Source organism: Clostridium sp. ZS2-4 (assembly GCF_026719745.1).
Taxonomy (GTDB): Bacteria; Bacillota; Clostridia; order Clostridiales; family Clostridiaceae; genus Clostridium_H.
This window is the reverse complement of sequence record NZ_JAPPRQ010000131.1, coordinates 1-45,976: the sequence shown is the minus strand read 5'-3', so window position 1 is coordinate 45,976 and position 45,976 is coordinate 1. Positions and strand designations below refer to the sequence as shown.

Annotated in this window: 46 protein-coding genes; 5 read left to right on the top strand and 41 right to left on the bottom strand. The window is 30.7% G+C overall.

The window, feature by feature from the left end; all coding sequences use genetic code 11:
* Window positions 1-233: 233 nt before the first annotated feature.
* The 3 genes from OIO11_RS15195 to OIO11_RS15185 form a co-directional block, all read right to left on the bottom strand.
* Window positions 234-395 (bottom strand): hypothetical protein, encoded by a 162-nt coding sequence (locus OIO11_RS15195; RefSeq protein WP_268072290.1) that lies wholly within the window; start codon window positions 393-395, stop codon window positions 234-236.
* Between the two features lie 136 nt (window positions 396-531).
* Window positions 532-1,743 carry a Y-family DNA polymerase gene (locus tag OIO11_RS15190; protein ID WP_268072289.1) on the bottom strand — a complete coding sequence of 404 codons (1,212 nt, stop codon included), beginning with the start codon at window positions 1,741-1,743 and terminating at the stop codon, window positions 532-534.
* A gap of 336 nt (window positions 1,744-2,079) precedes the next feature.
* Complete coding sequence (locus tag OIO11_RS15185) at window positions 2,080-2,601, bottom strand: N-acetylmuramoyl-L-alanine amidase (protein ID WP_268072288.1); 522 nt, start codon at window positions 2,599-2,601, stop codon at window positions 2,080-2,082.
* Between the two features lie 148 nt (window positions 2,602-2,749).
* On the opposite strand from OIO11_RS15185, the gene OIO11_RS15180 reads away from it, so the two are divergent.
* Entirely contained in the window at window positions 2,750-3,232 is a 483-nt protein-coding gene (locus OIO11_RS15180) for a DUF4883 family protein (protein ID WP_268072287.1), read from the top strand.
* A 50-nt stretch (window positions 3,233-3,282) separates the two neighbouring features.
* Here the strand turns inward: OIO11_RS15180 and OIO11_RS15175 are convergent, their stop codons facing one another.
* From OIO11_RS15175 to OIO11_RS15125, 11 genes are all read right to left on the bottom strand, one after another.
* Entirely contained in the window at window positions 3,283-6,210 is a 2,928-nt protein-coding gene (locus OIO11_RS15175) for an insulinase family protein (protein ID WP_268072286.1), read from the bottom strand.
* Window positions 6,211-6,370: 160 nt separating this feature from the next.
* Entirely contained in the window at window positions 6,371-7,756 is a 1,386-nt protein-coding gene (locus OIO11_RS15170) for an ABC transporter substrate-binding protein (protein ID WP_268072285.1), read from the bottom strand.
* Window positions 7,757-7,833: 77 nt separating this feature from the next.
* Window positions 7,834-8,658 (bottom strand): carbohydrate ABC transporter permease, encoded by an 825-nt coding sequence (locus OIO11_RS15165; protein WP_268072284.1) that lies wholly within the window; start codon window positions 8,656-8,658, stop codon window positions 7,834-7,836.
* A complete protein-coding gene (locus OIO11_RS15160; protein WP_442781311.1) occupies window positions 8,658-9,590 on the bottom strand; it encodes a carbohydrate ABC transporter permease in 933 nt (310 codons plus the stop codon). Before OIO11_RS15160 ends, OIO11_RS15165 begins: the two co-directional genes overlap by 1 nt.
* A 257-nt stretch (window positions 9,591-9,847) precedes the next feature.
* Window positions 9,848-10,750 carry a DMT family transporter gene (locus OIO11_RS15155; protein WP_268072283.1) on the bottom strand — a complete coding sequence of 301 codons (903 nt, stop codon included), beginning with the start codon at window positions 10,748-10,750 and terminating at the stop codon, window positions 9,848-9,850.
* Between the two features lie 124 nt (window positions 10,751-10,874).
* A complete protein-coding gene (folK, locus tag OIO11_RS15150; RefSeq protein ID WP_268072282.1) occupies window positions 10,875-11,699 on the bottom strand; it encodes a 2-amino-4-hydroxy-6-hydroxymethyldihydropteridine diphosphokinase in 825 nt (274 codons plus the stop codon).
* A gap of 17 nt (window positions 11,700-11,716) precedes the next feature.
* Entirely contained in the window at window positions 11,717-12,526 is an 810-nt protein-coding gene (folP, locus tag OIO11_RS15145; RefSeq protein ID WP_268072281.1) for a dihydropteroate synthase, read from the bottom strand.
* Between the two features lie 52 nt (window positions 12,527-12,578).
* Window positions 12,579-13,082, bottom strand: coding sequence for an HD domain-containing protein (locus OIO11_RS15140; RefSeq protein ID WP_268072280.1), 504 nt, complete (start codon window positions 13,080-13,082; stop codon window positions 12,579-12,581).
* A gap of 140 nt (window positions 13,083-13,222) precedes the next feature.
* Window positions 13,223-13,975 (bottom strand): aminotransferase class IV, encoded by a 753-nt coding sequence (locus tag OIO11_RS15135; RefSeq protein WP_268072279.1) that lies wholly within the window; start codon window positions 13,973-13,975, stop codon window positions 13,223-13,225.
* A 75-nt stretch (window positions 13,976-14,050) separates the two neighbouring features.
* Window positions 14,051-15,421: an aminodeoxychorismate synthase component I gene (gene pabB / locus OIO11_RS15130; protein WP_442781310.1), complete on the bottom strand. Its 1,371-nt coding sequence runs from the start codon at window positions 15,419-15,421 to the stop codon at window positions 14,051-14,053.
* Window positions 15,418-15,990: an anthranilate synthase component II gene (locus tag OIO11_RS15125; RefSeq protein WP_268072278.1), complete on the bottom strand. Its 573-nt coding sequence runs from the start codon at window positions 15,988-15,990 to the stop codon at window positions 15,418-15,420. The genes pabB and OIO11_RS15125 overlap by 4 nt, the downstream gene beginning before the upstream one ends.
* Before the next feature lie 223 nt (window positions 15,991-16,213).
* Between OIO11_RS15125 and OIO11_RS15120 the strand changes: the two genes are divergently transcribed.
* Window positions 16,214-17,053, top strand: a complete 840-nt coding sequence (locus tag OIO11_RS15120) for a PHP domain-containing protein (RefSeq protein WP_268072277.1) — start codon at window positions 16,214-16,216, stop codon at window positions 17,051-17,053.
* 90 nt (window positions 17,054-17,143) lie between these two features.
* Here OIO11_RS15120 and ptsG read toward each other — a convergent pair whose 3' ends face one another.
* The 7 genes from ptsG to glpX all read right to left on the bottom strand — a co-directional run bounded on the left by ptsG (window position 17,144) and on the right by glpX (window position 24,056).
* Window positions 17,144-19,165, bottom strand: coding sequence for a glucose-specific PTS transporter subunit IIBC (gene ptsG / locus OIO11_RS15115; RefSeq protein ID WP_268072276.1), 2,022 nt, complete (start codon window positions 19,163-19,165; stop codon window positions 17,144-17,146).
* A gap of 465 nt (window positions 19,166-19,630) precedes the next feature.
* Window positions 19,631-19,765 carry a hypothetical protein gene (locus tag OIO11_RS15110; protein ID WP_268072275.1) on the bottom strand — a complete coding sequence of 45 codons (135 nt, stop codon included), beginning with the start codon at window positions 19,763-19,765 and terminating at the stop codon, window positions 19,631-19,633.
* Window positions 19,766-19,795: 30 nt separating this feature from the next.
* A complete protein-coding gene (locus OIO11_RS15105) occupies window positions 19,796-21,202 on the bottom strand; it encodes an aminopeptidase (protein WP_442781309.1) in 1,407 nt (468 codons plus the stop codon).
* A 60-nt stretch (window positions 21,203-21,262) separates the two neighbouring features.
* Window positions 21,263-21,385, bottom strand: a complete 123-nt coding sequence (locus tag OIO11_RS15100) for a hypothetical protein (RefSeq protein WP_268072273.1) — start codon at window positions 21,383-21,385, stop codon at window positions 21,263-21,265.
* 29 nt (window positions 21,386-21,414) lie between these two features.
* On the bottom strand, window positions 21,415-21,963 hold the full coding sequence (locus OIO11_RS15095) for a 5-formyltetrahydrofolate cyclo-ligase (RefSeq protein ID WP_268072272.1): 549 nt from the start codon (window positions 21,961-21,963) through the stop codon (window positions 21,415-21,417).
* On the bottom strand, window positions 21,953-22,870 hold the full coding sequence (gene hprK, locus OIO11_RS15090; RefSeq protein WP_268072271.1) for an HPr(Ser) kinase/phosphatase: 918 nt from the start codon (window positions 22,868-22,870) through the stop codon (window positions 21,953-21,955). Before hprK ends, OIO11_RS15095 begins: the two co-directional genes overlap by 11 nt.
* Window positions 22,871-23,087: 217 nt before the next feature.
* Window positions 23,088-24,056, bottom strand: coding sequence for a class II fructose-bisphosphatase (gene glpX / locus OIO11_RS15085; protein ID WP_268072270.1), 969 nt, complete (start codon window positions 24,054-24,056; stop codon window positions 23,088-23,090).
* Between the two features lie 397 nt (window positions 24,057-24,453).
* Between glpX and OIO11_RS15080 the strand changes: the two genes are divergently transcribed.
* Window positions 24,454-24,645: an aspartyl-phosphate phosphatase Spo0E family protein gene (locus OIO11_RS15080; protein WP_268072269.1), complete on the top strand. Its 192-nt coding sequence runs from the start codon at window positions 24,454-24,456 to the stop codon at window positions 24,643-24,645.
* A gap of 44 nt (window positions 24,646-24,689) precedes the next feature.
* Here the strand turns inward: OIO11_RS15080 and OIO11_RS15075 are convergent, their stop codons facing one another.
* The 4 genes from OIO11_RS15075 to OIO11_RS15060 form a co-directional block, all read right to left on the bottom strand.
* Window positions 24,690-25,238 (bottom strand): flavodoxin family protein, encoded by a 549-nt coding sequence (locus OIO11_RS15075; RefSeq protein ID WP_268072268.1) that lies wholly within the window; start codon window positions 25,236-25,238, stop codon window positions 24,690-24,692.
* Between the two features lie 18 nt (window positions 25,239-25,256).
* A complete protein-coding gene (locus tag OIO11_RS15070; RefSeq protein WP_268072267.1) occupies window positions 25,257-25,646 on the bottom strand; it encodes a hypothetical protein in 390 nt (129 codons plus the stop codon).
* A gap of 293 nt (window positions 25,647-25,939) precedes the next feature.
* Window positions 25,940-27,121: an FprA family A-type flavoprotein gene (locus tag OIO11_RS15065; protein WP_268072266.1), complete on the bottom strand. Its 1,182-nt coding sequence runs from the start codon at window positions 27,119-27,121 to the stop codon at window positions 25,940-25,942.
* A 216-nt stretch (window positions 27,122-27,337) separates the two neighbouring features.
* Window positions 27,338-27,676 (bottom strand): hypothetical protein, encoded by a 339-nt coding sequence (locus OIO11_RS15060; RefSeq protein WP_268072265.1) that lies wholly within the window; start codon window positions 27,674-27,676, stop codon window positions 27,338-27,340.
* A 341-nt stretch (window positions 27,677-28,017) separates the two neighbouring features.
* Between OIO11_RS15060 and OIO11_RS15055 the strand changes: the two genes are divergently transcribed.
* Complete coding sequence (locus OIO11_RS15055) at window positions 28,018-28,848, top strand: SDR family oxidoreductase (protein ID WP_268072264.1); 831 nt, start codon at window positions 28,018-28,020, stop codon at window positions 28,846-28,848.
* A gap of 52 nt (window positions 28,849-28,900) precedes the next feature.
* On the opposite strand, the gene OIO11_RS15050 is transcribed toward OIO11_RS15055, so the two are convergent.
* The 16 genes from OIO11_RS15050 to OIO11_RS14975 all read right to left on the bottom strand — a co-directional run bounded on the left by OIO11_RS15050 (window position 28,901) and on the right by OIO11_RS14975 (window position 44,274).
* On the bottom strand, window positions 28,901-29,425 hold the full coding sequence (locus OIO11_RS15050; protein ID WP_268072263.1) for an ECF transporter S component: 525 nt from the start codon (window positions 29,423-29,425) through the stop codon (window positions 28,901-28,903).
* 190 nt (window positions 29,426-29,615) lie between these two features.
* On the bottom strand, window positions 29,616-30,086 hold the full coding sequence (gene def / locus OIO11_RS15045) for a peptide deformylase (RefSeq protein ID WP_268072262.1): 471 nt from the start codon (window positions 30,084-30,086) through the stop codon (window positions 29,616-29,618).
* A 128-nt stretch (window positions 30,087-30,214) separates the two neighbouring features.
* Window positions 30,215-30,877 (bottom strand): V-type ATP synthase subunit D, encoded by a 663-nt coding sequence (locus OIO11_RS15040; protein WP_268072261.1) that lies wholly within the window; start codon window positions 30,875-30,877, stop codon window positions 30,215-30,217.
* Window positions 30,878-30,879: 2 nt separating this feature from the next.
* Window positions 30,880-32,262, bottom strand: coding sequence for a V-type ATP synthase subunit B (locus OIO11_RS15035; protein ID WP_268072260.1), 1,383 nt, complete (start codon window positions 32,260-32,262; stop codon window positions 30,880-30,882).
* Window positions 32,255-34,030 carry a V-type ATP synthase subunit A gene (locus tag OIO11_RS15030; protein ID WP_268072259.1) on the bottom strand — a complete coding sequence of 592 codons (1,776 nt, stop codon included), beginning with the start codon at window positions 34,028-34,030 and terminating at the stop codon, window positions 32,255-32,257. The genes OIO11_RS15035 and OIO11_RS15030 overlap by 8 nt, the downstream gene beginning before the upstream one ends.
* Before the next feature lie 18 nt (window positions 34,031-34,048).
* Entirely contained in the window at window positions 34,049-34,357 is a 309-nt protein-coding gene (locus OIO11_RS15025) for a V-type ATP synthase subunit F (protein ID WP_268072258.1), read from the bottom strand.
* Window positions 34,350-35,351 (bottom strand): V-type ATP synthase subunit C, encoded by a 1,002-nt coding sequence (locus OIO11_RS15020; protein ID WP_268072257.1) that lies wholly within the window; start codon window positions 35,349-35,351, stop codon window positions 34,350-34,352. Before OIO11_RS15020 ends, OIO11_RS15025 begins: the two co-directional genes overlap by 8 nt.
* A gap of 14 nt (window positions 35,352-35,365) precedes the next feature.
* Window positions 35,366-35,962 carry a V-type ATP synthase subunit E gene (locus OIO11_RS15015; RefSeq protein WP_268072256.1) on the bottom strand — a complete coding sequence of 199 codons (597 nt, stop codon included), beginning with the start codon at window positions 35,960-35,962 and terminating at the stop codon, window positions 35,366-35,368.
* Window positions 35,963-35,989: 27 nt separating this feature from the next.
* On the bottom strand, window positions 35,990-36,478 hold the full coding sequence (locus tag OIO11_RS15010; protein WP_268072255.1) for a V-type ATP synthase subunit K: 489 nt from the start codon (window positions 36,476-36,478) through the stop codon (window positions 35,990-35,992).
* 114 nt (window positions 36,479-36,592) lie between these two features.
* Entirely contained in the window at window positions 36,593-38,554 is a 1,962-nt protein-coding gene (locus tag OIO11_RS15005; RefSeq protein ID WP_268072254.1) for a V-type ATP synthase subunit I, read from the bottom strand.
* Window positions 38,541-38,867 carry an ATPase gene (locus OIO11_RS15000; RefSeq protein WP_268072253.1) on the bottom strand — a complete coding sequence of 109 codons (327 nt, stop codon included), beginning with the start codon at window positions 38,865-38,867 and terminating at the stop codon, window positions 38,541-38,543. Before OIO11_RS15000 ends, OIO11_RS15005 begins: the two co-directional genes overlap by 14 nt.
* Window positions 38,868-39,201: 334 nt before the next feature.
* Window positions 39,202-40,911, bottom strand: coding sequence for a B12-binding domain-containing radical SAM protein (locus tag OIO11_RS14995; protein ID WP_268072252.1), 1,710 nt, complete (start codon window positions 40,909-40,911; stop codon window positions 39,202-39,204).
* On the bottom strand, window positions 40,886-41,458 hold the full coding sequence (locus OIO11_RS14990; protein ID WP_268072251.1) for a methyltransferase domain-containing protein: 573 nt from the start codon (window positions 41,456-41,458) through the stop codon (window positions 40,886-40,888). Before OIO11_RS14990 ends, OIO11_RS14995 begins: the two co-directional genes overlap by 26 nt.
* Window positions 41,459-41,582: 124 nt before the next feature.
* The gene (locus tag OIO11_RS14985; protein WP_268072250.1) at window positions 41,583-42,302 is read right to left on the bottom strand and encodes a zinc dependent phospholipase C family protein; all 720 of its coding nucleotides are present in this window, start codon (window positions 42,300-42,302) and stop codon (window positions 41,583-41,585) included.
* A 19-nt stretch (window positions 42,303-42,321) separates the two neighbouring features.
* Window positions 42,322-43,644, bottom strand: a complete 1,323-nt coding sequence (locus tag OIO11_RS14980; RefSeq protein WP_268072249.1) for a hypothetical protein — start codon at window positions 43,642-43,644, stop codon at window positions 42,322-42,324.
* A 66-nt stretch (window positions 43,645-43,710) separates the two neighbouring features.
* Entirely contained in the window at window positions 43,711-44,274 is a 564-nt protein-coding gene (locus tag OIO11_RS14975) for a ferritin family protein (protein WP_268072248.1), read from the bottom strand.
* Between the two features lie 216 nt (window positions 44,275-44,490).
* On the opposite strand from OIO11_RS14975, the gene OIO11_RS14970 reads away from it, so the two are divergent.
* Entirely contained in the window at window positions 44,491-45,738 is a 1,248-nt protein-coding gene (locus OIO11_RS14970; protein WP_268072247.1) for a dicarboxylate/amino acid:cation symporter, read from the top strand.
* Window positions 45,739-45,976: the final 238 nt, after the last annotated feature.

Sequence of the window (45,976 nt, the reverse complement as noted above, 5' to 3'; positions counted from 1 at the left end):
TTCTATATTTGTTGTTGGGTAACTATAATTATAAAAAGTCTTTGACATGAATAAAAGGCCTACCGGCAAGGTAATTGCTGGCGGCCTTTCCTTATTTTTTGCCTAAAAATATTTTACTTACTCTTACATTTTGTGTTATTTTATGATAATACATTGAAATTATAGCAATTTATCTCAAAAGCTAGTAGATTATCAATATCCCACTAGCTTTATATTTATAGACTAATATTTATTTATCTTTTTTGATTTTTAGGATTTCCAAAGCCTGCTTGTTTTTTTTGATCTTCCAATTGAAATTCTCCTGCTGCTTCCATAGTAACCTTCTGCAATTCTCTATGCCTTTTTTCAGCTTCTCTATTGTTACCTTCACCTTTTTCTTTTTTTCTTTTAGCCATAGTATCTCCTCCTTTCATATTAAATCTTACTTTAATATTAAATCTTACTTTAATATTAAATCTTACTTTAATATTAAATCTTACTTTAATATTTTAACCAATATTCCAAAATATATTTTTCTGAATTCATAATAGTTTATCTGTTTTCTCTATTCTTAAAAATACTTCCTCGCATAATAGTGTTTCTTCCATATCTAATTTTCAATTCATCAATAGTCTTGTCTAACTCCATATTTTTTTCAATATTTTCATTATCAAAAATAGAAACCTGAGTAATTTTATCACTGCATAAATGCCCCACTCTAACTCCAAGAAGTCTTATAGGATCACCTTTCCACATTTCATCAAAAAGTTCTTTTGTGACTTCTAGAATTTTATCTGTGGAGTTTGTACAGCAATCCAACTTGCACTGATGAGAATAACTCTTAAAAGAACTGTTTTTTATGCTCACAGCAACCGATGTGCATAAATTTTTAGAATCTCTCAATCTCATAGATACTGTTTCCACTAAAGATGTTAAAATACTGTAGGCTGTTTCTTTATTTCTAACATCATAAGATATCGTTGTCGAATTGCCTATTCCCTTCATTTTAACATATCTTTTTTCATCAACTTCCGATTCATCAGTACCATTGGCATAGTTCCATATAAGTGTTCCATATTTTTTGAATTTATATTGAATTATATCTAAATCATATGCTGCCAAATCACCAATGGTATTTATATTTAATTCTCGCAGCTTTGAAGCTGAAGACTTTCCCACCATAAAAAGCTTTTCAATAGGTAATGTCCACATTTTTTCCTTAATTTCATTTTCAAATAATGTATGAACCCTATCAGGTTTTTCAAAGTCTGAAGCCATTTTTGCTAATAATTTATTGTTCCCTATCCCAATATTCACAGTAAACCCTAACTCATTTTTTATTCTATTCTTAATTCTATTAGCTACTTCTACTGCACTTCCATATGTATTTTCCATACCAGTGTAATCTATAAACCCTTCATCTATAGAATATCTTTGAACAGAAGGTGAGTATTCTTTAAATATGCTGAACATATTATTACTACTTTTTATGTAAATATCAAAGTTAGGAAGTACAATTTCCAATTCTGGACACTTTTCTAAAGCTTTCACTATAGGTTCTCCTGTTTTAATATTATACTTTTTAGCCGGTATTGACTTTGCTAAAACAACTCCATGTCTTTTTTCTCTATCTCCTCCTATTACAGAAGGTATATTCCTTAAATCAACTTTATCTCCCATTTTTAATCTATGTACCGCTTCCCAAGACAAAAAAGCAGAATTAGTATCTATATGAAAGATGATTCTCTTTTCTTTATTTTTCATTTTTTATTCCTTCCTTTTACAATACTCTTATCATTACTATAATTGTAGCGAAACATAAGTTCGTTTTCAATAAATAAAAACACTATATAAGAATGTTGCGACACAACATTCTTTTAGTCCCCAGTCGCCAGTAACCAGTAGCCAGAAAGAAAAAAGAAAAGAAAATTAAAGAATTTAAATTCAGTAAAAATAAACATAAAAAAGAACAAGAATATAGAAAATCCCTATGTTCTTGTTCTTTCTTTTACTTAAGTTTAAGTTTTGCCTTAGCAAAACTTAAACTACTGGTTACTGGCTACTGGTCACTGGTTACTCGAATAAAATTGTTTCACAATTTTATTCTAGTATTCCATAAACCACAGCTTCGGCACATTTTTGTCTTATATCTTCTCTATTTAATTTGTGATAATCCTCTAACCTGTCAATAAAACCAAATTCATTAAGAATTGCTGGCATAGTTGTAGTACGAATTATATAAAGATAATCCCCATATCTTCCACTTTTCTTTTTGATTCCCCTTGATTTAAATATTTCACTAAGGTTTCTTTCAACATTTGCAGCATATTGCTTTCCTTTTCCTCCATAAATTGAATACCATACTTCTTCTCCAACTCCACCACCAGCGTTTATATGGTTGGAAATAAATACATCTGCACCCCATTGATTAGCTTTGCTAGTTCTAGCTCTTAAAGAAACATATCTATCTGTACTTCTGGACATTCTAACTTCATGTCCTAATTTTTCAAATAATTCTTTCTGTCTTAAAGAAATATCTAAAACTAACTCCTTTTCTCTAAGTCCATTAGCAACTGTACCTGGGTCATTTCCTCCATGTCCTGGATCTATAAATATTTTCATATATACACCCCCTGGATACTTTTCATATAAAATACATTCTATTTTAATATATGCAGTTTTCGATATATTTGTAATAAGCTTTTGTACTAAAGCCCTAATTTAAATCATATTTTTGTTATATATCCATAAAAGCGAGGTGATTATAAATTTGAAAAAAGGTAGTCTTATAATATTAATACTTGTACTTATAGGTTCAATGTTTATAAGCCTTAGAATGTACCTTAACAGAAAAAAGCCTTCGAATTATTACTACACAAACTTACTAGCAAAAAACATTGCACTGTCCTCCAAATACAATATTCAAGTTTTAGATACTAATTTTTATAAAACAGAAGCATTAACTTCTGAAGATATACAAATAATAAAAAGTTTTTTAAACTCACTTAGAAAACCAAATTTTATTGAAAAGCCTATGTCTTTAAATAAAAAACCTGAATACAAAATATTTTTTACCTTCCTTGAAACAAATGAAAAATACATTATAAATATATATTCCAAGGAACTTATATCCATTCAACCCTGGGATGGCGAATTTACTATGGACTACATAACTATGTCTGGAATTCCTCTGCGCTATAATATATACACCCTAAGCAAGTATGCCTTTGCAAAGGAACCAAAATTAGATTAAAAAAATGAGGTAACATACAGCATTGCTGCATTTACCTCATTTTTCATGCATTAATTAAATACGTCTACCAAATTATAAAATACTTCTTCATTATCTCTAAGCTTTGATTCATTTCCTAAAACGCATAAATAATTTTCCTTCATGGCATCCCCCATCATATCTGCAAAACCTCTTATGTCATCTTTTGAAGCACTTAAAACTTCATCTCTTTCTTTCTGTACATCCTCTTTAGTAATATTACTCAAATAATAAGCTGCTGCTTTGTCTGCCTTCATAGGTGGAGTTAATGGAGTATCTAAATTACTTATGGTTCCAATTATATATTTAGTCATTTCTCTCTCATCCGCCTCAAAGCTTCTTAAATAATTTTCCAAGTTATCATATACATTTAGTGTTTCTTTTAAATTAGGATCTCGATATGATCCTAAGAACATATTCCCACTTCTTCCAAAGGAAGCAAATGCACCATAAGCTCCTCCTAAAACACGCACATTATTCCATAAATAATCTAAACTTGCAATAGTTTTTAGAACCTGAAGACTTCCTTTATATTCATATCCTAACTTTCTATAGTTGCATCCTTTTGCAACATACTGAACGTCTCCTTGAGTCATAAGTCCCTCATTATAAGCTTTTACACCAAATTTATACTCATTGCACTCTACTTTTTCACTTGCAAATTTACTTACTAGTGAACATATATATTTTTCTATCTCATTATAATTTGCTTCTTCCACTGCAGTACTTATAATTAAGTTGTTCTTATTAAATATTTTTCTGGATACTTTTTGTAAATTAGATATAATTTCATCACCTTTTGATTCAAAATTCTCATCTAAATCTTCAATAAATTTATAGAAATTCAACCCTGAAATTATTTCTTCATACTGTCCAATTGGTGAAAAATACGAAAATAATCTATGCGCTGCAACAATATGTCCAGCATCAAAAATAGCCATTTCTAATCGAGATTTTAATTCTTGAATTATCTCTTTTAACCTCTTTTTATCATCAAATTTAGTTCTTATGATAATTTCCTCTAAAAGCGCAGTTAGTTTTGGCAACTTATTCACTAAAGCTTTTGATTTTACCAAGAATTTAGGTGCATACTCCCCTTCAGCATTATTTAACACATACGTGGAAGTAGTGTATCCTATTCCACCAGTATAGATATTAACTTCATTTGCTAAATCCATGTAGCTGTAATTTTCGGTTCCTATTTTACCTAAAACAGCAGATAAAAGTCCAATATATGGTATCATTTCTTCTTCAATTGCTCTGGTATCAAATATAAATCTTAAGTAGGCTATCTTATTCGTAAACATATCATGGAACAACATTTTATTTCCACAAATTTCTCTTTCTTCTAACGGAAGTTCCTCAGCCTTTGGATTTATATCCTCTAAAGATAGTAGTGGTATTTTCACCAAATCTTCCAATTTTTCTCCACTTACCTGTCTTTCCTTTAAAGCTTGAGTATCCTTAACTAATTTATCTATTTCTTCATCTGAAATTGATTTCTTATAGTCACTTAGTTTCTTTCTTACAGATTCTGCTTTTTCTTCCGCCATACCTGGTTTTGGATTTAATACGAGTAAACTGCTGTGTTTCGTATTTATCAAATACTTTTCAATCAACTTTTCAAAATAATCTGTTTGTAGAGCACTCTTTATTTTTTCTATGGTTTTTTCATACTCTAAGTGTGGTAAAGGATTCTTGTCATGTAGCCAGCTGTCTAGAGCTTTGGTATAGTATAACAATCCCTTAGGATAGGTCCTTGTGTCGCCCTCTCTTAATCTAAATTCTTTTATATTTATACATGCCTCAACCAATTTCTTGTCTATTCCATTTTCAACAAGACCTCTTAAAGTATCAAAAACTAAATTCTTAAAGCTTTCCTTTTTATCTTCATTGGAATTTTTCAAAATAATGCTGAATACTGGCTGAAGTATGCTGTTATCATAGAAACCATATACATCCTTGCCAAGTCCAGACTCTATAAGTGCCTTTTTCAACGGTGCAGCTGGTGTTTCCAAAAGTAAGTATTCTAATATTTCAAAAGCTAGACATATTTCAGGATCTGTACATTCACCCACAACAAAACTTAAACTCAAGTAAGTTTTATCTTTACCATTATCATTTGGTGATACTGGATATTCCGCAGTAACTTCTTTTATTTGATTAAATGGCTTTTCAACGTCTATATGTGAGTCTACATCTATTTTGTCAAATTCCTTCAAATACTCTTCATTTATAAATTTAAGCTGCTTATCTAAGTCCCCATCTCCATATAAGTATATATAACTATTTGATGGATGATAGAATCTCTTATGGAAGTCTGTAAACTGCTCATAAGTAAGATTCGGTATTTCAGCAGGATCTCCACCTGATTCTACTCCATAAGTGGTGTTTGGAAATAGAGATTCCTGTATCTTTCTGTACAGCATATCATCTGGAGATGAAAAAGCCCCTTTCATCTCATTATATACTACTCCTTTATAAGTAATTTCAGCATCCTTATTGTCAAGCTCATAATGCCAACCTTCCTGCATGAGTATTTCAGGATATTTATATATATTAGGATGAAGAGCTGCATCTAAATAAACATCCATCAAGTTGAAAAAATCCTTTTCATTTTTACTAGCTACAGGATATAAAGTTTTATCAGAATAGGTCATTGCATTTAAAAAAGTATTTAGCGAACCTTTAGCAAGTTCTACAAAAGGGTCTTTTATTGGAAACTTTCTTGAACCGCAAAGAACAGAATGTTCTAAAATATGAGGTACTCCTGTACTGTCGCTTGGCGGCGTTCTAAAACCTATGGCAAAAACCTTATTATCATCATCATTTTGCAAATTCAAAAGTTTTGCTCCACTTTTCTCATGTAAAAAAACTCTAGCTTTTGAATTTATTTCTTTAACATAACTCTCTTCTATTAGCTTAAATCCATGATATATTTTATTCAATTCAAAATTCATTTATATTCCTCCTTTTTGATATGTATATATTATATATTCTACCAAAACTTTCTGTAAATAATATACTCCTATATATAAAATTCACCTTTTTTTAATTTTTAATTCGTTAAAACTTTACAAAAGGATACTAAAAATCATATTTTAGTATCCTTTTTTCTATTTATTTGTTATTTTCATTGTAATTTTTTATAGAACCATTTATCTTACTAGCTGCATTTTTTATTGCTTCTTCTGGAGTTTGATTTCCTTGAAGAGTCTTCTCAATATTCATTTCGATATCCTGTCTTGCCTCTGAAAATACACCTAATAAAGCACCTTGTGTACAAGGATTTATTGGAGTATCATGCAATTGATCTATCGCTGTTTTAAATTGCGGATACTGTTTTAAATGTTCATTCATTGCTGGAACATCATAAGCTTTCTTTGTTATTGGGAAATATCCACTCTCTTTGTTCCAATATATTTGTTGTTCAGGTGAAGCTATAAATTTAATGAATTCCCAAGCAGCCTTCTGTTTTTCCTCTGAACCATTATCAATTGCCCAAAGAGCTCCTCCTCCAATTACAACTCCGCCTTTATCTGCATCTGTTAAACTTGGAAGATATGCAGTACCGATTTCAAATCTATCCCCAACGCCTTTTAAGAATCCACCTAGACAAGCTGTTGATTCAAGTATCATTGCAGTTCTGCCTGCTGTAAAAGCATTTTTAGTATCATCAACTTTTCTTCCAAAATTCCCTACACAGCCTGAATCAATAAGTTTTTTCCACTCTTTCATTATAGTTAGTCCTGCACCATTCTTATCCCATTCAACTTCAGTAACTTTATCTTTTCTTCCATTTTCATTATTTCCATAGAATGATCCTTGTTTTGCTAATAATTGTTCGAAGAACCAACCATATACACACATTGCAAATCCATATTGTGATACTGTGTCTCCATCCTTCTTTACTAATTTTTTGCTATATTCTTCAATTTCTTTAAAATTCTTAGGTGGTTTGTTAGGGTCAAGACCTGCTTCTTTAAACGCAGTTTTATTATAATAAAGTATAGGAGTAGATGAGTTAAACGGCATTGAATATAATTTATTGTTAACAGAATAATATCCTAAAAGATTAGGTTCCAATTGAGAAGCATCAAACTCCTTATCATTGTCAATAAAATTTTGCATTGGTACTATCCATCCACTATCTATCATAAATCTGGTTCCAATATCATAAACTTGACAAATATCTGGACCAGCTTTTCCCTGCATGGCAGTCTTGAATTTTGTTAAAGTATCATCATACTTTCCTTGATACTGCGCTGTAACATGAATATTTTTATGAGTTTTATTAAAGTTATCTGTCATAGTTTTTACTGCTTTTCCATTTACTCCTCCCATGGAGTGCCAGAATTTAAGTTCAATAACCTTGTTGTTAGAAGCTGCTTCTTTTAAATTATCTCCTTTATTACCTGGTGACTGTGCAGTATTCTTTCCACATGATGCTAGTGAAAAAATCATTGAGCTCGCTAGCACAATTGAAAGAATCTTCTTAAATTTCATAACATAATCCTCCCTTTACCTGTAAAATATTTATTAAAATCTAAAATTTTAATATGCTTTTTAATCCCTAAAATCAATTAACTCTTTACAGATCCGGATGTTAATCCTTCAATGAGTTGTTTTTGACCTAAAACAAATGCCAATATAGAAGGTATAATTATCATTATAATACCTGCCATCAAAGGTCCAAACGCTTGTGCATCAACATTTTGAAGCATACTCATTCCTATTTGTACTGTTCTCATACTTTCACGATTTGTAGTAAGTAATGGCCACATATACATATTCCAAGCCTGTAGAAAAGAGTATATTCCTAAAGAACCTATTGCCGGCTTAGAAAGAGGTATTACTACACTAATCAAAAATCTAAAATTTCCACAGCCATCCAAAATAGCAGCTTCATGTAATTCTTTAGGTAGCGTTAAGAAAAATTGTCTAAATAGAAATATTGCTAGTGCTGATGTTAAATAGGGCAGTATCAACGCCTTAAATGTATCTAACATTCCCAATGAACTTATAGTCAGGTAATTAGCTATAATTACCGCTTGTCCTGGTATCATAAGAGTTGATAAGATAATTATAAACAAAACATTTTTTCCTTTAAAATTCATGAAAGAAAATGCATAGGCTGCAAGTATCCCTGTTATTACTTGTCCTATAGTTATTGTTACAGACATTATTAAACTGTTTAATATAAATTTTAAAATTGGTGCTGTTTCCAGAGCTTCCTTATAATTTTCAGTAAATAACTTTCTAGGTATAAATTTAGGAGGATATTCAAAAATTTGTTCCGGTGACATTAGACTTACACATAATGTATATATGATAGGTCCTAAAATCAAAAGTGAAATTATTATATTTAAAACATATACAATAATCTTTGAAGTATTCTTTTTTTTCATTAATAATTCACCTTCCTTTCACCAAACTTAAATTGAAGTAATGTAAGGATTAACAATATTAAGAACAAAATTATGGATTCAGCACTTGCAACTCCAAATCTGTTATTAAAAAATGCTTCTCTGTATATTGAATGTACAAGAACATTTGTTGATTCTCCTGGTCCTCCTGACGTCATTATGTTTATTTGTCCGAATGCCTGAAAAGTATTTATTATATTTATTACTAATAAGAAAAATAAGGTTGGAGATATGCATGGAATTGTAATGTGAAAATGCTTGCTAAAAATTCCTGCTCCATCTATGGCAGCACTTTCATATAGGTCTGTAGGTACTCCTTGTAAAGCAGCTATGATAAATATAAAATTTATCCCTATATTCATCCAAATAGTAACTATTGCAACCGCAGTTAATCCCCAATTTGTATCAGTAAGCCATCCTATATTTGTTTTCAAGAAATAATTAACAATACCTATGCTTGGATGGAAAAGAAACATCCATATTATAGCCGCTGAAGCTGAAGAAATTGCCATTGGAAGTGCATATATTGTCCTGAATATACCTATTCCTTTAAGTTTTACATTGGCAAGAATTGCAACAATAAATCCTATAATCATAGATGGAAATACAGTAAAAACAGCAAATTTCAGCGTAACAATCAGGCTGTTTTGAAAAGAATGCAATTTAAAAAGATTTATATAGTTGCTTAATCCTATAAAACTGCTAACATTTCCTTGAGAATCTGTGGCATTTAAACTTAAGTATATAGTTTTCATAAAAGGATAAAAAATAAATAGTACAAAAATAATCATAGCCGGTAGTATATACAAATATGGTTCTATAATGCTGGTAAATGATTTTGATGAAGTTTTAAAATCTCCTTGCTTTTGTTTTTTGTTATTTACTTTTGGGTTATTTTTAAAACCTTTATTCATTATTTTCTCCTCCTAACCTTCTCATATTTATATCGAAATATTAAGTTCAATAAATATTTTTCTTAATAGATATATGTATGTCCCATTCCAAACATGCCATAAAATTGTATTTAACCCCAATTACTCAGTACAGTTTTTGTTATTAATATCCAAAATAAAAGTGAGCTTATTATACCTAAAAGTATAATAAGCTCACTTTTGTCCGCTAATCACCTGATAAAACTTCAACCTGTTTGTACATTTCTAAATACACATATCTATTCTGAGGCAGTTCTTCTTTGTTTAATTTTTAAAAATTCCCACTTAGTTTCAGATGTTATTACGGCTATGAATATAAATATGGAACCCCAAATCATTTTTGTTGTAAATAACTCCCCTAATAAAATTATGGATAACAAACATCCAAAAAGTGATTCTAAAGAAAGAATTATAGCCGCATGAGTTTCACTGGTATATTTTTGTGCTACATTTTGGATTATTAATCCCAGCATAGTACTAAACAATCCTAAATATAAAATAGACATAATTCCTTGCATTCCTATTTCCCTTGGAACTGGCTCAAAAATAACTGCAACAGCCGTTGAAAAAAGTGCACATACAGCCATTTGAATTATAGTAAGCACTACTGGATCTACATCTGCTGTGTAAAAACCTATTGACACTATTTGAGCTGCAAATAAAACAGCACACAAAAGTGTAAGGGTGTCACCTAACCCTATATTCAGACTGTTCTGCAAACTTAACATTCCTATACCTATTAAAGTTATAAAAGCTGCTATTATTGAATACATATCTGGTCTTTTTTTGTTAATTATCCAAGATAAAAAAGGTACTATGACCACATAAGTTGCAGTTAAAAATGCTTGCTTTCCTGGTGTTGTATATTGAAGCCCTACAGTCTGTGTTGCAAAACCCCCAAATAAAAACGTCCCTACTACAACTCCAGCTTTAATATCTTTTTTATTTATTCCCTTTAATTTTTTCCAAAATACTATGCTTAATAATACAGTTGCTATTATAAATCTCATTGCAACTATATAAAAAGGCGGAATGGTGTTTAGTGCATCTTTTACTGCTACAAATCCTCCTCCCCATACAATAGCTACCAAAAGCAATGCCATATCTGCCAAAATACTTTTTTTATTGTCCACTTGTTTCATATTTTAGTCTCTCCTTAAATAATGTTTATATATTTACCTATGTATAGTCATTAGGATTAAATTATAACTTCAATTTCAACCCGTATAAAATGGACTGTCTGATATTTTTGACAGTCCTTTATTATTATACCTGATATTCTTTTAATTCTTCAACTAATTGGTAAATTCTTTTATTCAATACAGGATGCATTAAATAGGGAGCTATATCAGAAAGCGGCTTTAGCACAAACATTCTTTCATGCATTCTTGGATGCGGTATAATAGCCTCTTCAAAGTCCGTTATTAAGTCATCATATAGAAGAATATCTAAATCTATAGTTCTAGGTCCCCACTTTATTACTCTTTCTCTCTTTAGTTCTTTTTCAATTTTAAGAAGAAGCTTTATAAGCTCTCTAGGCTCTAAAAGGGTTTTAATTTCTAATACAGTATTAAGAAAATCATCCTGTTCCAAATATCCAACAGGTTTTGTTTCATACATATTTGCCACTTTTGTTACCTTAGTTAATCCTGATAAACTTAGTTTTTCAATAGCTCCTTTTATATTATCTTCCTTGTTCCCTAAATTAGATCCCACTCCTATATATGCTTTATGCCAACTTCTATCAACTTCAACAGCCGCATATTTTATAGGTTTTCCTATAGGTGCCCAAGGCTTTTTTAGCATAAGTTTGACTCTTTGTACCATATCATAATTTAAAAGAATATACTTCGCCAGCTCCTCTGCTGCTTTTTCAATTAAGTCATATTTTTCTTTCTTAAATTCTTCTTCAAGCTGCCAGCAAAGCTCAGCATAGTTAACTGTCTTTGTTAAATCATCACTTTTTCCCGCAGCACTTAGATCCAAAAATAATTCAGCAGAAACTAAAAATCTCTGCCCCATACTTTTTTCCTCTTCATTAACTCCATGAAACCCATAAATCTCCAAATCTCTTATGTACATCTTATCCAAAAAAACACATCCTCCGTCTATTTTCTTCTTAAAATAGCATCTGTCATAACACATGCTCTCTTATTTTCTTTAACATCATGAACTCTGACAAAATCGCAACCCTTCGTTATTCCTATTACTGTGGTTGCAATAGTACCTTCTGTTCTTTCCTCTGCAGGTAAATCTAAAGTAAGTCCAATCATTGACTTTCTTGAAGTTCCTAAAAGAACAGGATATCCTAATTCCTTCAATTTCTCAAGTTCCTTCATAACCTTTAGATTATCCTCATAAGTCTTTGCAAAACCTATACCTGGGTCAAGTATTATATTTTCTCTTTTAACTCCAGCCTTTACTGCTATTTCTATGCTTTCCTTCAAGTCTTCTATCATATCTTCAATTATGTTATTATAATCTTTATTATCTCTATTATGCATAAGACAACATGGTATTCCAAACTCACCAGCCACCTTTGCTATTTCCCTTTCTTTCTTAAAGCCCCAAACATCATTTATAAGACTTGCTCCTGCTTTTACTGCCATTCTGGCTACCTTGGCTTTATATGTATCTATAGATATAGGAACGTTTATTTCTTTAGATAAAACTTCTATTATAGGAACTACTCTTCTTATTTCTTCTTCTTCTGAAACTTCTATGTGTCCTGGTCTTGTTGACTCTCCTCCTATATCTATAATGTCAACTCCTTCTTGTATCATTTTCTTTGCACGAACTAATGCTGCTTCCATATTGTTAAACTTTCCTCCATCTGAGAAGGAATCAGGAGTTACATTTAAAATTCCCATAACATAAGTTCTTTCTCCTATGTTAAATTCTCTATTCCCTATCTTCATCAACTTTTCCTCCTAACGTTAATACATCTTTAGTAGTGAAATGAACGTATTTTTAGTAGTGTATCTCTAGATTTTTCTTTTCATCTGGCCAATTGCATTTTTTCGTACTTCTGCAGTTAAAACAACTTCTTGACAACTTATCTGCTCTATAGAATATGCTGCATAAAGAATCCTCTTCCTGCATTATATTTGTATCTTTACCCTTTTTTCTATGACCTGAAATAGCTTTTTTTATTTCTTTTCTCTCTTCTTCGGTGAAACCACTGTCTATTAGAATTTTTTCACTTAAATCCGCGCTTGCAATATTGTGAGGTGTACCGTCTTCATACTGTCTCCATCTCCCTATATCATGAAGAAGTCCTACTGCATAAATTATTTCTTTATCTATACCTAAATTATTCTCTAAATTAAGAATATAAGCAATTCTTGCCGTATCTAAAAAATGCTGTACATCATGCTTGCAAAATTCTCTCTTTCTCTCATGTTTCACTATTTTCTTTAAATATTCTCTATATCTTTCGTTACATAAAATTTTGTTAACTCTTTCAAGCTCCATTAAAATACCCCTCTTTTTATTGTTTGCCTATATATTTATGCGCCTCTATGAATACATATTACTTAGTTTTTAATAAGCTTAAAAATTACCTGGCACTTATTTATCTTTTTTCCATCTATCACAAGACAACTTTACTATTTTTACCTACATATGTAATGTCTATACTTTAACTCAATACTATCTATTATATCACTTTTTTCAAAAACATTTTTCTCTATTCTGTCTATTTTCATAATTCCCATTAAACTATTTGTCAAAAAAGCTCCATCTGAATTTAATAAATCCTTTAAAATAAATTGACCCTCTAAAACATTATAGTTATCAATGACCCATCTTCTCACTACACCTGGAAGCAATCCTGATTCTATTGAGGGCGTATATATTTTATTTTCTTTAACAAAAAATATATTTGAAATACTTCCCTCACTTAAATATTCATAATTATTTAAAAATAAAACCTCATTATATCCTTCTTTTAAAGCAGCTTCTCTTTCAATTGCATTATCTATATAATTCAGTGATTTTAAATATGTTATATGTGAATGAGGATTTCTTTTAATTTTGCTTACCTTTACTGTAAAACCCTTAATATAATCTTCTTCCTTATATGCTATTTCTCTTTTGGTAAAAACTATATTTTTTTCACTAACCGCTATCTTAACTCCACAGTTTTTACAGTTTAGCTTTCTAATATTCTCTAGGAAATATTCTTCTGAAATTTGTATTTTTACCCCTATTTTTAAAAGACCTTTATTTAATCGCTGCAAATGCTCCTTTAGAAAAATAGGCTTATCATTAACTAAAACAGTTTCAAAAAGTCCTCTTCCAAAAAAGAAGCCGCTATCAAGTTCAATTTTACTATCTTCTCTAAGTTCCCCATTAACTATTATCACACCAACACCTCTTATAAAAATTAATACATTTCACTTTCGCTGAGTAAAGTGTATTTTGTTGTCAACTCTACACTTTTAGCTTTCACCTGCAATCTCTAAGCTTCTAAATAGTGCTCTAGCTTTGTCTAATGTTTCTTCATATTCTGCCTTTGGATCTGACTCCCAGGTTATCCCCCCACCTACTCCTATATAAGCTTTGTTATTCTTTATTAGCATAGTTCTAATTACAATATTTAAATCTACACTATCATCAAAACCTATATAACCTATGCAGCCCGTATATATATTTCTTCTAATCTTCTCCAACTCATCAATTATCTCCATAGATCGAATTTTCGGCGCACCAGTTATAGATCCTCCTGGAAAGCATGCCTTTATACAATCTATTGAGGTACATTCATCTCTAATTTCGCCTTTTACAGTTGAAACCAAATGATATACTGTACTGTATTCCTCTAACTCAAAAAGCTCTGTTACTTTAACAGAATTCGGTTTACATACCCTACTTAAATCATTTCTCTCTAGGTCTACAATCATTAAAAGTTCTGATTTATCCTTTTCGCTATCCAAAAGCTCTTGCTTATTTTTTATATCTTCCTCTTTATCTCTTCCTCTTGGTCTTGTTCCCTTTATAGGTCTGGTCTCCACAATTCCATCCTTAATTTGCAGAAATCTTTCTGGAGATGATGACACTATACTAAAACCATCAAGCTTCATGAAAGCAGCAAAGGGAGCAGGATTTATACTTCTTAGAGTTTTATAAATCTCATACGGTTCTTTTTCTGTGATGCATGTGAACCTTTGCGTTAAGTTTGTTATATAAATATCTCCATTTTCTATATACTCTCTAACCTTCTCTATAGTTTTTATGTACTCCTCCTTTATAAAATTAGATTCAAACTCAAGCTTATTTCCTATATGCTTTGTATATTCTATTTTTTTATCTTTATATATTCTCTGTTTTATACTGTTTATACTTTTTTCATGTTCCTGTAAAATTCCTAAAGCTGTAATACAAACTTTATTATTAACATGATCTATGACAATAACATTGTCATAAAAATTAAAATAACAATCAGGTATATCCACATCCTCAACTGCTATCTCAGGTAATTTTTCTATACTTCTTCCTAAGTCATAGGAAAAATACCCTATACCACCTCCTATAAAAGGAAGCTGTGTGCTGTTTTTAAATTTATATTTATTTATTATACTTTTCAATTCTTCAAAGGTATCTCCTTTATATTCTTCTCCATTTATAATACATGTATTGTTTTTTGATTTAAAAGTTATAAATGAATTTAATCCTATGAAAGAATATTTGCCAAGTCGTTTTTTATCCATTCCGCTGTCTAAAAACACACTTTCTTTTTCTTCTTTAAATATAGAATATATACTAAAAGCATCAAGCTCTGTACTTATTTCTTCTATTAAAGGTTTTATCATCTTTTGCACCTCTCTATAAAGTTTCTTAGAATTTCGTGTCCACATTCCGTTAGTTCTGCTTCTGGATGAAATTGTACTCCTTCAATGTCATATTCCTTATGTCTCAATCCCATAATAACTCCTCCTTTTGTCTCACAAGTTACAGAAAGACAAGAAGGTAAACTTTCTCGTTCAACAATTAGAGAGTGATATCTTGTAACCTTTAAAGGATTCTTTATATTTTCAAATACCCCTTCTCCTCTATGATACACCTGTGATATCTTACCATGCATAGGTCTTTTCCCTTTTACTATTTTCCCTCCAAAAGCATATCCTATAGTTTGATGTCCTAAACATATTCCCAAAATAGGAATTTTCCCTTTGAAATTCTTTATTATATCTATTGAAATTCCAGCATCTCTAGGATTTTTAGGTCCTGGTGAAATTATTATTCCCTGCAGATTCATTTTTTCTATATCTTCTATAGTAATTTCATCATTTCTGTATACTATAATATCTTCTTTAAGTTCACCAAAATATCTAACAAGGTTATACACAAAAGAATCATAATTATCTATCATTAAAAACATACAAGTCCTCCTTCTAGCTAATATACACTTTAAAAATTATTTCTATTATATCAAAAGCTTTTAAATGGGTATATATCAAAACTTTCCATTAGACTTTTATTAATTGAGGATTTATGTGTATAATTAGTAATATTGATAACCAGCTTTTAAAATTAATTTTTTTAGTCCTTTATAGTTAAACATTGAAAATTATTGTAATACATTTAGATTTGAGGTGAAAACAATGATTAAAAAAGGTGATTTTCACAATCACACTACAGCATCAGACGGGAAACTGTCTCCAAGAGAATTAGTCGAATTAGCACAAAAAGAAGGTTTAGATATAATAGCAATTACAGACCATGACAACACCGAGGGTCTTGATGAGGCTTTAAAAACAGGAAAAGAGATAGGAATTACAGTAATTCCAGGCATAGAACTTACTACAAGATATAATGGAGAAAGTGTTCATTTATTAGGATACTTTAAAGGAGACAATTATAAATCTCCATCCTTTCAGAATTACTTAAACGAACTTCAGGAACACAGAGTAAAAAGAGGCGAAAAAATAGCATCTAATTTAAAGAAATTTTTTGATATATCCATTAATTATGAAGAAATATTAAAAAAGAATAAAGGAGTTATAGCAAGACCTCATATTGCCAAGGCTATAATAGAAGCTGGATATCCTTATGACTGGAATTATATTTTTGACAATATAATAGGAAACGACAGCCCTGCTTATGTTCCAAATAAAAATATAAGTATCGAGGAAGGTATAAGCATACTTAAATCTGCTGATGCTTTTGTATCACTGGCACATCCAACTCTCATAAACAAATCCAATATAGAGGATCTTATGAAATATGGATTTGATGGAATTGAAGGAATTTATCCTCTAAATAAACCTTTTCAAGAAAAAATTTTTAGAGAAATCTGCCTAAAACATAACAAGCTTATAACTGCTGGTTCAGATTATCACGGCTTAGGCAAAACCGACACAAAACATGGATATATAGGAGCATCCGTTCTGGAAGGTAAAGATTTGGAAATATTTTTAGCCGCATTAGAAAAAGAAATTTGACAGGAGAAAAATAAAAATGAAAGCCAATAAAAAAGCACCTGAAACCTTATTGGTAACAGATGCTTTTTGTATTTAACTTCTAATTACAGCTTATTTTATTGTAACAAATCCTTTTTCTCCACGTTTAACTTGTTTTCCAAATTGAACTGACAATTTCTTATCTTCAGTTAGGTTAGTAAATACAACTGGAGTTATAAGTGAAGGTACCTTTCCTTTTACTTCATCATAGTTAACTTTAAGGATTGGTTGACCTACTTTTACCTTGTCATCTTGAGCTATTAAAGCCTCAAGTCCTTCTCCATTAAGATTTACTGTATCTATACCAAAGTGAATTAATATTTCAAGTCCATTATCAGCAGTTATTCCTATTGCATGTTTAGTTGGGAATAAAGTTGTTATTGTTCCATTTACAGGTGATACAACTTCACCATTTGCTGGTTCAATTGCAAATCCGTCTCCCATCATTTTTTGAGAGAAAACTTGATCTGGAACTTCTGATAACTCTAATATTTTTCCATCTATTGGAGCAACAAACACATCATCGTTTGCTAAAGTAACAGCTGCTTGTTTTGCTGCTTCTTTTTCTTTAACTTCAGTTGGAACCTTTCCTGCCATAACATCTTTAATTTGATTTTTTAATTGGTCTGATTTTGGTCCAAATATAGCTTGTATATTATTTCCAACTTCCATAACCCCTGCTGCCCCTAATTGCTTAAGTCCAGTTTTATCAACTTGCTTAATATCATTTACACTTACACGAAGACGAGTTATACATGCATCTAATTTTCCTATATTTTCTTTTCCACCTAATGCTTCTAATACAGCACTAGCAAGTTCTCCACCTTTTACATCAACTCTTACTGCTGCTTCATCGTCAACTTCACGACCCGGAGTCTTAAGATCCCATTTTCTGATAGCAAAACGGAATCCGAAGTAGTAAATTACTGCAAATACTAATCCTACTGGAATTACTAACCACCATGATGTACGGTTTGGCATTACACCAAATAGTAAGTAGTCAATTACACCCCCTGAGAATGTCATACCTATTTTAACATTTAACATCTGCATTACCATGAAAGATAATCCTGCAAATATACAGTGAATTCCAAATAATATTGGTGCTACAAATAAGAATGAGAACTCAATTGGTTCAGTAATACCTGTTAAGAAAGAAGTTAGCGCTGCTGATGCTAATATACCAGCTGCAAGAATTTTCTTTTCAGGTTTTGCTTCATGATACATTGCTAATGCTGCTGCTGGTAAACCAAACATCATGAATGGGAATTTACCAGTCATAAATGTTCCTGCTGTAAATGGTACTCCATCCTTTAATTGAGCAAAGAATATTGCTTGGTCTCCATTTACTAACTGTCCTGCTTTGCTTGTATATTCACCAAATTGATACCAGAATGGATTATAGAAAATGTGATGTAATCCAAATGGTATTAATGAACGTTCAATTACACCGAATATAAATGCTGCTGCTGTTTTATTAGTATCAATCATGTTACGTGAAAATACAGTTAGTCCATTTTGAATTGGAGGCCATATAAATATCATAACAACCCCTAATGCTAAACCTGCTACTGCTGTAACTATTGGTACAAATCTTTTACCTGCAAAGAATCCTAAATATGGAGGTAATTCGATATTGTAAAATTTCTTATAAACTTGTGCTGCTATAATACCAACTATAATACCGCCAAATACACCTGTTTGTAATGTATTAATTCCTAAAACATTTGCATATTGTGGCATTTTGTCAATATTTTCTGGAACATGTGCAAGTATTCCCATTGTTTTATTCATAATTAGGAATCCTACTATTGCTGCAAGTCCTGCAACTCCTTCTCCATCTGCTAAGCCTACTGCAACTCCTACTGCAAATAGTAATGCAAGATTACCAAAAATAATTCCTCCTGATTGTTCCATAACTTTAGCAAATGCTTGAAACCATTGTACATCTAATGCCGGAACAGACGCTAAAAATTGTGGATTTTGAAACATATTACCAAAAGCAAGTAATAAACCTGCTGCTGGTAGCAATGCAACTGGAAGCATTAAAGCTTTACCTACTTGTTGTAAAACACCGAATGATTTTTTAAACATATACCTTTTCTCCCTTCAATTTACATTTACTATGTTTAGTTATACTACTTGTGTTTTTAAAAAACATAAAAGGCATGAACAATGGTAACTAAGGTTATTCTTATATTTATTTGCATTAATTATAGACCTCTGCAGTTAAACCCTGTCTAACTAGCAGTACAAGTCTCCCTAGCACAAAATCCTACATTAGTATCTTGCACCATAATACAAATAAATATAAATACACCTTTTTAAAACCATTGATCATGCCTTGCCTGATCGAATCAGTAACACGCATAATGCTACATTATTTAAATTATAAGTTTTTCAAATGTTCACCATAGCCTGACTACGTTTACATTATATCATCCAATTTTATTCATTGCAATACTTTTAAACATTATTTTGAATTTTTTCAAAAACACATTTTACCAATAGCAAAATAAAGCATGTGAATCTTATTTAAAAATCTCACATGCTACTAGTTTATTTTCTTCTTTTTATTTCATCCATTACTCTTTTTATGGTATTAAATATCATTCCAATTCCTATTACCACAAATAAAACATACAGTTTTCCCTTGTTAGCTGGATCATTTAAAAACTGAAAAATTTTATCCATTACAGCATCTCCAGCGATTATTAATTATTTTTAAGCTTCCAGTAAAAACGCATAATATCCTCTCATCGTTTCATATACGTCTGCTTTGCTTACAACTTCCCATGGAGCATGCATGTTTTGAACTGCAACACCACAGTCTATAACTTCCATACCATATTCAGCAAGTATATAAGCTATAGTACCGCCGCCGCCTTGGTCTACCTTTCCAAGTTCAGACGTTTGCCATGATACATTATGCTTTTCCATCATAGCTCTTATTTGTGCAATATATTCTGGATTTGCATCGTTGCAGCCTGATTTTCCTCTTGCGCCTGTATATTTATTGAATACTATCCCCTTACCAAAGTAAGCACAGTTTTTCTTTTCCATTACTGATGGATAATTTGGATCATAAGCAGCACTTACATCTGATGAAAGCATTTTAGAATTTGAAAGAGCACGTCTTACCTTTAATTCACCATAATCTCCACATAAATTCATAACCTCAGCTACAGTATTTTCAAAGAATCTAGAGTGCATTCCTGTAGCACCAATACTTCCTACTTCTTCTTTATCAACTAAAAGAGTAACACAAGTTTTTGACGGATTATCTATTTTTAGCATTGCTTCAAAGGATGTAAAAGAACATACTCTGTCATCATGACCATATGCCATAACCATACTTTTATCAAGTCCATAATGTCTTGCAGGACCAGCTGGAACTACTTCAAGCTCTGCTGATACAAAATCTTCTTCATCTATATCATATTTTTCATTTAATATCTTTAATATGTTCTGTTTTACTCTGCTTTTAGCTTCTTTGTCTTCAACAGGCATACTTCCAACTAAGATATTTAAATCTTCTCCTTCGATACCTTTAGCTAATTTCTTTTGAAGCTGGTCTGCTGACAGATGAACTAATAAATCTGAAATTCCTACTACAGGATCACTTATATCTTCACCTATAACCACATTTATCACTGTTCCATCTTTCTTTACCATAACTCCATGAATTGCAAGAGGTAATGTAACCCATTGGTATTTTTTAATTCCACCATAGTAATGAGTATCTAATAATGCTAAATCTGTATCTTCATACAATGGGTTTTGTTTTAAATCAAGTCTTGGAGAGTCAACGTGAGCTCCAAGGATACTCATACCCTTTTGAAGTTCTTCACTACCTATTATAAACATAGCTAAAGTTTTACCCATGTTATTTGCATAAACCTTATCTCCAGCCTTAAGACTTCCATTTAACTTTATTATATCATCTAAGTTTCTATATCCTGCTTTTTCTGCAAGAACTATAAACTTATCAATACATTCTCTTTCTGTTTTACATTTAGACATAAACTCTATGTATCTATCATTCAATTCAAATACTTTTTCTAAATCTTCCTTAGAATACTTATTCCATGCATATTCATATTTTTTTTCTAATTTTTTTTCCTTTTCCAAAGTCATTTCCCCCTATTAGCTTATTATATAAATCATAATATATTTTACATACGTTATATATTATATCATATTTTTTATTTTACTCAATTTAACATACTTAGTGTTTATATCCATATCCAGAACTTGTTTCACTTCTTTAAAGTCATTTAAAATATCTAAAACCTGCATTCTACCACCAACCATATTTGTTTAACAAGGTTAGTTTTTACATTTTAGTTAGTAATTATTCTATCTATAAACACATCATGAATTTCAACAGGAACTTTGTCCATAACTTGAAAATCATAAGCTAAAGCAAGCTTTACAGCATTAGAGTTTAACTTTTTTAAAAATCTATCATAAAATCCTCCGCCATATCCTACTCTTCCTCCAAAAATATCAAAAGCAATTCCTGGAACCACTACTAAATCTATAACCTGTTCATCTACTGAAAATTCAAAACTTGCAGGCTCCCAAATCCCATACATACCTTTTTTTAATTCATTTACGCTTTTTATTTGAATAGCCTTCATTCCTTTTTGTTTTGAAATAACCTTAGGAACATACACACACTTGTCATCTTGCAAAGCATGTTGTATAAATCTCTGAGTATCTACTTCATTATTAAAACTTACATAAGTAAAAATATGCTTTGAATCTATATATTCTTTGCTGTTTATTAATTTATTAAATATCAATGTATCAAATTCTAGTTTTTCTTCAGCTTTTAGCAATAATCGTTTTTCATTTATATATTCTCTTATTTCTTTTTTACTTTTCATTACTGAACATTTCTTCCATTCTCTTATCTATTGTCTCAACTGGAGATACTTTAGATACTAGACTGTATCTATAATTTGCTGCAGCAGCCTCTATTATAACTGCAATATTTCTTCCAGGTCTTATAGGAATAGTTAGCCTTTTAATTGGAATATTTAATATTTCTAAATATTGTTCGTCTATACCAAGTCTGTCATAATTTTGTTCAGTCTTCCACTGTTCTAGGTATATTACCAGATCTACGGTCTTTTCTTCTAATACTGAACTCAATCCATAAAGAGCGGGTACATCTATTATTCCCATACCTCTAACCTCCATCATACCTGAAGTTATATATGGTGCTGTTCCATGCAGAATACCATCTATCTCTTTTATATCAACAGCATCATCTGCTACCAATCTATGTCCTCTCTTTATAAGCTCTAGAGCCGTCTCACTTTTACCTATTCCACTCTCTCCAGTTATCAAAATACCAATACCATATACATCTAACAGGACTCCATGCAATCTAGTTTCTGGTGCCAGCTGAGCGTCAAGGTAATTCTTAAGTTTTGTTACAACTTGAGTAGTAAGTAATTTACTTCTAACCACCCATCTCTTATTTTTCTTAGCGTGCTCTATAAACTCATCATGTGGTTCCAAATCTCTAGCTATAATAATACATGGAGTTTCAAACTGGAAAAATTTTTTCATTCTTTTTTTCATGACCTGAATCTGCATTGTTTCTAAAAAACTCCATTCAGCTCTTCCTACTATTTGAACTCTTTCATTAGCAAAATAACTATAATATCCTGAAAATTGAAGTCCTGGTCTGTTTATGTCACTTGTTTTTATTTCAGTACCTGGCTTACCTTCAACTAATATTTCCAAATTCAAATCTTTAACTAACTTTTCAACTGTTATGGCCATTATTTTTCCTCTCTTTTCTACTTTTGTAATCTAAAATGTATGTAATCGTTATGTATATTTTACAATATTAAAATATTTTTATCTATAATTCTAGACATAAAATAACTTTTTCTATATTCCCTAAACATATTATCCTTCATTTTCCACATAAAATTCATAAAAAAATGACCACAAACAAATTATATGTAGTGGTCAAATTATTTTCAAATTTTATTTTTTATAGAAGGCAAGTTTTATTTATATGATGTATAGCCTCAACAAATCTTACTGTCCCAGTTTTTGATCTCATTATTACTGAATGAGTTGAAGCTGTATGATTTTTAGAGTATACTACTCCTTTCAACAAATCACAATCTGTCAAAGCTGTAGCTGCAAAATATACATCATCAGATTTTACTAAATCATCTATTGTCAATACCTTATTAAAATCTTCTATACCCATAGCAATACATCTTTGTCTTTCTTCTTCAGTATGAGGCTCAAGTTTAGCTTGCATTTCTCCTCCCATACATTTGATTGCTGCAGCAGCAATAACTCCTTCTGGTGCTCCACCTGTTCCCATCATAATATCAATACCTGTATTTTCAAAACCGCATGCTAAAATAGCTGCCACGTCACCTTCACCAAATAACTTTACTCTAGCTCCTACTTCTCTTGCCTGTTCAACTATATAATCATGTCTTTCTCTTTCTTGTACAATTATAGTTAATTCTGTAACATCTTTATCTAGAGCTTTAGCAACATTCAATATATTTTCTTTTGGTGATTTATTGATATCAATAGCACCTTTTGCTCCCGCTCCAACAGCAATTTTCTGCATATACATATCTGGTGCATGCAGAAGACTTCCTTTAGGTCCCATTGCTACAACAGCTATTGAATTAGGTAAGCCTTTTGCAATAAGAACTGTGCCATCAATAGGATCTACTGCAATATCCATTTCTGGCATATTGTCGTCACCTACACCTACCTTTTGTCCAATATACAACATTGGTGCTTCATCAAGTTCTCCTTCTCCAATTACAACTGTTCCACGAACTGGCATCATATTAAATGCATCTTCCATTCCATTAACAGCTTCTTGGTCAGCAGCATTTTTGTCGCCTCTTCCCATGAATTTTACTCCTCTAAGAGCAGCTGCTTCAGTAACTCTAACTAATCCCATAGCTATATCAATATTTGTCATTTATTTACCCTCCATTTTTGCACTTTAATACTTTATTTTCACTATATATTCCCTCATATTTCTCAAAACGCTATATAAAAACATAATCACATTTATATATTCTCTTTAAATATTGTATCACATATATTATTTATACAACATATTCAGACATATTTCAATACATTTGTTGTTAGATTGTATTTTCAAAATATTCAAACGTTCCCTATTTATCCACTATTTTCTAATTTTACATTTTTCAGCTAAAAACTTTTAATATTTGATAAAAACTATGTTTTGTATGCTATTTTATAGGACATTCTGATACTTTTTGCATGTTTTTATACATTGAAATTACTTCACATTTTTTCAAAAATCTGCTAAAATAAATTTACTAACTTTTAAGGAAGGACGATACTTAATGAATAGCACTTTACAAATCTTAGAGTTGCTTAATTTAACAATTGAATATTATAGAGAAATTCTTAATTCTCTTTTACTGTATTATGAACCTACCAGTGAAGTAGTTATTACAGCCAGTCAACAATTGGACAAATATTTAAATGATTACACTAATGCAATTGTTAATAATAATTGTAAGTATATAGCATAATATATAAAGTAAGCACAAGCTATTCTACACAGCTTGTGCTTACTTTATATATCTTTTGCAATTTTATATAATTCTTGAATAACCTTATGATTATTTACTATAGGATTATTGTCAGTATTGGGTACATACACACTCTCTACTAATTCTCCGTGTAAGGTTTTAATAAAATATTTAAACATATTTTCCATAGGTTTAAACATTTCATTCCATTGGCTTCCAGCATTGAGAAATAATACCCCTTTTTTATTCTTATTAGGCTCATCTATTTTCAATATATATCTTTTACTCCAGTAAACCTGAGTCCTATCTATTATATTTTTAAAAGTTCCAGGATAAGAAGCAAAATACATAGGTGAAAATACAATTATGTTATCACTCTCATCAATTATTTTATAAATAGCGGTCATCTCATCTTTTATAGAACATTCTCCTACGTGTGTATAACAATATTTGCAATCAATACATGGTTTAACATCCACATCATAAGAGTTGATAATATGAATTTCTCCTTTTAACCCCTTTAAGAAAGCTTCCATCATAGCTTGTGTATTACCCTTTTTATTTGGTGAAGCCATAAATATTAATGTTTTCAAAATCTATATCACTCCACACTAAAGATCTAATTTATCTAAAACTTCTTCAATATCAAAATCTTCTTTTGAGAATACAGCTATAAATTCATTTCGTTCTTGTTCTTCATCTACTCCATAAGAAACATACTGAGCCACTAACTCAAACTCTTCAATAACCTCTTCAATTATCTCTCCAACATTATCTGCCGCTATGTCATTTAAGTATGGTATATAAAATTCTTCTTTCCATACTTCTCCATCTTCTGTATCACCACTTTCATCACTTGCATAATTCTTAGCCGCTGACAACTCATCTTCATCAAAATCATAAAAAAATCTTGAAACCACCATTCCATCTTCATAATCCAATTCTTCAACATCACTTAAATCATTTTTTCCTAAGAATTCTATAATTTTTCTTTCTTTCACTTCAATCACTCCCTTATTTGTTTTATATCATTATATTTTATCATAATTGGCAAAAAATAATACACTATAAAAGCTAGTGAAATTTTAATTTTTCACTAGCTTTTGATATTATCTATTCAAGTAAAGAGCTGGTAAGCTCCGAAAGCGATAGCTCAAGCGAAATATTACTTGTTCTAAGGCTAAATGCCTTTATTAAAAAAACTGTTAAATAAAACTCTTTCACCCGAAAGAGTGTAAAATCCTAGGGACTGGGGATTGGCCACTGGTTACTAGAATAAAATTGTTTCACAATTTTATTCTATGATGTTAATAAATTTTTCAATAAACTCGTCTGCAATTTTAAAATCTTTTTCTGATGGTACAAGTTTAAACTTAAGTCCTTCATCTAATGTTTTAAACTTCATAGCTTTTAATCTCTCAGTCATCATTGGTACCCCTTCTCCACTCCAGCCATAAGACCCAAAGGCTGCGGCTGCTTTTCCTCTGTTTGGTATTACACATATTGATGTAAGCAATTTCCAAACAGGTTCTACAGCATCCTGATTTATTGTTGGAGAACCTATAAGAATTCCTGTTGCTTTATTAACAAGTTCTACAGCCTCATTTATATTCATAGAAGTTATCTCATGAGCTTCTGCCTTAATTCCATTTTCATTAAGCTTGCTTACCAAATATTCTGCCATTCTTTCCGTATTATGATAAGCTGAAATATAAAATACTTGAACATTTTGCTTTAACTCTTCTTCTGTTGACATTTCTTTATACATCTGAAGAGATTTCTTAATATGCCCTTCAGTATGAATTGGTCCATGACTTGGTGCAATAATATCTATATCTAAATCTTTAATTTTTTCTAATGCTGCTAAAACAAACTTTTTAAATGGTCCCATTATTACATCAAAATAATATTTAAATTCTTCTAAATATTCATCATTATGAGGATCATTCATAATATCTTGTGGACAGTAATGAGCTCCAGTTACATCACATGTAAACAAAACATTTTTTTCCTTAACATAAGTAAATATTGTATCAGGCCAATGCAAGTTTGGAGCTGATATAAATTTCAATGTGTGTTTGCCTAAATTAAGTTCTCCTATTTTTACTGCATTTTCAGATTTAAACTCTCTATTTAAAATATTACTTAGGTAATTTAATGCTGCTGGTGAGGCGACAACTACTGCTTCTGGATAAATCTCTAACATTCTTTTTAATGCACCACTGTGATCAAGTTCTGTATGTTGAACTATGATATAGTCGATTTTCCTATCCCCTATTATTTCCTGTATACTCTCTATAGATTTATCTAAAAATCCATCTTTCACGCTATCTATAACTGCAACTTTTTCATCATCTATCAAGTAAGAATTGTATGTAGTTCCTTTCTCTGTTTTCATTATTATGTCAAAAATTTCAAGTTCTGCATCCTTAACGCCAACCCAATATACATCATCTTTTAATTCAACTGCACTCATTTCAATTCCCTCCTTAAACTTATAACCCTTCCACTAATCTTATTTTTTTAATATATCCCTTATAAACAATATATTTTATTACTTAATATTTATTACAAAACACCTCATAGATTTATTATTTCCTTATAACATGATTGTTAATCAAATAAATTATAGACTTTATACCACATATAAAAGTTAGTTAAAATACATAAAAAGGTACCTAAAGGTACCTTTTTAATAAATGATTGTATCAGTTGGATACATTTGCAAATAAGTTTCAAATAATTGTTTTGCAGCTTCTTCTGATATTTTTCCATCCGTCAAGCTTCTATACAACATATATAACTTAGAATGTAATTCAGGATTCTTAGTCATGGATTCCTTCATTTCTTCATAAATCACATCTTCTAATAAATTTTCAGTATTGCAATCAGACGCTTTACTCAGCATTTTTATTACTTTGCTCATTCTAATCTTTAATGTGTCCTCAGCACAGCAATCCTTTATTTCTTTCAACTCAAACAAAACTTTCTCTATTATCTCATTTTCTATATAAACCTTCTTTTTTTCCATTAATATTCCCCCTTGGATTAATTTGTGCTTAACGTATTTAATTATAGTATATATTGCAATTATCAATATTCATTGTTCAATAATCAATTTATAAAAAACTTCAAAGAAGTTTTAATGCAATGAATAGTATTTACTGCAGCTTATATACCTTATATAACATACATTCATATATTATATTTATTAATAATATAAACCGTTTTCCTATTAAAACAATTATAACATATATGACTGATATTAAACTACTAGAGTATATATTTTTAAATATGAAAACTTTATATAAATGCATTAAATTCCCCTAACTTATCATAAACTTAAATATAGAACTTTTTTAGGAGGTTTATATGAATGTATTGATAACTGGTGGGAATAACCCCATAGGTATGGCTTTTGCTAAGTATTTGGATAATAAACATAAAATCTTTTTATTAGATAAAAACTCATTGGACATAACTAATAGAATTGAAACTATAAAAACAATATCTGAGATTAACCCTGAAATAGTTATTCATTGTGATGAAATAAACGATATGGAAACCTGCGAAAAAAATGATAATCTTGCTTATACCATAAACACCCTCGGCTGCTTAAATGTAGCTTACAGCTGCTGTTCTTTAAACATTCCCATAATTTATCTTTCTACTAGTCATGTATACGACAGCAAAAAAGAAAGTCCTTATTATGAAACTGATAACTGCAACCCAATTAATGTATATGGTAAAACAAAGCTTGCAGGTGAAAATTTAATAAGAACTTTATACAATAAATTCTTTATTATTCGCTGCGGATGGATTTTTGGCGAAGATAACGACTTCATTCAGAAGGTTCTTAGCAATAAAGACGTCCCTATTTTTATGTGTTCAAATGAAATTGGCAGTCCAACGTATATTGAAGATTTATGTATTACAGTAGATAAATTTATGACTACAAATTATTATGGGATATATAATTGTGCTAATCCTGATCCAGTCAATAAATCACTCTGGGTAAAATATATATTGGAATGTGCTAATAAGAAAAAGGAAATTATTGAAATACCACAAAACTATATATCAAATTGCGCCCCTAGACCTAGTTATTCTGCATTAAAAACAACATTACTAAAAAATTCTCTTAATCTTGAACTGCCTAATTGGCGTGAAAGAACAAAGACTATAGTAAAAAATATAACTTAACCTTAATAAACTGCAACTAAAAAAAGTTACCTCTAAGATGAGATAACTTTTTTTATTTTGTTACTGTCTTGTTATTGAAATCGGATTGGCCACTTTTATTTAAAGCTTGTATAAGTACTCCTGATATAGCACCATCAACTAAATGATGAAGAACTGTACCAATTCCTATAGTTAATATAACATAACTAATTGTAAATCCTTTTACCCCCATAAATGGTATAGTTGACAATCCTTCTAATATTCCATGTATTGGTGCTGTAATAATTACTACTTTTGAAAAACCTACTTCCTTTTTAAGTAAATATGATCCTATAATGCCAACAAACACATGCATAAAAGCTCTAGCAGCAATATATGGTCCCAGTGCAATTAAAAATCCAAACGCAGACCCTACTCCAACTACTACTGCTGCTCCTGGTCCTAAAAACATAGCTAAAAATACTGGTACATGTGATGCAAGAGTTGCAGAAAATACAGGTGGTATAACTACTCTTAAAAATCCAAAATAAAGTGGTATTATCATAGCAAAAGCAGTCAATAATGCCGCAAATGTCATTTTCCTTACATTTTCCCTCATTTTTACACCTCCTCGTACTGATGTATATACAGTAGTATACACTTATAGCTTTCCTTTGTAAATAGTCACGTTTATTTTTCAACCTTAATAATCATAAATAATACTACTTAAAAGCATCAAAAAAGAAGCAAGGACAGCTATCCATACTTAGCTATTTCCTTACTTCTCTTTTTTAGCTTCTTTTCCTTATTTAAACTTGCTCTTCTATCTTATAGACTTTTTTTGCTTTATCCATATAAAGTATTCCATCCAAGTGGTCAGTTTCATGACATATAGCCCTTGCCATAAAACCTTCTGCTTCATATTGAACAAGCTTTCCTTTTTCATTCATGCCGCTAACAACTACTCTTCTTGGTCTTGCCACTATACCCTCGTATCCTGGGTAACTTAAGCATCCCTCAATATCTTCATATTCACCAATTTTTTTTATGATTTTAGGATTTAATAAAATCAGTGGATCGCTTCCATCTCTCAAATCAATTACAAATGCTCTTTTTAATACTCCTATCTGAGGTGCAGCAAGACCTACCCCGTCTCCTGCATATAATGTATCTTTTAAATCTTGAATTAGTTCTAAAACTTCATCATTAACCTCTGTAATTCTTCTACTTTTTCTTGTTAAAACATCATTTCCAACCTTTACAATTTCTCTAACTGCCATTATTCAACTTCCTTCCTATAATAAACATATGTATTGAACTATGTCCATTAACATTATATACGCTTAACAATAGTTTTTCCACAAAAATAAACCTACATTTTAAATACCAATGCAGGTTTATTTTTATTCTAAGCCTTCTCTGCTGCCCTTGCAGCTGCCTCTTCCATCATACTCTTAACTTTCATAAGTCTTGTTAATGCACCTCTTTCATTTTCATCCAGCTTCATTTGAATATATCTAATTGTTTCTTGAAGCTGAGGAATTGTCATATATTCAAGAGCATTAACTCTTCTTCTTGTTTTTTCAATTTCATCAGCCATAAGCTGACAAGATTTTTCAACCTCTGCAAGTTCTAAAAGCTTTGGAAGTATTCCATAAAGTTTTTCTATAGCTCCATCCAATTCTGCAGAAGTATTAGCAAAACCATAAGGATAAATACTTCCTTCATCATCACCAAGAGCTCTTTTAAACTCCATTTCGGGAACATTTACACTCATTATATTCTTAGTTAAAATATCTACTGTAATACGTTCTTTTGGATAAGCAATAGCTTCCTCTAATAATTCAGAAGACATTAATGCTCTAGCCATAACAAAATCTTTAAAAGAACCTCCAAGCTCTTCTTCTACACTTTTTCTCAACTGATTGTTATATTTTACAAGGTCTATAAATCTCCTCATAAGCTCATCCTGCTTATCTTTAAGAAGTTTATGTCCTCTTGTAGCAGTAACTAACCTCTTTTTTAACTTTGTGAGTTCCATTCTTGTAGGATTGACATTAAGCCTAGCCATGGTTACTCACCTTCTTTTTCATCTAAATATTTCTCTAAATATTCATCTCTAATTCTCTTAAGCTCTGTTCTTGGAAGTATCTTCAGAAGCTTCCAGCCTAAGCTTAGTGTTTCTTCAATACTTCTATTTGTTTGAAAACCTTGAGCTACATACTCTTTTTCAAAAGCATCAGCAAATTTTGCATAAGCTTTGTCTGTATCAGATAATGCAGATTCTCCAAGGATAACAGCAAGTTCTTTTGCCTGTTTACCTTGTGCATAGCCTGAGAACAACTGGTTCATTGTATCTGCATGATCTTCTCTGGTTTTTCCTTTACCTATCCCCTTATCTTTAAGTCTTGAAAGAGATGGCAATACGTCAATCGGAGGCATTATTCCTTTCTTATAAAGCTCTCTTGATAATATAATCTGCCCCTCAGTTATGTACCCTGTAAGATCAGGAATTGGGTGAGTTTTATCATCTTCTGGCATTGTAAGAATTGGTATTTGTGTTATTGAACCTTCTTTTCCTTTTATTCTTCCTGCTCTTTCATATAAGGTAGAAAGGTCTGTATATAGATATCCAGGATATCCACGTCTGCCTGGAACTTCTTTTCTTGCTGCTGAAACCTCACGAAGAGCTTCACAATAGTTTGTAATATCAGTCATTATAACAAGTACGTGCATACCTCTTTCATAAGCCAAATATTCAGCTGTAGTAAGAGCCATTCTAGGAGTTGCTATACGTTCAACCGCAGGATCTGATGCAAGATTCATGAATAAAACTGTTCTGTCTATAGCTCCTGTTTTAGTAAAATCTTCCACAAAAAATTGAGCTTCTTCAAAAGTAATACCAACTGCTGCAAACACAACGGCAAACTTGGAATCTGATTTCAAAACTCTTGCCTGTCTAGCTATCTGTGCCGCAAGTTCAGCATGTGGCAGACCTGAACCTGAAAATACAGGAAGTTTTTGTCCTCTAACTAAAGTGTTAAGTCCATCTATTGCAGAAATTCCAGTTTGAATAAATTCTGATGGATAGTTTCTAGCAAATGGATTTAAAGGTTCACCATTGATATCAAGTTTTTTGTCAGGGATTATTTTTGGTCCACCATCCTTAGGTCTGCCAAGTCCATCAAAGACTCTTCCAAGCATATCCTCTGAAACTCCTATTTCAAGAGGTCTTCCTAGAAACCTAGCCTTTGTTTCTTTCAAGTTAATTCCTGAAGAACCTTCAAATATCTGAACTACAGCCTTATCTTGGTTGATTTCAAGTACATTACCATGTCTTATTTCGCCAGTTTGAAGTTGAATTTCAACAAGCTCACCATAATTTACTCCCTTAACTCCATCAACTACCATTAAAGGTCCAACAACTTCTGTAACTGTTTTATATTCCTTAAGCATTTTTAACACCTTCTTCCGCTATCAGCTTATCCATTGCCTTATTCAATTCTACAGCTATTCCATCAATCTTATCTATTTCAGTTTCTGCAACATATTTTGCTCTTGCAATTTTATCTTTTATTTCTTCCATACCTATAATTTTCTTTAAGTAAACTCCTGCTTTTAATGCACGTTCTGCTTCATCCCCAAAAGCAAGAACCAGCTTTAGCATTTTATATTGTTTATTAAGAGATGCATAGGTATCAATATCGTGGAAAGCGTTTTGCATTAAATAGTCTTCTCTTATGGATTTTGCAACTTCTAATTTCAATCTATCCTTCTCTGAAAGAGCATCTATACCAACGAGTCTAACTATTTCTTCAAGATTTGCTTCTTCTTGAAGCAAAGTCATAGCTCTTGTCCTAAGCTCAACCCACTCTTCTGAAACATTTTCATTCATCCATGTACCTATTTTTTCAAGATATAGTGAATAAGAATTTAACCAGTTTATCGCAGGGAAATGTCTTCTATATGCAAGCTGTGCATCAAGTCCCCAGAATACCTTAACTATCCTCAAAGTTGCCTGTGTTACTGGTTCAGACAAGTCTCCTCCTGGAGGTGATACTGCACCTATAGCTGTAAGTGCTCCTTCTCTTCCATCTTCTCCAAGACATATAACCTTACCTGCTCTTTCATAGAAGTCTGCAAGTCTTGATCCCAAGTAAGCCGGATAACCTTCGTCACCAGGCATTTCTTCAAGTCTGCCTGACATTTCTCTAAGCGCTTCTGCCCAACGTGATGTTGAGTCAGCCATAAGTGCTACTGAATATCCCATATCTCTAAAATACTCTGCAATTGTTATACCTGTATATATTGAAGCTTCACGAGCAGCAACAGGCATATTTGAGGTATTCGCTATAAGTACTGTTCTTTTCATGAGAGTTTCACCAGTTTTAGGGTCCTTTAACTCTGGAAACTCATTAAGAACATCAGTCATCTCATTTCCACGTTCTCCACATCCTATATAAACAACTATCTCAGCATCTCCCCATTTGGCAAGCTGATGTTGAACTACAGTCTTACCACTTCCGAAAGGTCCTGGTACGCAGGCAGCTCCTCCTTTTGCAACTGGGAAAAATGTATCTACTATTCTCTGTCCTGTAACTAATGGAGCAGCTGGATTTAACTTTTCAGCAAATGGTCTTCCACGTCTAACAGGCCATTTTTGCATTAAAGTCAGTTTTTTAATTCCATCTACTGTTTCAATTTCTGCAATTGTTTCCTCTAATGTATGTTCTCCTTCAGCAATAAATTTTACCTTTCCCTCTATTCCATAAGGAATCATTATTTTATGATTTACCACAGTAGTTTCTTGAACTGTTCCTATTACATATCCAGATTTAACTTCATCTCCTACCTTAACTGTAGGTATAAAGTTCCATTTTTTTTCTCTGTTTAATGGTAATACTTCAATACCTTTTGTTAAGAAGCTTCCTGCTTTTTCCATGATAGCATCTAAAGGTCTCTGAATTCCATCAAACATTGATTCTATAAGTCCAGGTCCAAGCTCAACGCTTAAAGGTTCTCCTGTTGTCTCAACAGGGTCACCAGGTCCAAGACCTGAAGTTTCTTCATATACCTGAATAGAAGCCTTATCGCCTCTCATTTCAATTATTTCACCAATAAGACGCTTATTACCAACTTTGACAACATCGTATATATTAGCTTCATCCATGCCTTCAGCTACAACCAAAGGTCCTGATACTTTAATAATTCTTCCGATCTTCAAGTTACCTACCTACCTTCCTTATAAAATATTAACTCCTACAGCCTTTTCTACATTATTTCTTATTCTCTGCATACCAATATTAAGTGAACCTTGATTACTTGGTATCAATATAACAGCTGGAAGTATTTCTCTATTATATCTTTCAATTGTCTCTTCTATATCTTTGGCAACTTGCTCAGTTACAAATATAACTGCATATTTATCCATAGCCATTCTATCAATAGTCTTTTGGGCCTCATCTGCTTCTACAACTGGATATACATCAATGCCAATTGCTTTAAAAGCAAGAACCGAATCTTTGTCTCCAACAACCCCTATCTTATACATAAATATCACGCAGCCTTTCTCTTATTATATCTCCAGCAATATTGTTCAGCTTTCCAACCATTATAATTCTCACAATCTTAATTTCATTTTCTTTAGCGAAGATATAAGCAAGTAAAGGTTCTATTCCAAAACTGACATATTTTGAATCTCTTATAAAATTCATGATGTAATTATCAGAAAGTTTTTCTAACACTTTTAAATTGCCATTTTGCGTATATTCATCCATTGCTAGCTTTACAATTTCATTATAAGCTGTATATTGTAATTTACTTACAATATTTTCATTAGACCCATTTAACATCTCAAGTAAAGCTTCTTTTTCCAATTTACCGCCTTCTATTAGTACATTTTCTAAAAACTTTCTGGATTTTTTCTGCTTTTTAACTCTAAGTAAAGTTTTTAAATTTATTAAATCAATATTCATTTTTAAAAATTCCAATAAGTACGACTCACCTAAAACGTCAGCTCTTGAAAGCATATCTTTATACATATATCTGTCTAAAATTATATCTATCTGCTGAGGGTCTTTCTCTTCTTGAAAAGATGCTTCGGCTTTTTCTATTGCTTCTGTCATTATGAGAGATAACTCCTTATAATCCACCATTGAAATATGCATCTTCATGTTATCAACAGGTACTGTTCCTACTGGGATTAGAAGATAATCTAAGTCTTTGTTTAAAGCCCTTCCCTTTAAAAGTACTTTAATATTATGATAATCATATCTTACACTCATGGTATCAATTAAACTCTTATCAGGCGATACCTCGTACATGAATGAATATAACCTTTTAAGTTCTTCACTCAACACTATTTCATAATCTTCTGCCCTTTTAACATTTGTCATCAATGTACCATATTCAGTTTCTTGAAGTATTTTAAAGGTTTCTTCTGCGGAATTACCTTCAATCATTCTTTCAATTTTAGCTTTGTCAAGGAGCTTATTTTCTACTGATCTAATTCTAGGTACAGCCTGAACATATTTTATGTTACTCATTAAGCCATCCTCCTTTAGTTAAACAAAGCACTTATAACTTCGGCCTCAAGCTCATCTCTTAAAGACATGATCAAAGCTTCAAAAGTATTGTTTATTTCAATACCATTTTTAGCTAAAATATAACCACCTTGTATATCTCTCTTTTCAGAACTTAATTTTAATTCTCCTTTTTTACCTGAAGCTATCAATGCATTATTTAATTCATTTATAAATTCAGGAGTTACTGCATTATTGTTATCTCCAACTATTACTTCTTCATCTCCATCTATATCCAGTGATAAAATACTATTTTTCATAAATTTCAAAAGCTCTTTCTTTGAAATTTGGTTTAATTTCTCCAACGCAGTATTGAAGGCATTATCCAAAACTTCTCCTTTTGCGCCTAATTTCATGTTTCTAACTTGAAGCTGGGCATTAGATATAATTCTCTCAGCCTTTGTTTTTGCCTCAGCTTCTGCTTTTGAAATCATTATTTTTTTTTCTTCTTCAGCTTTTGCTATTTTTTCATCAATCAACTTTTTTTCTATATTCTTAGCTTCTTCAATAAGCCCTTTTGCAGTATTATTTGCATCTTCAATTATTTTTGATGTCAAATTATTGATACTAGACATGTCTATCCACATCCTAACCTTTTTTATTTATATTTTAAATATCATCAATAATGATGCAACGAATCCTAATAATGCATATGTTTCAACCATTACTGCAAATAATACACCTTTCATTACATGATCTGGTTTTTTAGCTAGTATAGTCATACCTGCTGCTGCAGTTTTTGCTTGTGATATTGCTGATTTCCAACCTGCAAATGCTATAGGAAGTGCTGCTATAAAGTAGAAGAATCCTTTGCCAAGTTCTGGTATATTTCCACCTAGCATTCCTATTCTAGTAAGTATAAGTATTCCTGTAACGAATCCATATAAGCCTTGAGTACCTGGTAATAATTCAAGAATAAGCGCTTTACCAAATTTGTCCGGATCTTCTGTAACTACTCCTGAAGCAGCTTCACCAACAATTCCTATACCTCTTGCTGAACCTATTCCTGGTAAGAATGTAGCAAGTGCAGCACCAAATAGTGCAAATAATAATCCCCCATTTTGTACCATAAAATCCATAAAAGTCTTCATTTACTATTCCTCCTAAAATTAAGTTATTATTAAAAATATTAAGAATATTTAATACATAAAAATATCCTTGAGATTTTAAGTATTTCTTAATAAAGTGTATATGTTAATTGATTTTTAATTAACATTTGCTTTTTTATTTGTAATATTCATAAATCTATTTAAAGGCTTAAATGGAGTGAATTTTTTTCCTCCACCTTCATAGAACTTATTGAAAAATTCCAAGTACTGCAATCTGCTTGTGTGAACATAAGCACCTAAAGCATTAACTCCCAGGTTAAATAGGTGTCCACCAACAAATATAATAGGTCCTGCAATTATTCTTCCTGCTCCTGGTATTAAATTAATCATAAGGTTAAATGAATTAGCAATAAATCCAGTAGCAAGTCCTAAAGCAAGTAGTCTTGAATAAGATACTATATCGCCTATATATCCAGTAATGCCATATAAGCCATAAATTCCTCCTCCTATTTTACCACCAATTGTTTCAGCATCTCTTCCCTGTGTTAATACCAATCCAACAAAACCAATTATAATTACTACTTTACCAGTACCTCTTAGAGTAGGATTAATCATCATAAAAATTCCTGCAAGAGACACATACCATAAACCTACATCAAAAACTGCATCAATATATTTCTTGTCTCTGATTAACACATAAGCTTTCATTCCAAGTCCAACCAAAATATGAATAATCCCAAATATCACTGAAATTACACCTATCATCTTTAGGTCATATTGTGTATTTAGTAGATAAGGTGCAGGTGTTCCTAAAAATTTTTCTGGAGCATCACCAAACCATCCTCCATATATAGCACCCCAAATAGTTGTTGATATTCCTAGGTATAAAAATAACTTCATAAAGTTTTTTGTACCCTTTTCCAGCTTAAAAAACTTTAATGCTAATGCTGTTCCAATTACCATCACTATTCCATATCCTGCATCTGATAACATCATTCCAAAGAATAGAAAATAGAATATAGACAGTACCAGAGTTGGGTCCACTTCTTTATAATTAGGTAGAGAATACATTTCTGTTATGCTTTCAAAAGGTTCTGCCCATCCATTATTTTGTAGTAATATTGGAACCTTATCTTCTTCTTTTGCTTCTTCAAACTCTAAGTAATAGTTTGCTTTAACCACTTCTTTTACAATTTGTTCAAGTTCTTCATTTGAGGATATGGTGTTCCATCCCTCAATGGCTACAATATTGTTTGTCTTTATAAAATTTGAACTAGCCTTTGCTCTATCTAGTCTATTGGAATAATACTCACAAACCAACTCAAGTTTTTCTTGATAATCTTTCAATTCCTTAAGGCTTTTTTCAATTTTCTCTTTTTCTTGTTCTATTTCTTTTATTCTGTTCTCATAACCTTTTATTATGTTTGCAGGACTCTTATCGTAATTAAAGCTAGCTTTACTAAATCCATATTTTTTAAGTATTTCGCTAATACTGTATTCCAATTCCTTAATTACTATTGCTAAAAGATATGTCTCATCCTTACCCTGGTTTGTAATTTCCAAATAAGAATATTCTGTCTTTTTTTCAAATTCTTCAGTAAAAGAATTTTTTAGATTAGTTGGAATTGTACCTAAAAAGTATGATGTATATTTTAGTTGTTTTAACTGTTCAAAAGAACAGTCAAAGTTACTCCAAGGTAATAGTATTTCAATCTCTGATTCAATTTTTGTTCTTTCGTTGATAAGAGAATTTTGTTTTTCTTCTTTCCCTTTTAACTCTTTGTAAATTGATATCCAATCTATATTTTTTATCTGTTCCTCTAGTTCATCAAAGGTAATAACTTTTTTGCCTTTTTTAAGTGCTTGAATTCCTCCCTCTTTATCTATATAAGATTTTAAAAACTCTAAAGAGAATTTAATCTTGGACAAATCATTTTCTCTACTTGAAATTTCTTTGTCCTCTGCGGCACTTTTCAGAAAGCTTAACTCTTCGTTTTCTAATTTGGATTGAAGATCAATGAATTGTACTGCTTCAAATCTCTGAAGTCTCTCGAGTAAGGCTTCCTTTTCATTTTCAAAGGCAAATAATGTGAATTTATTCATTTTAACTATCGCCATTTACATTCACTATCCTCTCAATTACTAAATTCACTGCCTTATCAAGTCTTTCCTTATGAATGTTTGTAATGCTTTGGGTTTCTTTTTTACCTTGTTCCAGTATAGGTGCTGCTTCCTTCTTTGCTTTTTCTACAGCAGCATCAATAATTTTCTTTGCTTCTAATTTAGCCTCAGATAAAACTCTTTTGTATTCGTTAAGCGCTTTTACCTCTGCCTCTTTAGTAATCTTGTTGCCTTCACCTTGAGCATTTTTAATAATTTCATGTGCCTTTTCTTCAGCAGATTTAATTTCCTTAATTGCTTCTACGGCCAAGCTATCACCACCTTTTATATTTAGTTTATAATTTTTACCAACTCAATAAATCATAAATCCTAATACTTAATATAGTATTAGGAATACCTAATGCAGTATTACTAACACTATATATGGTATTAATAACAGCTTGTTTATATTATAATACTGTTATATAACAAATTTCAATGTTTGAAATTGTTATATTTTCAGAATTTAAATAACATTTCGATAAATATCATGATTTTTCTAATAAATACACTATTTATTGTTGTTTTTATATTTTTTACTTTTATTCTCAAATTTTAACTTTAGATTTTGAACTGTGTAAAAGTTTACTTTTTAGTAAATTAAATTATTGGACTATTATATGGGTAACTTCCTGTATATTATTGTGATTCAACTCATCATACGCCAAATAGATATTTTTTTCTAGAATTTCTCCTGTTTTAACAAAGTTTACCACATCAATGCTATATCTTTCAATATGAAACTTGTTTTTTTCAAACCCAAGTCCCATATTTAATACTTTTTCTCTAAGGGCTTTGCTTTCTTTTTTATCGGTTTCTTCCCTTATAAATTCAGGTATTCCTTTTCTCTTGTTAAACATAAGATAATCATATTTAACAATTTCTTTTACTATCTCATTACTTTCTTTTAGCTTTTCACAATTAAACTCTAGAAATACCTTATAATAATCAGCTGCTGAAATATTTCTTTGGAAATATCCTTTTTCTTCAAAAAAATCACCTAAAGAATGATAAAAATCAAAAGGATTACTGAATTTTGATATAAAATACATTAAAATTATATCGAATTTTTGTGAGTTATAATATTTATCCACTACAGCCTCAACTTTTTTTAGTGTTATTAATTCTTCGTAGCTTATATCCTTAGTCTTTAGTATTTCATATGGTGGATATGGAGAATATTTCATTCCCCAGTCTTCAGCTTCATACATCATTGGAGAACCTTTTAAAATCTTCAAAAATCCTAATTGTATTTCTTCTGGTTCCATAAGGTATACCTCATTAAAGGACTTTTTAAATGATTCAAAATCTTCTCCTGGAAGACCTGCTATAAGATCCAAATGCTGCTGTATATTTTTTAGTTTTTTTACTTCTTCTACCTTTTCCTTAATATTTTTGAAGTTTACATGTCTGTTTATGTTTTTTAAAGTCTCGTTATTTGTGGTCTGAACTCCCACCTCGAATTGAATTCTTCCTTTCGGAGCCTTTGATAAAAGTTTTATTTCATTTTCTGTTAAAATATCAGCTGAAATTTCAAAATGAAATTTTGTATCTGTATCTTGTTCAATTATGAATTTCCATATACTTATAGCAAAACTCTCACTACAATTAAAAGTTCTGTCTACAAATTTAATAAGTCTTACCTTTTTATCTATTAAAAATTTCAATTCAGATTTCACTTTTTCAATATCCCTGAATCTAACTTTTCTATCTACAGAAGAAAGACAGTATTTACATCCAAAAGGACATCCTCTAGAAGCTTCATAGTATACTATTTTATTACTTAAATCATCTTCCTTAGTATATGGAAAAACTACATCATTTATATCCATATTAGTCTTGTTTCCACCATAATGTACTTTTCCATCAATCTTATAATACAATCCTCTAATGTCTTTTAACTCTAACCTTTTATCACCTTGCTGTTCTTCTTGTAATTTATATAAAATTATTTCTCTAAAGGTTTTTTCTCCTTCTCCTTCTATCAAGTATTCTCCAGGATTATTCTCTAAAAATTTCTTTCCATCAAAACTTACTTCTGGACCACCATAAAATATTTCAATATTACTATCTATGATTTTTATCAGCTTAGCTAAAGCTTTCACAACCTCAATATTCCATATATAACATGAAAATCCTATCACATCAGGTTTTTCTTTCATAAGCTCTTCAACTATTCTTTCCACCCTGTCATTTATAGAAAATTCTCTTATGTTACACTGATAGTTTAAATCTTTAGTATACGCCGTCAAATATCTTATTGCTAAATTTGAGTGTATAAACTTTGAATTAATCGCTGCTAATGTTACCTTCATTTTTAATTCTCCTTTTCTTCTGTGCCTTTATGTAATATATATTTTTTAAGCTTTTAGAACATATTATATCAAAATGTTGACTTAATAGTTCTAAAGTACTTTTATATGAACTTTCCTTAAAAATATTATAATCTTTGATTTCCAATTCTTTAACTTTTTTATCTGGCATTAAAACCTTGACTTTATCATTAAAAGTTTTTCCATATTTTTTTTCTATATCCCATATATATATATATCCATCTTCTTTTAAGTATTTAAAAACTTCTTCCAATAAACCGTTCTTCCTTATTTTAAACATTATACTACTAAAAGCCAAAAACATCACGCAGCTATCATAGTAATTTTCTTCCACATTCACCTTATTATCATTTCCATTTATATATTCCACATTAAATTCCTTATTACTTAATTTATATATGTTATAAGCTATGCCATAATTACTGAACCCAACATCCAATACATTTCCTTTAAATCTTTTATTTTCTAAATTAATTAAATTTTCTTCTTCTATACTTTCTACACGTTCTATACTTTCTACTCTTTCCATCATACTTTTCACCCACTTTTTCTACTTAACTTAAATCTACATCGCTTAAGATACTTTATATACAATTCTACATAAAAAAAATATTCCCTCCATTATATGGAAGAAATATTTTTACTTTACTTATTTAAGGCGTACATTCAATTTTATCTTTTAACTTTTCATAGAAATCCAACATGAATCCTGCTGTAGTGATTTGTGCTTCCTGTATAATTGTTGAAGCAATTTTCATATATCTTTCATCAATATTTCTAGTATTTATATATTTTAAATAGGTTTTATTAGCCATTAAAACATTATTTTTAATATATTCATCAATACTTTTGCAAGTTTTTATTCCTTTTTCAGTTTCAAAATGATGTCCCATTGCAATCTTACTTATTATCCATAATTCAAATTTTCTATGATGCTTTAAAAGTTTATTATTAGCATGTTGAGGCACTGTTGAATCCTGCATCAAATGACATGCTGCCCCGAAAAAAAACATTGTTTTTTTTATATCACCAATTTCAAGATAAGTGGTAGCTTTATTATAATATTTTTTACATTCATCCAGCGCATTAGAAAATCCATATAACCCTTTTCCAGTAGTAAAATGATAAAAATGATTAGAGCTTTTAAAATCTTGATCCGCCCAAGTAACTCCTTCATTTAATTCATTAATATACTTATTATAGTATTTATACTGCTGTAAGAATCCTTCATTTTTCAACAAGTCAATAGCCTTATTATTTATATATTTATGTGCCATACAATGAGTATTTATAATGATCTTTTTTACTGGATTTACAGCGAACATAACACCTCTTAAAGTTTTTCCATATGTTGATTCTATCTTTTTTTTCATTTTCTTTCCTCATTCCAATCTAGTTATTTTTATCTGTATTCTTCTTATTCATTACAGACTTTAATATACTGACTATTCCCATCAAACTGGCTATTATAATAAAATATAGAATCGGCCTGTTATCTTCGTATGATTCACCATTCCCCCTGAATCCATAACTATATAGATTTCCTTTATTTGAATCTAGTAATACAATCTTATTTTCTATATATTTAATACTGGAAATTCTACTTTCACTATTGAACTTTAGCTTTTCATTTAATACCCCTTTATTATTAAGATACCATATATTTTTATCTTTATCATCATAAAAATATATGCTGTCAGCTTCACCTAAGTTTCCTTCTTTGTCAACAATAATACTTTTTAATGTTCCTAAATTTTTATTAACATATAGTGGCCCTTCTGGATTAGTTGTTGTATGATTATCCAATATAAATGGTATCTTTTTATTGTTTTTCCCTTTAAATTTAGGTGAATTTATTGGATCTCCACCGCTATAATCTGGCCATCCATACCAGCACTTAGACTTTATTACAAAAATATAGTCTGTATCTCCTTTTACTGGTCTTAACCCTCTGTTCTCCATTCCACCAACTGTAGCTATCATTCTGGCTCTGCTGTCGAAATCCAATCCTTTTACATTCCTTATCCCCCAAGCATAAGTTGCAGAAGAACCTGTATCTAAATTGTACATTATTATAGAAGCATTTCCTGGGAAATGCCCTGGTATGATTTGTCCTTCAATATTTTTAGTGCCATAATTTACAAAAGCTCCACTTTTTCCATTTGAAAAGTTTATACCTCTCAAAACTATCTTATAAGGTGAAATATCATGATTATATGGATTGTTTTTAAGCCACTTGTTATCATCTCCAACCACTCCAGAGTTTGTAGCTGCCCCTATGGTTATATATAAATACTGTCCATTGACTTTTAAAATACTGTCTCCATAATCTCCAAAATTAGGCAAATCACTTATTATCTCTTTACACTGCTTATTATGTAAATCATAATAATATATACAATTATTACTGGAGAAATAAAGCTTTTCTTTATAATACTCCATACTGTGTATATTCATATTTTTATCTGCAAATATATCAAAACTTTTTCCATCCTTATCTATATACTGTATCTTAGTTTTGTATGCAATATAATAATTTTCATTGTTGTCCACTGAAAAATCAACAGCGTTCCTTAATCCTTTATATTTTAACTTACATTCCATATTATTATCTTTTATAACTATATTATAATCCTTAAAACAATATTTTTTTAAAAACATTACAGCAAAACAAAAGATAACAATTATTAATAATGTCTTTAGAAACCTCTTCATATTCCCTCCAAAAAAATTTCTCTTGTCTAAATATATTTTTTTAGACAAGAGGATATGAATGTTTTTCTATTGACAATCAGTTAAAATTATATGTTCCTTCTCTACTTCTGATAAAGCATTTAATGTCTTCTTTATAATTTCATTAGATATTGCTTTAAAATATTTATCATAAAAAGCTACTGCATGTTCTTCTCTTTTTTTAGCAATTTGTAAAAATTCTTCATCCTTATTATATTTTGTGTAGTTAGGCTTATTGAGTATGGGAAGCTCTTTAAAACCCCCTAACCTTTTATGTACATTTGCATGCATATATTCAATTCTACTTAAATCTAAAAATTCTTTTTGTAATTTATCATCTTTCACCAATTTTGATGCTTCAACATAAAAATCTCCATTAAATACTTCCAGCTTCATAGCATGATCTAATATTTTCAAGGTGTTAGAATCTATTGTTTTTATATCTACATTATATACTTTTCCCTCTTCTTGCAGATATACTTCACTAACCCCACAAAATGGACAATATTTAATAAATTTTTTTTTATTTCCTTCTATAAATGCATAATTGTTTAAACCAAAGTTTTTTTGGTTTATATTCATTCCACAAATAACACACTTTATTATACTCATAATCTCACCCCTCCTTATTATATACGAAATTCATATTTTAAGTAAAAATAATTCATTTCAAAACAATATTTTTTGATAATTTATTATCATTTTTCTTGTTTTATTGATTAACTTTTAATTAATTTGTTGATTTTCTTAACAATTTACTTTAGAATGTATTAGGATATATTTGTATTTCATATTTTTACTATCAATATTTTTAGGAGGTATTATTAAGTGCAGAAAAAAGGAAAAGGACTTTTATCTAATTTAGGTGTTTGGATTATTATTTCTATGATATTAGGTATTATTGTTGGTCTTAAAATGGGAAAAGACGCAGCTATATTTGCTCCACTTGGAGATATATTTATGCAGCTTATTAAAATGGTAGTTATTCCATTGGTTGCAACTTCTATCGTATCAGGAGCAGCTTCCATCGGAGAATCAAAATCAGCAGGTAAAATGGGAATAGCAACTTTTGCTTACTATTTGGCAACTACAGCAATAGCTGTATCCTTAGGATTAATCTTTGGTGAATTATTCAAGCCTGGTGCTGGAATAGACAAAGCAACTGTTCAAGCTATGTTCTCCCTTGAATATGCTGACAAGGGTACTATTCCTGGATTTTGGGAAACTATAAAAGGAGTTATTCCAGTAAATCCATTTGCTGCATTAGCGGATGGAAACAATATTCTTGCAATATTATTCTTCAGTTTATTCTTTGGATTCGGTGTTTCATCTTTAAAAGGTGAAAATAAAAAAATAGTAGTTGGTTTTTTCAATGGCGTAACTGACGCTCTTGTATTTGTAATAACACAAGCTATGTATGTAGCTCCACTAGGAGTATTTGCTCTATTAGCTGATGCTACTGGCAACTTTGGATGGAAAATAATCGGAATGCTGCTTGGTAAACTTTTAGTTGTAAATATAGTAGTTTTACTTATCCATGCTTATGGAGTTTATGGACTGGCAGTTAAATTATTTTCTAAAACATCACCAATAAAGTTTTTCAAAAAAATATACAAAGCTCAATTATTTGCACTATCAACAGCATCTTCAATGGCTACTCTTCCACTTAATAAAGAAATATGTGAGGAAGAACTTGGTATATCAAATGAAACTACATCATTTGTACTTCCATTAGGTGCAACAATCAACATGGATGGTAATGCTATTTACTATGCATTAGCAACTTGCTTCTTTGCTCAACTGTTTGGTATAGACTTAGGTGTACAGCAATATATAGCAATCATCTTTACTGCTACTATAGGTTCTATCGGTCAAGCTGGTGTACCTGGTCCTTCATTATTAGTTGTGGCAGTTCTAATTGCTGCTGGAGTACCTGTCGAAGGATTACCAATACTATTTGGTGTAGATAGAATTTTTGACATGTTAAGAACTTCTGTAAACATAGTAGGGGATGCCTCTTGTGCAGTTATCATAGACGGAATCAAGGAATCAGACGAAATCGACGCAGCTGTGTAGAATAAAATTGTGTAACAATTTTATTCTAGTAACCAGTCGCCACTCCCCAGTCCCCAGACAATGACGTTTTGCTAATGCAAAACTAAAATTAGAATAAAGCAAACTAGACTTAAAATAGAAATGCTCTATCTTTAAGTTTTTGCTGTTGCATCAAAGTAATAATTACTTCTTGACAACAGCATAAATGGAAAATTGTTTATAATGAAAAAAACACCTCTATGTGTTTAAATGATTTTGA

What these genes read in the sequence shown, in the direction of transcription:
- OIO11_RS15060 (WP_268072265.1), bottom strand. Translation starts at nt 27,676, where the DNA reads ATGGAAAAAAAGAAGGTTTATATAGAAAATGAGATAATAGAGAAAGTT.
- OIO11_RS15100 (WP_268072273.1), bottom strand. Translation starts at nt 21,385, where the DNA reads ATGGTTGGTGGTAGAATGCAGGTTTTAGATATTTTAAATGACTTTAAA.
- OIO11_RS15095 (WP_268072272.1), bottom strand. Translation starts at nt 21,963, where the DNA reads ATGAAAAGTAAAAAAGAAATAAGAGAATATATAAATGAAAAACGATTA.
- OIO11_RS15170 (WP_268072285.1), bottom strand. Translation starts at nt 7,756, where the DNA reads ATGAAATTTAAGAAGATTCTTTCAATTGTGCTAGCGAGCTCAATGATT.
- OIO11_RS15155 (WP_268072283.1), bottom strand. Translation starts at nt 10,750, where the DNA reads ATGAAACAAGTGGACAATAAAAAAAGTATTTTGGCAGATATGGCATTG.
- OIO11_RS15005 (WP_268072254.1), bottom strand. Translation starts at nt 38,554, where the DNA reads ATGGCGATAGTTAAAATGAATAAATTCACATTATTTGCCTTTGAAAAT.
- OIO11_RS15110 (WP_268072275.1), bottom strand. Translation starts at nt 19,765, where the DNA reads ATGGATAAAATTTTTCAGTTTTTAAATGATCCAGCTAACAAGGGAAAA.
- OIO11_RS15025 (WP_268072258.1), bottom strand. Translation starts at nt 34,357, where the DNA reads ATGTATAAGATAGGGGTTGTTGGAGACAAAGATTCGGTTCTTGCTTTT.
- def (WP_268072262.1), bottom strand. Translation starts at nt 30,086, where the DNA reads ATGGCAGTTAGAGAAATTGTAAAGGTTGGAAATGATGTTTTAACAAGA.
- OIO11_RS15140 (WP_268072280.1), bottom strand. Translation starts at nt 13,082, where the DNA reads ATGGAGCTTGAAAGAGTTAACAAAATTTTATGTAACGAAAGATATAGA.
- OIO11_RS15055 (WP_268072264.1), top strand. Translation starts at nt 28,018, where the DNA reads ATGAATGTATTGATAACTGGTGGGAATAACCCCATAGGTATGGCTTTT.
- OIO11_RS15185 (WP_268072288.1), bottom strand. Translation starts at nt 2,601, where the DNA reads ATGAAAATATTTATAGATCCAGGACATGGAGGAAATGACCCAGGTACA.
- OIO11_RS15020 (WP_268072257.1), bottom strand. Translation starts at nt 35,351, where the DNA reads ATGAGTAACATAAAATATGTTCAGGCTGTACCTAGAATTAGATCAGTA.
- OIO11_RS15035 (WP_268072260.1), bottom strand. Translation starts at nt 32,262, where the DNA reads ATGCTTAAGGAATATAAAACAGTTACAGAAGTTGTTGGACCTTTAATG.
- hprK (WP_268072271.1), bottom strand. Translation starts at nt 22,870, where the DNA reads ATGGCCATAACAGTTGAAAAGTTAGTTAAAGATTTGAATTTGGAAATA.
- OIO11_RS15120 (WP_268072277.1), top strand. Translation starts at nt 16,214, where the DNA reads ATGATTAAAAAAGGTGATTTTCACAATCACACTACAGCATCAGACGGG.
- OIO11_RS14980 (WP_268072249.1), bottom strand. Translation starts at nt 43,644, where the DNA reads ATGAAGAGGTTTCTAAAGACATTATTAATAATTGTTATCTTTTGTTTT.
- pabB (WP_442781310.1), bottom strand. Translation starts at nt 15,421, where the DNA reads ATGATAAAACCTTTAATAGAAGAAATAAGTACAGAGCTTGATGCTTTT.
- OIO11_RS15015 (WP_268072256.1), bottom strand. Translation starts at nt 35,962, where the DNA reads ATGTCTAGTATCAATAATTTGACATCAAAAATAATTGAAGATGCAAAT.
- OIO11_RS15040 (WP_268072261.1), bottom strand. Translation starts at nt 30,877, where the DNA reads ATGGCTAGGCTTAATGTCAATCCTACAAGAATGGAACTCACAAAGTTA.
- OIO11_RS15160 (WP_442781311.1), bottom strand. Translation starts at nt 9,590, where the DNA reads ATGAATAAAGGTTTTAAAAATAACCCAAAAGTAAATAACAAAAAACAA.
- OIO11_RS14985 (WP_268072250.1), bottom strand. Translation starts at nt 42,302, where the DNA reads ATGAAAAAAAAGATAGAATCAACATATGGAAAAACTTTAAGAGGTGTT.
- OIO11_RS15165 (WP_268072284.1), bottom strand. Translation starts at nt 8,658, where the DNA reads ATGAAAAAAAAGAATACTTCAAAGATTATTGTATATGTTTTAAATATA.
- ptsG (WP_268072276.1), bottom strand. Translation starts at nt 19,165, where the DNA reads ATGTTTAAAAAATCATTCGGTGTTTTACAACAAGTAGGTAAAGCTTTA.
- OIO11_RS15010 (WP_268072255.1), bottom strand. Translation starts at nt 36,478, where the DNA reads ATGAAGACTTTTATGGATTTTATGGTACAAAATGGGGGATTATTATTT.
- OIO11_RS15050 (WP_268072263.1), bottom strand. Translation starts at nt 29,425, where the DNA reads ATGAGGGAAAATGTAAGGAAAATGACATTTGCGGCATTATTGACTGCT.
- OIO11_RS14975 (WP_268072248.1), bottom strand. Translation starts at nt 44,274, where the DNA reads ATGAGTATAATAAAGTGTGTTATTTGTGGAATGAATATAAACCAAAAA.
- OIO11_RS15080 (WP_268072269.1), top strand. Translation starts at nt 24,454, where the DNA reads ATGAATAGCACTTTACAAATCTTAGAGTTGCTTAATTTAACAATTGAA.
- OIO11_RS15125 (WP_268072278.1), bottom strand. Translation starts at nt 15,990, where the DNA reads ATGTTTTTAATGATAGATAATTATGATTCTTTTGTGTATAACCTTGTT.
- OIO11_RS14990 (WP_268072251.1), bottom strand. Translation starts at nt 41,458, where the DNA reads ATGGAAAGAGTAGAAAGTATAGAACGTGTAGAAAGTATAGAAGAAGAA.
- OIO11_RS15065 (WP_268072266.1), bottom strand. Translation starts at nt 27,121, where the DNA reads ATGAGTGCAGTTGAATTAAAAGATGATGTATATTGGGTTGGCGTTAAG.
- OIO11_RS14995 (WP_268072252.1), bottom strand. Translation starts at nt 40,911, where the DNA reads ATGAAGGTAACATTAGCAGCGATTAATTCAAAGTTTATACACTCAAAT.
- OIO11_RS15175 (WP_268072286.1), bottom strand. Translation starts at nt 6,210, where the DNA reads ATGAATTTTGAATTGAATAAAATATATCATGGATTTAAGCTAATAGAA.
- glpX (WP_268072270.1), bottom strand. Translation starts at nt 24,056, where the DNA reads ATGACAAATATTGATATAGCTATGGGATTAGTTAGAGTTACTGAAGCA.
- folP (WP_268072281.1), bottom strand. Translation starts at nt 12,526, where the DNA reads ATGAAGATAGGGAATAGAGAATTTAACATAGGAGAAAGAACTTATGTT.
- OIO11_RS15190 (WP_268072289.1), bottom strand. Translation starts at nt 1,743, where the DNA reads ATGAAAAATAAAGAAAAGAGAATCATCTTTCATATAGATACTAATTCT.
- OIO11_RS15195 (WP_268072290.1), bottom strand. Translation starts at nt 395, where the DNA reads ATGGCTAAAAGAAAAAAAGAAAAAGGTGAAGGTAACAATAGAGAAGCT.